The 57,353-nt window shown below is 70.9% G+C and carries 49 protein-coding genes and 1 pseudogene (1 of these 50 only partly in view); 27 read left to right on the top strand and 23 right to left on the bottom strand.

Features of this window, described 5'->3' with window-relative positions; translation table 11 throughout:
• Positions 1-334: 334 nt before the first annotated feature.
• Positions 335-1,354 (top strand): lysylphosphatidylglycerol synthase transmembrane domain-containing protein, encoded by a 1,020-nt coding sequence (locus ACWCPF_RS10885; protein WP_451044663.1) that lies wholly within the window; start codon positions 335-337, stop codon positions 1,352-1,354.
• A 59-nt stretch (positions 1,355-1,413) separates the two neighbouring features.
• Here the strand turns inward: ACWCPF_RS10885 and msrB are convergent, their stop codons facing one another.
• From msrB to ACWCPF_RS10865, 4 genes are all read right to left on the bottom strand, one after another.
• On the bottom strand, positions 1,414-1,824 hold the full coding sequence (gene msrB / locus ACWCPF_RS10880; protein ID WP_451044662.1) for a peptide-methionine (R)-S-oxide reductase MsrB: 411 nt from the start codon (positions 1,822-1,824) through the stop codon (positions 1,414-1,416).
• 13 nt (positions 1,825-1,837) lie between these two features.
• Positions 1,838-3,232: a UDP-N-acetylmuramate--L-alanine ligase gene (gene murC / locus ACWCPF_RS10875; RefSeq protein ID WP_451044661.1), complete on the bottom strand. Its 1,395-nt coding sequence runs from the start codon at positions 3,230-3,232 to the stop codon at positions 1,838-1,840.
• Positions 3,233-3,342: 110 nt separating this feature from the next.
• A complete protein-coding gene (locus tag ACWCPF_RS10870; protein ID WP_451044660.1) occupies positions 3,343-3,816 on the bottom strand; it encodes an indole-3-glycerol phosphate synthase in 474 nt (157 codons plus the stop codon).
• Positions 3,817-4,065: 249 nt separating this feature from the next.
• The gene (locus tag ACWCPF_RS10865) at positions 4,066-4,992 is read right to left on the bottom strand and encodes a pyrimidine reductase family protein (RefSeq protein WP_451044659.1); all 927 of its coding nucleotides are present in this window, start codon (positions 4,990-4,992) and stop codon (positions 4,066-4,068) included.
• Here ACWCPF_RS10865 and zapE point away from each other — a divergent pair.
• From zapE to ACWCPF_RS10790, 15 genes and pseudogenes are all read left to right on the top strand, one after another.
• Complete coding sequence (gene zapE, locus ACWCPF_RS10860; RefSeq protein ID WP_451044658.1) at positions 4,991-6,136, top strand: cell division protein ZapE; 1,146 nt, start codon at positions 4,991-4,993, stop codon at positions 6,134-6,136. The genes ACWCPF_RS10865 and zapE overlap by 2 nt on opposite strands.
• Before the next feature lie 204 nt (positions 6,137-6,340).
• Positions 6,341-6,748, top strand: a complete 408-nt coding sequence (locus ACWCPF_RS10855) for a hypothetical protein (RefSeq protein WP_451044657.1) — start codon at positions 6,341-6,343, stop codon at positions 6,746-6,748.
• 91 nt (positions 6,749-6,839) lie between these two features.
• Positions 6,840-7,421 carry a carbonic anhydrase gene (locus ACWCPF_RS10850; protein WP_451044656.1) on the top strand — a complete coding sequence of 194 codons (582 nt, stop codon included), beginning with the start codon at positions 6,840-6,842 and terminating at the stop codon, positions 7,419-7,421.
• A gap of 8 nt (positions 7,422-7,429) precedes the next feature.
• Entirely contained in the window at positions 7,430-8,950 is a 1,521-nt protein-coding gene (locus ACWCPF_RS10845) for a SulP family inorganic anion transporter (protein WP_451044655.1), read from the top strand.
• A 268-nt stretch (positions 8,951-9,218) separates the two neighbouring features.
• Positions 9,219-10,151 carry a slipin family protein gene (locus ACWCPF_RS10840; RefSeq protein ID WP_451044654.1) on the top strand — a complete coding sequence of 311 codons (933 nt, stop codon included), beginning with the start codon at positions 9,219-9,221 and terminating at the stop codon, positions 10,149-10,151.
• Between the two features lie 110 nt (positions 10,152-10,261).
• A complete protein-coding gene (locus ACWCPF_RS10835) occupies positions 10,262-11,653 on the top strand; it encodes an alkaline phosphatase PhoX (RefSeq protein WP_451044653.1) in 1,392 nt (463 codons plus the stop codon).
• A gap of 34 nt (positions 11,654-11,687) precedes the next feature.
• Positions 11,688-12,335 carry a phosphotransferase gene (locus ACWCPF_RS10830; RefSeq protein WP_451044652.1) on the top strand — a complete coding sequence of 216 codons (648 nt, stop codon included), beginning with the start codon at positions 11,688-11,690 and terminating at the stop codon, positions 12,333-12,335.
• A gap of 110 nt (positions 12,336-12,445) precedes the next feature.
• Positions 12,446-13,923, top strand: a pseudogene (locus ACWCPF_RS10825) (IS1182 family transposase).
• A gap of 269 nt (positions 13,924-14,192) precedes the next feature.
• Complete coding sequence (locus ACWCPF_RS10820) at positions 14,193-15,053, top strand: polysaccharide deacetylase family protein (protein WP_451044651.1); 861 nt, start codon at positions 14,193-14,195, stop codon at positions 15,051-15,053.
• A gap of 50 nt (positions 15,054-15,103) precedes the next feature.
• Entirely contained in the window at positions 15,104-15,307 is a 204-nt protein-coding gene (locus ACWCPF_RS10815; protein ID WP_451044650.1) for a hypothetical protein, read from the top strand.
• A gap of 229 nt (positions 15,308-15,536) precedes the next feature.
• On the top strand, positions 15,537-16,238 hold the full coding sequence (locus ACWCPF_RS10810) for an aminoacyl-tRNA hydrolase (protein WP_451044649.1): 702 nt from the start codon (positions 15,537-15,539) through the stop codon (positions 16,236-16,238).
• A gap of 241 nt (positions 16,239-16,479) precedes the next feature.
• Positions 16,480-17,934 carry a DUF692 domain-containing protein gene (locus ACWCPF_RS10805; RefSeq protein WP_451044648.1) on the top strand — a complete coding sequence of 485 codons (1,455 nt, stop codon included), beginning with the start codon at positions 16,480-16,482 and terminating at the stop codon, positions 17,932-17,934.
• A gap of 243 nt (positions 17,935-18,177) precedes the next feature.
• Positions 18,178-18,954 (top strand): DUF4142 domain-containing protein, encoded by a 777-nt coding sequence (locus ACWCPF_RS10800; RefSeq protein ID WP_451044647.1) that lies wholly within the window; start codon positions 18,178-18,180, stop codon positions 18,952-18,954.
• A gap of 104 nt (positions 18,955-19,058) precedes the next feature.
• Positions 19,059-19,898, top strand: coding sequence for a TIGR04222 domain-containing membrane protein (locus ACWCPF_RS10795; protein WP_451044646.1), 840 nt, complete (start codon positions 19,059-19,061; stop codon positions 19,896-19,898).
• A gap of 259 nt (positions 19,899-20,157) precedes the next feature.
• Positions 20,158-21,873 (top strand): alpha/beta hydrolase, encoded by a 1,716-nt coding sequence (locus ACWCPF_RS10790; RefSeq protein ID WP_451044645.1) that lies wholly within the window; start codon positions 20,158-20,160, stop codon positions 21,871-21,873.
• Here the strand turns inward: ACWCPF_RS10790 and hemQ are convergent, their stop codons facing one another.
• Positions 21,874-22,605, bottom strand: coding sequence for a hydrogen peroxide-dependent heme synthase (hemQ, locus tag ACWCPF_RS10785; RefSeq protein ID WP_358804322.1), 732 nt, complete (start codon positions 22,603-22,605; stop codon positions 21,874-21,876).
• Positions 22,606-22,609: 4 nt separating this feature from the next.
• Entirely contained in the window at positions 22,610-24,067 is a 1,458-nt protein-coding gene (hemG, locus tag ACWCPF_RS10780; RefSeq protein ID WP_451044644.1) for a protoporphyrinogen oxidase, read from the bottom strand.
• 158 nt (positions 24,068-24,225) lie between these two features.
• Between hemG and ACWCPF_RS10775 the strand changes: the two genes are divergently transcribed.
• Together ACWCPF_RS10775 and ACWCPF_RS10770 are read left to right on the top strand one after the other, a co-directional pair.
• Complete coding sequence (locus ACWCPF_RS10775) at positions 24,226-25,236, top strand: DUF4349 domain-containing protein (protein WP_451044643.1); 1,011 nt, start codon at positions 24,226-24,228, stop codon at positions 25,234-25,236.
• 27 nt (positions 25,237-25,263) lie between these two features.
• Positions 25,264-26,637 (top strand): FAD-dependent oxidoreductase, encoded by a 1,374-nt coding sequence (locus tag ACWCPF_RS10770; protein ID WP_451044642.1) that lies wholly within the window; start codon positions 25,264-25,266, stop codon positions 26,635-26,637.
• Between the two features lie 54 nt (positions 26,638-26,691).
• On the opposite strand, the gene ACWCPF_RS10765 is transcribed toward ACWCPF_RS10770, so the two are convergent.
• Positions 26,692-26,955, bottom strand: a complete 264-nt coding sequence (locus ACWCPF_RS10765; protein ID WP_451044641.1) for a hypothetical protein — start codon at positions 26,953-26,955, stop codon at positions 26,692-26,694.
• A gap of 125 nt (positions 26,956-27,080) precedes the next feature.
• Here ACWCPF_RS10765 and ACWCPF_RS10760 point away from each other — a divergent pair, with 125 nt between their 5' ends.
• Positions 27,081-27,893 (top strand): rhomboid family intramembrane serine protease, encoded by an 813-nt coding sequence (locus ACWCPF_RS10760; protein ID WP_451044640.1) that lies wholly within the window; start codon positions 27,081-27,083, stop codon positions 27,891-27,893.
• Between the two features lie 19 nt (positions 27,894-27,912).
• Here the strand turns inward: ACWCPF_RS10760 and hemE are convergent, their stop codons facing one another.
• Positions 27,913-28,980, bottom strand: coding sequence for a uroporphyrinogen decarboxylase (hemE, locus tag ACWCPF_RS10755; RefSeq protein WP_451044639.1), 1,068 nt, complete (start codon positions 28,978-28,980; stop codon positions 27,913-27,915).
• A 351-nt stretch (positions 28,981-29,331) separates the two neighbouring features.
• Between hemE and ACWCPF_RS10750 the strand changes: the two genes are divergently transcribed.
• The 3 genes from ACWCPF_RS10750 (at position 29,332) to ACWCPF_RS10740 (ending at position 32,462) form a co-directional block, all read left to right on the top strand.
• Complete coding sequence (locus ACWCPF_RS10750; RefSeq protein ID WP_451044638.1) at positions 29,332-29,958, top strand: DUF3000 domain-containing protein; 627 nt, start codon at positions 29,332-29,334, stop codon at positions 29,956-29,958.
• Between the two features lie 242 nt (positions 29,959-30,200).
• A complete protein-coding gene (locus ACWCPF_RS10745) occupies positions 30,201-30,860 on the top strand; it encodes a helix-turn-helix transcriptional regulator (RefSeq protein WP_351907096.1) in 660 nt (219 codons plus the stop codon).
• A gap of 303 nt (positions 30,861-31,163) precedes the next feature.
• Positions 31,164-32,462, top strand: a complete 1,299-nt coding sequence (locus tag ACWCPF_RS10740) for a ribonuclease D (protein ID WP_451044637.1) — start codon at positions 31,164-31,166, stop codon at positions 32,460-32,462.
• Between the two features lie 10 nt (positions 32,463-32,472).
• On the opposite strand, the gene ACWCPF_RS10735 is transcribed toward ACWCPF_RS10740, so the two are convergent.
• The 3 genes from ACWCPF_RS10735 to ACWCPF_RS10725 are packed head-to-tail and all read right to left on the bottom strand — an operon-like array spanning position 32,473 to position 35,602.
• Positions 32,473-33,303: a carbohydrate ABC transporter permease gene (locus tag ACWCPF_RS10735; protein ID WP_451044636.1), complete on the bottom strand. Its 831-nt coding sequence runs from the start codon at positions 33,301-33,303 to the stop codon at positions 32,473-32,475.
• Positions 33,300-34,289: a carbohydrate ABC transporter permease gene (locus tag ACWCPF_RS10730; protein WP_451044635.1), complete on the bottom strand. Its 990-nt coding sequence runs from the start codon at positions 34,287-34,289 to the stop codon at positions 33,300-33,302. Before ACWCPF_RS10730 ends, ACWCPF_RS10735 begins: the two co-directional genes overlap by 4 nt.
• Entirely contained in the window at positions 34,286-35,602 is a 1,317-nt protein-coding gene (locus ACWCPF_RS10725; protein WP_451044634.1) for an extracellular solute-binding protein, read from the bottom strand. The genes ACWCPF_RS10730 and ACWCPF_RS10725 overlap by 4 nt, the downstream gene beginning before the upstream one ends.
• Positions 35,603-35,754: 152 nt before the next feature.
• Here ACWCPF_RS10725 and ACWCPF_RS10720 point away from each other — a divergent pair, with 152 nt between their 5' ends.
• The 4 genes from ACWCPF_RS10720 to ACWCPF_RS10705 all read left to right on the top strand — a co-directional run bounded on the left by ACWCPF_RS10720 (position 35,755) and on the right by ACWCPF_RS10705 (position 42,739).
• Positions 35,755-38,166, top strand: coding sequence for a glycoside hydrolase family 2 protein (locus ACWCPF_RS10720; protein WP_451044633.1), 2,412 nt, complete (start codon positions 35,755-35,757; stop codon positions 38,164-38,166).
• Positions 38,163-39,200 (top strand): LacI family DNA-binding transcriptional regulator, encoded by a 1,038-nt coding sequence (locus tag ACWCPF_RS10715; RefSeq protein WP_451044632.1) that lies wholly within the window; start codon positions 38,163-38,165, stop codon positions 39,198-39,200. The genes ACWCPF_RS10720 and ACWCPF_RS10715 overlap by 4 nt, the downstream gene beginning before the upstream one ends.
• 189 nt (positions 39,201-39,389) lie before the next feature.
• Positions 39,390-40,610, top strand: coding sequence for a thiolase family protein (locus tag ACWCPF_RS10710; protein ID WP_451044631.1), 1,221 nt, complete (start codon positions 39,390-39,392; stop codon positions 40,608-40,610).
• A 2-nt stretch (positions 40,611-40,612) separates the two neighbouring features.
• On the top strand, positions 40,613-42,739 hold the full coding sequence (locus ACWCPF_RS10705; protein ID WP_451044876.1) for a 3-hydroxyacyl-CoA dehydrogenase NAD-binding domain-containing protein: 2,127 nt from the start codon (positions 40,613-40,615) through the stop codon (positions 42,737-42,739).
• 52 nt (positions 42,740-42,791) lie between these two features.
• On the opposite strand, the gene ACWCPF_RS10700 is transcribed toward ACWCPF_RS10705, so the two are convergent.
• From ACWCPF_RS10700 to ACWCPF_RS10690, 3 genes are all read right to left on the bottom strand, one after another.
• Entirely contained in the window at positions 42,792-42,938 is a 147-nt protein-coding gene (locus ACWCPF_RS10700; protein ID WP_451044630.1) for a hypothetical protein, read from the bottom strand.
• Positions 42,939-42,952: 14 nt separating this feature from the next.
• Positions 42,953-43,642: a hyaluronoglucosaminidase gene (locus ACWCPF_RS10695; RefSeq protein WP_451044629.1), complete on the bottom strand. Its 690-nt coding sequence runs from the start codon at positions 43,640-43,642 to the stop codon at positions 42,953-42,955.
• Between the two features lie 210 nt (positions 43,643-43,852).
• Positions 43,853-44,875, bottom strand: a complete 1,023-nt coding sequence (locus ACWCPF_RS10690) for a hypothetical protein (protein ID WP_451044628.1) — start codon at positions 44,873-44,875, stop codon at positions 43,853-43,855.
• Between the two features lie 80 nt (positions 44,876-44,955).
• Between ACWCPF_RS10690 and ACWCPF_RS10685 the strand changes: the two genes are divergently transcribed.
• Positions 44,956-45,327, top strand: coding sequence for an NTP pyrophosphohydrolase (locus ACWCPF_RS10685; protein ID WP_451044627.1), 372 nt, complete (start codon positions 44,956-44,958; stop codon positions 45,325-45,327).
• 28 nt (positions 45,328-45,355) lie between these two features.
• On the opposite strand, the gene ACWCPF_RS10680 is transcribed toward ACWCPF_RS10685, so the two are convergent.
• The 9 genes from ACWCPF_RS10680 to ngcE form a co-directional block, all read right to left on the bottom strand.
• Positions 45,356-46,876, bottom strand: coding sequence for an amino acid permease (locus tag ACWCPF_RS10680; protein WP_451044626.1), 1,521 nt, complete (start codon positions 46,874-46,876; stop codon positions 45,356-45,358).
• Between the two features lie 194 nt (positions 46,877-47,070).
• A complete protein-coding gene (gene dxs, locus ACWCPF_RS10675) occupies positions 47,071-48,993 on the bottom strand; it encodes a 1-deoxy-D-xylulose-5-phosphate synthase (RefSeq protein ID WP_451044875.1) in 1,923 nt (640 codons plus the stop codon).
• 194 nt (positions 48,994-49,187) lie between these two features.
• Positions 49,188-50,555: a sugar ABC transporter permease gene (locus ACWCPF_RS10670; protein ID WP_451044625.1), complete on the bottom strand. Its 1,368-nt coding sequence runs from the start codon at positions 50,553-50,555 to the stop codon at positions 49,188-49,190.
• Positions 50,552-51,343, bottom strand: coding sequence for an ATP-binding cassette domain-containing protein (locus ACWCPF_RS10665; protein WP_451044624.1), 792 nt, complete (start codon positions 51,341-51,343; stop codon positions 50,552-50,554). Before ACWCPF_RS10665 ends, ACWCPF_RS10670 begins: the two co-directional genes overlap by 4 nt.
• Positions 51,344-51,623: 280 nt before the next feature.
• Complete coding sequence (locus tag ACWCPF_RS10660; RefSeq protein ID WP_451044623.1) at positions 51,624-52,724, bottom strand: sugar ABC transporter substrate-binding protein; 1,101 nt, start codon at positions 52,722-52,724, stop codon at positions 51,624-51,626.
• Between the two features lie 120 nt (positions 52,725-52,844).
• Positions 52,845-54,044, bottom strand: a complete 1,200-nt coding sequence (locus tag ACWCPF_RS10655; RefSeq protein WP_451044622.1) for an ROK family transcriptional regulator — start codon at positions 54,042-54,044, stop codon at positions 52,845-52,847.
• Positions 54,045-55,310: 1,266 nt separating this feature from the next.
• The gene (locus ACWCPF_RS10650; protein ID WP_451044621.1) at positions 55,311-56,243 is read right to left on the bottom strand and encodes a carbohydrate ABC transporter permease; all 933 of its coding nucleotides are present in this window, start codon (positions 56,241-56,243) and stop codon (positions 55,311-55,313) included.
• A 2-nt stretch (positions 56,244-56,245) separates the two neighbouring features.
• Positions 56,246-57,172, bottom strand: coding sequence for a carbohydrate ABC transporter permease (locus ACWCPF_RS10645; RefSeq protein WP_451044620.1), 927 nt, complete (start codon positions 57,170-57,172; stop codon positions 56,246-56,248).
• Between the two features lie 64 nt (positions 57,173-57,236).
• A protein-coding gene (gene ngcE / locus ACWCPF_RS10640) for an N-acetylglucosamine/diacetylchitobiose ABC transporter substrate-binding protein (RefSeq protein WP_451044619.1) crosses the window boundary here: on the bottom strand, positions 57,237-57,353 show its 3' portion. 1,377 nt of this gene lie beyond the right edge of the window; the window shows 117 of its 1,494 coding nt (coding positions 1,378-1,494); its start codon lies off the right edge, out of view; its stop codon occupies positions 57,237-57,239.

Here is a 57,353-nt window from a genome sequence, read left to right as displayed (position 1 = left end):
GGGATGAACTTCGAGGGGTACGGGCAGAAATCCCACAGTCCCACCACGGCCTCCCACCACACCTCCCACCGCACCGCCCCGCCTCGCACCTCGCCCCGCACCGCACCTCGCCCCGCCTCGCCCCACCGCACCTCGCCTCGCCTCGCCCCACCGCACCTCGCACCGCACCGCCCCGCCCCACCGCATCGCGGTCGCCCTTCGGCCCGTACTCCGTCGGCTTCCGGACACCGCAACGTCACACCGGAGGGGAACCACTCCCCCGTCCCCTCCCCAGCTCGCCCCCGATCCGTCAAGCCGCCGCGCGCGGTCACGACGCGGAAGGACGACGTGCGCCGTGTCCCTGCTGCCCCTCGACGAATCCTCGGCCCAGCCCCCGGCCCAGCCCCCGGCCCCGCGCGCGGACGACCGCAGACGCCCCCTGACCTCCTCCGCCGGCCGCCGCGTCCTCGGCCTGCTCCCGATCCTGCTGCTCGGGGTGTGGGCGGCCATCGACTGGCATGCGGTCCGTGACGGCGTCGCCCGGCTGGCCACCGCCGACCCGTGGTGGCTGCTGATCGGCCTCCTGTTCACCTACCTGGGCGCGGTCGCCGCGGCCTGTGTCCGCCAGGGCGCGGTCCTGGACCGGCTGCCGCCGGGCCCGCTGCTGGCCTCCCAGATCGCCGCGGGCGCCGCGAACCATGTGCTGCCCGCGAGCATCGGCGCCCACGCGGTCACCGTCCGGTTCCTGCAGTGCCAGGGCATCCCGCTGCCCCGCGCGACGGCCTCGATCGCGCTGTACTCCCTGGTCAGAGCCGTGGCGAAGACGCCCGTGGTGCTGATCTTCCTGCTCGCCGCCCCCGGCTCCGTGCCGCCCTCCGAGCTCTTCCCGCAGGGGCGGACGCTGTTGCTGGCCGCCGCGGGCCTGCTGCTGGCCCCCACGGCGCTCGCGGCGCTGCTCACCGTCGTGCGGCCGCTGCGCCGGCCCGCCCTGGACTTCGTCCGCACGGCCCTCACCGACGTCCGGCAGCTGCACACCCGTCCGGCCCGCTTCCTGCCCCTGTGGGGCGGAGCGGTCGCGGCGCCGCTGATCCAGGCGAGCGTGGTGGCCTCCGTGGGGACGGCGCTGGGCCTGCCCCTGTCCTGGGCGCAGCTGCTCTTCGCGTTCCTGGCGGCGAGCACCGCGGCCGGCGCCGTGCCCGCGCCCGGCGGCATCGGCCCGGTCGACGCGGCCCTGGTGCTCACCCTGGCCGGCTACGGCACCCCGCTGCCCCTGGCCACGGCGACCGTCATCGGCTACCGGGTGCTGACGGTCTGGGTGCCGCTCGCGCCGGGGATGCTGGTGCTGTCCGCGATGGTGCAGCGCAAACAGCTCTGAGGCGCAGCGCAGACACCGCGCCGGCGGTGCCACCGAGGCTCTGCGGGCTGAGCGGGCCCTCAGCCCTCGTCGTCCGCCGCCAGGCGCAGCGAGATGCTGTTGATGCAGTACCGCTGGTCGGTCGGGGTCGGGTACCCCTCCCCGGCGAACACGTGCCCGAGGTGGGAGCCGCAGCGGGCGCACCGCACCTCGGTGCGCACCATCCCGTGCGTGCGGTCCTCGATCAGCTCGACGGCGTCGCTGTCCTTGGGGTCGAAGAACGACGGCCAGCCGCAGTGGGAGTCGAACTTGGTGTCGGAGGTGAACAGTTCGGCGCCACAGGCCCGGCAGGAGTAGACGCCCTTGGCCTTGGTGTCGGTGTACTCACCGGCGAACGCGGGCTCGGTCGCGGCCTCGCGCAGGACGGCGTACTCGGCCGGGGTCAGCTCCGCCCGCCACTTCTCGTCCGGCTTTTCGACGTCGTACGGCATGAGCCTCAGCCCCTCACTGGGAAAGACGGTCCAGAATGCGCGGGCCCAGGTCCGTCACGTCGCCCGCGCCCATGGTGAGAACGAGATCACCGGCCTTCGCCATTCCCGCGATCACGGACGGCACCTCGTCCTTGTCGTGGACGGCCGTCACGTCCGCGCCGGCCGCCCGGGCCGCGTCGATGATCAGCTCGCTGGTGACGCCCGGGATCGGGTCCTCGCGCGCGGGATAGACGTCGAGGACGACGGAGGCGTCGGCCAGGGCCAGGGACGCGCCCATCTCCTTGCCGAGTTCCTGCGTCCGGGAGAACAGGTGCGGCTGGAAGACGACGAGGATGCGGGCGTCGCCGACCGCCGCGCGCATCGCCTCCAGGTCGGCCGTCATCTCGGTCGGGTGGTGGGCGTAGGAGTCGACGACCTGGACCCCGGCCGCTTCGCCCTTGAGCTGCAGCCGGCGCTTGACGCCCGTGTACGCGGCCAGGGCGGGGGCGAGTTCGGCGGCCGGGACGCCCAGGGCGACGCCGGCCGCGAGCGCGGCGACGGCGTTGTGCGCGTAGTGGCGGCCGGGCACGGAGACGGTGAAGGTGAGCTCCTGCCCGTCCAGCAGGACGGTCACCTCGCTCTTCAGCCCCTGGGGGACGACGGACAGCACGCGCACGCGTGCGTCCTCGGCCTCTCCGTACGTCACGACCCGCACACCCTGGACGCCCTGGACGCGTCGCGTCAGTTCCCGGGCGCCCTCGTGATCGGCGGTGATCACCAGCGTGCCGCCGGGCACGATCTTGCCGACGAAGGTCTCGAACGACTCGTAGATCTCGTCGATCGACGCGTAGTTCGCATGGTGGTCGAGTTCCACGTTGAGGACGATGGCGACCTCGGGGGCGTACTTGTGGAAGCTGCGGTCCGATTCGTCCGCCTCGGCGACGAAGATCTCGCCCTCGCCGTGCAGCGCGTTGGAACCGGGCGCGTCCAGGTCGCCGCCGATCGCGTACGAGGGGTTCAGCCCGAGCTCGGACAGCGACACGGCCAGCATCGACGTGGTGGTCGTCTTGCCGTGGGTGCCGGCGACGGCGATCGGACGCAGGCCGTCCATCAGGCGGGCGAGCGCGTCCGAGCGGTGGACGACGGGGATGCCCAGCTCGGCCGCGCGGGCCAGCTCCGGGTTGTCCGCGCGGATCGCCGACGAGACGACGACACAGCTCGCGTCGTCGGCCAGGTGCTCCGCGGCGTGTCCGATGTGCACGGTCGCGCCGAGGGCCCGCAGCGCCGCCGCGGTCTCCGACTCCTTGGCGTCGCTGCCGGCCACCTTCGCGCCGCGCTGAGCCAGAATCTTCGCGATCCCCGACATCCCGGCCCCGCCGATGCCGATGAAGTGCGGTCGGTCCATGGCGGTGGGAAGGCCGGGTGCCATGCGTGTGTCTCCAGGGTGCGCTACGACGGTGGACGCGCCCCAGCCTAGGGGGTCGGGCCCGCCGCACCTCCCCAGGGGCGCGGGGAACCGCACGGCGGCCCGTGGGCCGCCTACGCCTTGCTGTGCGAGAACAGCTTCAGCACCGGCACCCCCACCTTGTGCCGGGCCCGCGAGGCCCAGTCCCGGTGGAAGAACTCCTCCACGTAGTGCGGATCGGTCAGGACGATCACCTCGTCCGCCCCGACCTCCGCCACCAGGGACTTCAACGCGTCCAGCGGATGGTCCTCGACGAGCCGCCCCACCGCGTCGTGGCCCGCCGCCTGCAGCGCCTGGAGGGACACCGCCAGGGCCCGCTCGCCGAACCCCTTGGCGTCGTCGCCCTCGGGCGTCTCCCGCTCGCGCGCCGCCTCGTCCAGCTCGCCCAGAGCGACGTCGTCGATGGCCCGCAGCAGGCGGTCCGCCTGGTCGCCCCGCGGCTGGAGCAGCACATGGAAGGCGACCGCCTCCTCCCCGTGCAAGGTGCTGACGAACTCCACGTCGGCGGACGTCAGGGCCTTCTCGATCATCAAAACGCTTGTGAACACCAGCGCCCCATTCTCCTTCGAGGACCCCCGTGGCCCTCTCTCCTCCGTGGGCCGTTCCGCGGCCCTGCGGAAACCATCCTTCCCCGTGCTCGCACGGGGACTGCGAGATTTAGTGTGCCCGCCGAAAGCGAAACGGAACGATCGATTCCGCTGATTCCACTGATTCCGCTGATTTCAGGACCATCGATTGATTTCAGGATCATCGATATCGACCAAACCTATTTCGACATCATCGAACGTATTTCGGCATCACGGCCGCCGGTACCTGCCGAACAGAAAACCCTCCTCCTCCAGCAGGGACGCCAGTGCGAACCGCTGCGGAACCGCGACCGACGGCCCGCCCGCGATGCGCTGTGCGTCGCCGGCGACGAGCATCGGGGAGAGGGTCAGACACAGCTCGTCGAGCACCCCGGCGGCGATGAACTGCCCCAGCAGCCGGGGCCCGCCCTCGGTCAGCAGCCGGGTGTGCCCGAGCTCGGCGAGGGCGCGCACGGCGCGGGCCGGGTCCACGCCCGTGCCGTCTCCGGCGATCACCACCCGCACGCCCGCCTTCTCCGCGGCCGCGATCCGCTCGGGAGCGGCCGCGGCGCCGGTGAGGAGCAGGGTGGGGACCAGCGGCGAGGTGAAGAGCGGCAGCGAGAAGTCCAGGTCGAGGCCGGCGGTGACCACCGCCACGGCGGGCGCGGGCCCCTGCCCGGCCGCCTCGCGCCGCTCGGCGAACTCCGCACGCGCGCGTGCGGGACGGTAGCCCTCCAGACGTACCGTTTCCGCGCCGACGACCACGACGTCCGCGAGCCCGCGCAGCGTGCCGAAGATCCGCATGTCGGCGGCGGTGGAGATGGGCTGCGAGCGCCCGTCGTGCTGGGCGGCGCCGTCGAGCGTGGACACCATGTTGGCGCGCAGCCAGGGCCGGCGCGGCTCCCCGGGCGGGGCTTCGGGGTAGGCGTAGGCGTCGGCGAGCTCGTCGAGGCTCCACTCACGGCTCAGCGCCGTGCCGTCCCGCGCGCCGCCTCCCGCGCCACCCCCTTCGCCGGTGGCCCCGGGCGGCCTGCCGCCGGAGTCGGCCGTCGCGGTCGTCGAAGGCGGCGCAGTCGTCGAAGGCGGCGCGGTCGTGGCGGTCGTCGCAGTCGTCGCGGTCTGGACTGTCTGGTCGGTCACAGGGAACAGCCGTCGCATGCCAGGCAGTCTGGCACGCCCCGTAGCATGGGGAACCGTGTCGTCCTCCTCCCCCGCCCCCGGTCTCGGCCCGATAGCCGACGCGGCCCCGGCCTCCCTCTGCGCCCGTCAGCCGCACGTCCCCGCGGACCGGCTGGTCGCCGAGATGGTGCCGCCGCCGCGCTTCGACTCGGTCCGTTTCAGCACCTACCTCCCGGACCCGAACCAGCCCAGCCAGACGGCGGCGGTCGGCGTCCTGGACGACTTCGCGGCCGGACTGGGCGGGGCGCACGCCACGGGCACCGCCAAACGGGGGTTCCTCGGCTTCGGCAGGGCGAAGGCGCCCAAGGCGCCCGCCGGGCCGCGCGGCGTCTACCTGGACGGCGGCTACGGCGTCGGCAAGACCCACCTGCTGGCGTCCCTGTGGCACGCCACCCCGGCCGAGCCCGCCCTCAAGGCGTTCGGCACCTTCGTCGAGCTGACCAACCTCGTCGGCGCCCTCGGCTTCCAGCAGACGGTGCGGACGCTCTCCGGACACCGTCTGCTGTGCATCGACGAGTTCGAGCTGGACGATCCCGGCGACACCGTTCTCGTCTCGACGCTGCTCGGCAAGCTGGTCGAGGCCGGCGTCGCGCTCGCCGCCACCTCCAACACCCTGCCCGGCAAGCTGGGCGAGGGCCGGTTCGCCTCGGCCGACTTCCTGCGCGAGATCCAGGGCCTGTCGGCGCACTTCCGCGCACTGCGCATCGACGGCGAGGACTACCGTCACCGCGGCCTGCCGGAGGCGCCGGCGCCGTACTCGGACGAACAGGTGGCGAAGGCGGCGTACGCCACCGAGGGCGCCTCGCTCGACGACTTCCCGCACCTGCTGGAGCACCTCGCCAAGGTCCATCCGAGCCGCTACGGCGCGCTGACGGACGGTCTGAAGGCGGTCTGCCTCACGGACGTGGCGCCGGTGCCCGACCAGTCCACGGCCCTCAGGCTGGTGGTCCTGGCCGACCGGCTCTACGACCGCGAGGTCCCGGTCCTGGCCTCCGGGCTCCCCTTCGACCGGTTGTTCAGCGAGGAGATGCTGAACGGCGGGTACCGCAAGAAGTACTTCCGGGCGATCTCCCGGCTCACCGCGCTGGCCCGCGACGCCAAGCGGCTCGTCGAGCCTCGCTGACGCACCGTCACAGCTCGGGTCAAGAGTCGGACAGCTCAGGTCATGAGTCGGTTCGCGCCAGATCACCCGCTCTTTTGAGGCGCACTTCTTTTCGAAACGCTCAGTTAACCCTGCAAAGAACCTTGCAGGGTTAACGTGTTTCTTGACCAGCCGTTGACCAACCGTTGGTCTGGACTAGAGGCGAGCATGTCGGGAGGGGGGCGCATGTTCCGAGGTAGGGCGGCCAAGACCGCCTTCGCGCTCCTCGCCGCCGTCCTCCTGACCCTCCCGCTCTTCGCAGCCACCTCTTCGTTCGCATCCGCGCATACCGTGCGTCAGGTCGAGGCCAAGGCTCAGCCCGGATTCAAACCCTCGGGCAAGCCCGTGCGCGACGAGTTCGTCACGATCCGTGGCTGCGACGGGTCCGGCGGCCCCGCGGATCCGCTGCGCTCGCGCGACCGCCACCGCGCCGCCCTGTGCACCGCCCCCGCTCCCCAGGAGCCCGAGCGCGCCCTGCTGGCGCTGGACCCGGCGGCGGCGCACCAGCCCACCCGGCCGGCCGAACCCTACGAGCACGGGTCGAGACCCTCGGCAACACACTCTCCGGCGGCACTTCAGGTCTTCCGCTGCTGAGCGGACAGAGCAGAACAGCAGTTCCCCCACCTGTCCTGTGTCCTGCACACCCGACGCGCCCCCACTGCGCGCCAGGAGGAGTCACCACGTCATGCAGCCCCTCATCGACAACGCCCGTACGTTCGGCCGGCGCCCTGAGGAGTTCGCCAAGCTCGCCGAAGGCCAGTCCCCCCAGGTCCTCTTCATCACCTGCTCCGACTCGCGGGTCGTGCCCGCCCTGATCACGGGCGCCCGCCCCGGCGAGCTCTTCGAGCTGCGCACCGCGGGCAACATCGTGCCCCCCTACAGCTCCGCCTGCCCCACCGGCGAGGCGGCCACCATCGAGTACGCCGTGGAGGTCCTCGGCGTCCAGGACGTCGTGGTCTGCGGCCACTCGCACTGCGGCGCCGTCGGCGCGCTGGTGCGCGGCGACGACCTCGACGGCGTCCCCGCCGTACGCGACTGGCTCGCCCACGCCGCCGACGAACCGGGGGCCGCCGATCCCGACGACCCGACGGTCATGCGGGCGGTGCAGAACCATGTGCTCGCCCAGCTGCTGCGACTGCGCTCCTACCCCTGCGTGGAGAAGCGGCTGGCCGACGGCCGGCTGCGGGTGCGCGGCTGGTACTACGAGGTGCACACCGGCGCCGTACGCGAACACCGCGTGGACACCGACTGCTTCGAAGCCCTGTGAGCGCCCCGATGAACCAGAACGCCGGCCCGCGAATATCCCGCCGTATATCCGCGCGAGGGTCCAGGTTCCCCCATCTCCGGCAGGACTTCGCCGCCTCGCTCGTCGTCTTCCTGGTCGCGCTTCCGCTGTGCGTCGGCGTGGCCGTGGCCTCCGGCGTGCCGGCCGAGCTCGGGCTCGTCACCGGCATCGTCGGAGGCATCGTCACCGGGCTGATGCGGGGCAGCAGCCTTCAGGTGTCCGGTCCGGCGGCCGGACTGACCGTGCTGGTCTTCGAGGCGGTGCGGGAGTTCGGGCTGCCGGCCCTCGGAGTGATCGTCCTGGCCACCGGCGCCCTGCAACTCGCCATGGGCGCGCTGAGGCTGGGCCGCTACTTCCGGGCCATCTCGGTCTCGGTCGTCGAGGGCATGCTGGCCGGAATCGGCCTGGTGCTGATCGCCGGTCAGCTGTACTCGGTGGTCGGCGCCAAGGCGCCGGAATCCGGCCCGGAGAAGATCGCCGGGCTGCCAGAGGCCCTCGTGGACGCGGTCGGCAGCGCCGCCGCGTCGGCCTCGCTCGCGCTCGGCGTCGGCACCGTCGCCGTGCTGGTGTTGTGGAAGCGGTTGCCGAAAAAGCTGCGCACGGTCCCCGGCCCGCTCGCCGCGGTGGGCCTGGCGACGCTCGCCGCCCTGCTGCTCGACCTGCCCGTGGCCACCGTCGAGGTGCAGGGGCTGCTGGGCGCCGTCCAGCCCCCGCCGCTCGGCTCCTTCGGCGAGCTGGCGAACGTCGGCCTGCTCGGCACGATCGTCGCGTTCACGCTGATCGCGTCCGCCGAGTCGCTGTTCAGCGCGGCGGCGGTGGACCGGCTGCACAACGGCCCGCGCACCGCGTACGACAAGGAGCTGATGGCGCAGGGCGCGGGCAACGCGCTCTGCGGGATGCTCGGCGCGCTGCCCATGACCGCGGTGATCGTGCGCAGCGCGGCCAATGTGCAGGCGGGCGCGCGCACGAAGGCGTCCCGTGTGCTGCACGGCGTGTGGCTGCTGCTGTTCGCGGCGCTGCTGCCGGACGTGCTGGCCTACATCCCCCTCCCGGCGCTGGCCGGGGTCCTCGTCCACGCGGGCGCCAAGCTCGTGCCCGTGCGGGCGATCGCCGGGCTCTGGCGCGAGCATCGCGGCGAGGCTCTGATCCTGGTCGCCACGGCCGTGTCGATCGTCGCGGTCAGCATGTTCGAGGGCGTGCTCATCGGTCTGGCGCTGGCCGTCGTCAAGACGGCCTTGGAGGCCTCGCACATCAGGACGGAGATCGTCGACAAGGGCGCAGGACCGGTCCAGGCGTATCTGTCGGGCAACGCGACCTTCCTGCGGCTGCCGAAGATCCTCGACAGCCTGGAGGCGCTCCCGCAGGACCGCCCGGTCGAGCTGGACCTCTCGGGCCTGCACCACCTCGACCACGCCTGCCGCTCGGCCCTGGAGACCTGGGCGGAACGGCACAGCGCGGCCGGCACGGAGCCGGTGAAGGTCACGGAACCGGTGACGACCGCGACCGGGTAGCCGCGCAGCCCGTCGTCCGGCCCGGGACCCGGGGCGTGGCCCCGGGCCGGACGGCAGGCATATCGTTACAGAGGTGGATAGATACAGCCAGATACAGCCAGATATGCGCTAGATACGGCTGGACATAGCTAGAGACAGATAGAAACAGGTAGAGACAGACAGAAACGGGCATAAGCAGTCAGGTGCCGACAGGACAAGGCACGAGCCGGCAGGAGAAGGCACGAGCCGGCAGAACGGCCCCTACGGACCTCTTGCTGAGGAGGTCGCCATGCTCGAGGAGCTGCTGGGCGCGGCCGCGGCGGTCGCCGCCGGAGGCCTCGTGTATATCGCGGCGGCCGCCCGGGTCGTCAAGCAGTACGAACGCGGGGTGGTCCTCCGGCTCGGCCGACTGCGCGGCGACGTCCGCCAGCCGGGCTTCACCCTGATCGTCCCGGCCGTGGACCGACTGCGCAAGGTCAACCTGCAGATCGTGACCATGCCCATTCCCGCCCAGGAGGGCATCACCCGCGACAACGTGACCGTGCGGGTCGACGCGGTCGTGTACTTCCGGGTCGTGGACGCCGCGGCCGCGATCATCAACGTCGAGGACTACCGTTTCGCCGTCTCTCAGATGGCGCAGACCTCGCTGCGCTCGATCATCGGAAAGAGCGAGCTGGACGACCTGCTGTCGAACCGGGAGAAGCTCAACGAGGGCCTGGAGCTGATGATCGACAGTCCGGCGATCGGCTGGGGCGTGCAGATCGACCGGGTCGAGATCAAGGACGTGTCCCTGCCGGACACCATGAAGCGCTCGATGGCCCGCCAGGCCGAGGCCGACCGCGAGCGCCGGGCGCGGATCATCAACGCGGACGCCGAACTCCAGGCGTCGAAGAAACTCGCCGAGGCGGCGAAGGAGATGTCCGAGCAGCCCGCCGCGCTCCAGTTGCGCCTGCTCCAGACGGTGGTGGCGGTGGCGGCCGAGAAGAACTCCACGCTCGTCCTGCCGTTCCCGGTGGAACTGCTGCGCTTCCTGGAAAAGGCGCAGCAACCGCTCCCACAACACCCTCAGCAGCAGCCGGCCCCACCGCAACCTCCGCCGCCCGCTCAGACGCCTCTTCCTCAGGCGCCCGCCGAGACGCCTCCTCAGGCCTCACCGCCGCCTCCACCGCCGCCTTCACAGCCATCTCCACCGCCGTCTCCGCCGAAGGCCGTCGACGAGTGACGCGTGTGTCGACGAGTGACACGTTTTCCATGCGTGGCGCCTCAGGCGCGCCCCGGGTGATAGACACGTTCGGGATCACAGTTCCTGTCCGCCAGCAGGAAGGTTTGCCCATGTCTGCGACACGACGTCAGCTCCTCGCCGGGACCGGTGTCATGGGAGTCGGAGTCGGAGCGGGGGTGGGCATCGCGTTCAGCGGTGCTCTCTCCGACCTCTTCACCGGCACCGCGACCGCCACCGCGCAGAAACTCGGCCACGACGGCTACGGCCCCCTCGTGGCCGACCCGGACGGACTGCTCGACCTCCCCGAGGGCTTCCGCTACCGGGTCCTGTCCCGCGAGGGCGATCCGCTGCGCTCCGGCGAGGGTCCGGTGCCCTCCAACCACGACGGCATGACGGCTCTCCCCGGCCGCGGCGGTCGGGTCCACCTGGTCCGCAACCACGAGAACCGCCCCACCGCGGCGCACCCCGTCCCCACGATCAAGGGCCTGACCTACGACCCCGCGGGCAAGGGCGGCTGCACCGTGCTGACACTGGACTCCCGCAACAAGGTGCTCTCGGAGCGGGTCGCCATCGCCGGTACGGCCGTCAACTGCGCCGGCGGGCCCACTCCGTGGCACACCTGGCTGACCTGCGAGGAGACCGAGGACAAAGCCGGCACAAACGGTTACAGCAAGGACCACGGCTTCATCTTCGAGGTCGATCCGACCGACCCGCGCCGCACCGGGGCCGTCCCGCTGACCGCGATGGGCCGTTTCCAGCACGAGGCGATCGCCGTCGATCCGCACAGTGGAACCGTTTACGAAACGGAGGACGCGTTCCTCAAGCCGTTCGGCCTTTTCTACCGGTTTCTGCCGGAGAAACCGCTGGGCGGGGTGGGCTCGCTGCGCGCGGGCGGCCGTCTTCAGGCGATGCGCGTCCCCGGCGTGCCGGACCTGTCGTCCATCCAGGAAACAGGGGCCGCTTTCGAGGGCATCGAGTGGGTGGACGTACCGGATCCGCTCGCTGCCGAAACCCCGATCCGTCTGCAGGACTTCGGCCCGAAGGGCATCACGCACGCCCAGAAGCTGGAGGGCTGTTACTGGGGCGGGCGGTCGGTGTACTTCGTCGCGTCGTTCGCGCGCGGCACGGACGGCTCGGCGGCCGACCACTTCGGTCAGATCTGGCGCTACGACCCGGAGCGCCGCCGGCTCACCCTGGTCATCGTCTTCGGCCCGGACACCGACATCCAGCTCCCCGGCGAATCCCCGGACAACATCTGCCTCGCGGCCGGCGGCGGCCTGATGGTCTGCGAGGACGGCCACGGCGCGCAGCACGTCTTCGGCGTGACCCGGGCCGGCGAGGTGTACGCGATGGCACGCGGCCGACAGAACATCGGGACATCCGAAGCGCCCGAGTGGGGCGAGTTCGCCGGCGTCACCTTCTCCCCCGACAGCGAGACCATGTACCTCAACTGCTACAACCCCGGGACGACCTTCGCGATCACCGGACCGTGGCGGCGCTAGGAGCGTGGGTCAGTAACGACAGTAGAGTCACGATGTGACCAAGCTCGTTTTGTTAGCGACTGGCCGAGACGCTGACGTCTTCGCTCTCGACACGGATCGCGTCCTGCGTCGTTATCGGGACGAAGGTGACGTGGCCGCTGAAGCCGCTGTGATGGCCTATGTCGGTGGGTTGGGATTCCCCGTGCCACGGGTCTACTCGGCGAGTGGTGGTGATCTGGTCCTCGAACGGCTCACCGGTCCGACCATGCTGCAGGCGCTGGGCGCCGGGGAGATTACTGCGGTGGCGGCGGCGGACCTGTTGGCAGGCCTGCATGCTCGCCTTCACGCGTTGCCGCCACAGGTGCCGCACAAGCCCGGGGATCGCCTGGTGCATCTGGATCTGCACCCGGCGAATGTCATGCTCGAAGCGCGAGGACCGGTCGTGATCGACTGGCGTAACTCCGGGCAGGGCCAGCCTGAGTTCGATGTCGCTGTGTCCGCACTGATCCTGGCGCAGGTCGCGGTCGACTCCATGCGGGAGGACGCCGCGCTCGCCGGTACGTTCCTCACCGCGTTCTTGGCCAGCGTCGGCGCTGTGCCTTCCGAGGCGTTGGATCAAGCAGTACGGTTCCGCCGGGCCGACCCCAACCTGACTACCCGCGAGATCGGCTTGCTGGACGAGGCGGTCTCGGTGATCGGTTAGCGTCGCGGCCGCAGCCGTGTTGCGTGCCGATAGGCCGATGGCCCACCTGCCGTGCGTGACTGTTCGTACGGGATGATCAGGGCATGCGTGATGGTGATGAGCTGTTCGCCATGGAGCCCGTCCAGCCGCCCGAGCGGGGGAAGCCGACGGCGCGGGTGGCAGGGGACAAGCGGTTCAGGGCGTTCGACCCGCACCAGGTCCTGCTGTTGCCCCGTCGCTGGACGACTGGCTGCCCCAGGACCACCTGGCCCGGTTCGCCGCCGACCTGGTCGACGAGGTGCTGGACCTGGGGCCGGTCCTGGCTGACTACACCGACAAACGCGGCTACCCGCCCTACGATCCCAGGCTGATGCTGCGGCTGCTGATCTACGGCTACACCACCGGCATCCGCTCTTCGCGGGCGATCGAGCGCAAGTGCGCCGACGACATCGCGTTCCGGTTCCTGGCCGCCGACCAGGCTCCGGACTTCCGCTCGATCTCGCGGTTCCGCCGCCGCCACCTGGACGCCCTCGCGGACCTGTTCACCCAGTCACTGCACCTCGCCCAGAAGCTCGGCATGGTCAAGATGGGCCGCGTCGCCCTGGACGGCACCAAGCTCGAAGCGAACGCCTCCAAGCACAAGGCGATGAGCTACCGCCGCCTGGTCGACAAGGAAGAGCGGATCGAAGCCGAGGTCGCCGCCCTGGAGGCCCAGGCCGCCGCCCTGCTCGCAGACGCCGAGGCCACCGACACCGCCGAGGACCAGAGCTTCGGCATCGACGGCAAGGACACCGATCTGCCCGCCGAACTCGACCGGCGCGAAAAGCGCCTGGCCAAGCTGCAGGCCGCCCGCGCGCAGATCGAGGCCGAAGCTGCCGACAAGGCCCGCCGCCACGCCGAGGACAAGGAACGCCGCCGCCAGGAGCGTGCCGGCGCCAGCGACGAGCAGGCCGTCACCGACGCCGGGCACAAGGCTGCCGCGAAGGCCCGTCCCAAGCCCAAGGCGCAGGCCAACTTCACCGACCCCGACTCGCGGATCATGAAGAACAGCGACGGCGCCTTCATCCAGGCCTACAACGCCCAGGCCGTCGTGGACGCCGACCACCAGGTCATCACCGCCGCCGAAGTGACGACCAACCCCTCGGACGCGCTGAACTACACCACGATGCTCGACCAGTCCGCGGTGAACACCGGCGTCCACCCCAAGCAGGCGCTGGTCGACGCCGGCTACTGCTCCGAGACCAACCTTCAGGCCGCGAAGGACCGCCAACGGGCCTGCGGCACCGACACCTTCATGGCCACCGGCCGACTCGCCCACGACGAACAGGTCCCACCCGCACCACGCGGACGCATCCCGGCGAGCGCCACGCTGAAGGAGCGCATGGCCCGCAAGCTGCGGACCAAGCCCGGCAAGGCCGCCTACCGCCGCCGCAAGGCCATCGTCGAACCCGTCTTCGGCCAGATCATGACCTGCCAGAACGGTCGCCAGATCCTCCTGCGCGGCGAGGACGGTGCCCGCGGCGAGTGGAGACTGCTGGCCGCCTGCCACAACCTCCGCAAGATCTTCCGACACGCCGGAACCACCGGGCTCGCCGCCCTGGCCAGCTGACCAGCCAGCCCCCGGCCCCGCCGCAGGCCCAAAGTAGGCCGCACACCACACGGACAGGACCCCACAGGTGCCAGCGGCGTGACCGGGATCGAGCCCCATCGATCAGAGAGCTGGCCACGTACCCATTACTGACCCACGCTCCTAGCCCCGGAAACCGGGTCGGATTGCGTTTCGGTGCGCCGAGCGCACGGGAGCCGGGCGGGTGACACCGACGGAAACGCGGTCGCATATCCACACAGGCCGCGAGATACACCTCATAACTTCATACGATGATCCCTCCCGTGCGCCGCCTCGCGGCCCTCTGCGCCCTCGGTACCGCCCTCTGCGCCCTCACCCTCACCGCCTGCGGCGCTCCTCCGCAGCCGCAGGCCCCTCGCCCCGCCGCCCCCGCCCACACCTCCGCCGTCCCCTCGCGGCCCCCGACGCTGGCTCCCGGTCCGGCCGGTCTCACTCCGGTCTTCCACCACGCGCCCCGCACCGCCGACCGCACCGTCGCCCTCACCTTCGACGCCGACATGACCTCCGATCAGGGGGACCGGGCGGCGGCCGGCGAGCACTTCGACAACCCGGGGCTGATCGCGGCCCTGCGTGCGCTGAAGGTGCCGGCCACTGTGTTCATGACCGGCCGCTGGGCCGAGGAATACCCGGACCAGGCCCGCGCCCTCGGCCGCGACCCCGGTTTCGAGGTCGCCAACCACTCCTACAGCCACCACGCCTTCACCGGGGACTGCTACGGCCTGCCGACCGTCCCCGAGAGCCGGATGCGGGCGGACGTGGAGCAGGCCTACACGGCGTTCCGCAAGGCCGGAGTGACCGACGCGATGCCCTACTTCCGTTTCCCCGGCGGCTGCTACGACAAGCGAGCGCTGCGCGCGGTGAGCGGCACCGGCGTGACCGCCGTCCAGTGGGACGTGGTCAGCGGGGACGCGTTCGCGACGGACGCCGACGCGGTGGTCCGGCAGGTCCTGGAGGGCGTGCAGCCCGGGTCGGTCGTCGTCATGCACTGCACTCGCAGCGCGGCCCCGACGACCGAGCGGGCGGTGCGGACGATCGTGCCGGAGCTGCGCCGACAGGGGTACCGCTTCGTGAAGGTGTCCGAGCTGATCGGAACGGCGAGCGGGCGGCGGTGAGTCCTGTACGCCGGCCTCGTGCTCCGGAAACGCTTTCGTACGCTGGAGGCATGAGTGACAACGACAGCGACCAGGGGCTCGACCGCGAGTACTGCCTGATCGACGCGACCCGGCCGCCCAAGGCCGATGGACCGCCGTATGCGGAGTGCGTGCTGTGCCGGAAGCCGACGGAGTATCCGGAGTCGTACAAGGGGATCACTCTGTGCCCGGTGTGCGAGTGGCAGGAGGCGCAGCGGACAGCTTGCTCCGGGTAACCGGTTACACCGAGCAAGCCGTCCGGTAACCGGTTACACCGAGCAACCTATCCGGTAACCGGTTACTCTGCGTGCTCGCCCGGGTAAGGGTGATCGCCGGGACGTGCGTGCGCACCCATGGGCCACGTAAGCCGTAACGGCGGCCCACGTTCTCCAGACGTAGATCGCGCTCCATGCCGGGCATCCTCTCGTAACCGGTTCCGTCGTACCGGTCCAGTAGCCTGCGCCTGTGAGTGAGAGTCCCTTTCAGACCGAGCCGAACCCGCGTGATCAGGCTCCGCAGTTCGTGTTGCCCCTCGTCGTGCGGATAGAGAAGTCCGCGCCGCCGGCCCGCACCGACGCGCTCGAGACGGCTGCCCGTGCCGTGCTCGTCCTGCTCGCTGACGAGCGCTCCGTCGGGGACGGAGAGTGGGCGCAGGTCATGCGGGACTGGCAGGACGCCCGCATTCGCAAGGTGGTGCGGCGGGCCCGGGGAGCCGAGTGGCGGCGGGCCGGGGAACTGCCGGGGATCACCGTCACGGGGAAGTCGGCGGAGGTGCGGGTGTTTCCGCCGGTGCCGTTGGACGGATGGCCGAAGGAACTCGCGAAGCTTCAGGTTTCCGGAACCGATCTCGACGATCCCGAGCCGCCCGCGGGCGTCGAGCCGGAAACCGTCGTGCTGTGGATGAGTCCGGAGGTGGAGATGTCGGCGGGGAAGGCGATGGCGCAGGCCGGGCACGGCGCGCAGCTCGCCTGGTGGGAGCTGTCGGACGAGGAGCGGGCGGCTTGGCGCGAAACCGGTTTCCCGCTGGCTGTCCGGACCGCGGACCCGGAGCGGTGGCGTGAGCTGACGACGAGCGGCCTGCCGTTGGTGCGGGACGCGGGATTCACCGAGATCGCGCCGGGCAGCTGCACGGTGGTCGCCGACCATCCGGCCCTGAGGGCCCGCTGACCCACTGTCCCGCTGCCCCGTCCGCCCGCCGGCCCGGCACTGTCCGTCGGCCCACCAGCCCGCCGGCCCGGCACTGTCCGTCGGCACCCGCCGTCCCTGCACCCCTCCGCCCCGGCATCCCTCCGCCCGAACCTCAAATGTTGCTCTGAAGGAGGGCGGCGGGCGGTTCGGAGTGCGGTGGCGGGGCGATACCACCGTCACCACGCAGGGGGTACGCGGGGGCACGAAGGAGGCGGGGACCATGATGCGACTGGGGACGGGGATCGGCTGGCGACCCGAGATCGCGGACGCCGTGGAGCGGATGCCGGGCATCGACTGGGTCGAGGCCGTCGCCGAGAACGTGTGTCCCGGGCACCTGCCCGACTCCCTGCTGCGGCTGCGCGAGCGCGGGATCACCGTGATACCGCACGGCGTCTCGCTCGGGCTCGGCGATGCGGAGCGACCCGACCGCAGACGGCTGACCGCACTCGCCGAGCGGGCCGAGGCGCTGGGCGCGCCGCTGGTCACCGAGCACATCGCGTTCGTCCGCGCGGGCGGCCCGCTGACGGCGTCCCCGCGGCTGGAGGCCGGGCATCTGCTGCCCGTGCCGCGCACCCGGGACGCCCTCGACGTGCTGTGCGAGAACGTGCGCATCGCGCAGGACGCGCTGCCCGTGCCGCTCGCCGTCGAGAACATCGCCGCGCTCGTCGCCTGGCCGGGCGAGGAGATGACGGAGGGACAGTTCCTCTACGACCTGGCCGACCGCACCGGCGTTCGGCTGCTCATCGACGTGGCCAACCTGCACACCAACTACGTCAACCGCGGCGAGGACCCCGCCAAGGCGCTGGCCGAACTGCCCCTGGAAGCCATCGCCTACGTGCACGTCGCGGGCGGCTTCGAGCGGGACGGCGTCTGGCACGACAGTCACGCGCACCCGGTGCCCCGCCCGGTCCTCGACATCCTGACCGACCTCGCGTCCCGGGTGGCGCCGCCGGGCGTGCTGTTGGAGCGGGACGAGAACTTCCCCGAACCGGCAGAGCTGGAGCGCGAGTTGGGCGCGATCCGGAAAGCCGTCGAAAGCGGTATGGCGCTGCGCGGCACCCCGGGCGCCGACGAAGCCACCCCGCCCACCCGGCCCCAGCCCAAGCCCAAGCCTCTGCCTCGACCGCAGCCCCAGCCCCAGCCCCAGCCCCAGCCCAAGCCCGAGGTGGCCGAACCGATCGTCGCCCTCGGCGTCGCCCCCGGCATCGGCCCCGACGAAGCGACCCGTCAGCGCCTCGGCCTCGCCCAGGCCGCCCTGCTGTCCGCGCTGGTCGCGGGGACTCCCGTCCCCGAGGGCTTCGACCGGGTGCGCCTCGGCGTGCAGGCGCGGGCCCTGGCGGCGAAGCGGGCCGACGTGGTGGCCAAGGTGGCGCCGGAGCTGCCGCAGATCCTCGGAAACGGTTACCGGGCCGCTTTCATCGCGTACGCGCAACGGCACCCGATGCGCGGCGGATACCGCCAGGACGCCCTCGACTTCGCCGAGCGGATACTCCTGGACGGACAGCTGCCGGAAGGCCGGGCCCGCCGCGAACTGCGCCGCTGGTGGCTGGACCGCTCGGGCCCCGCCCCGAGGCCGAAGTCGCGGCTGTCCCGACTGCCCCCGCTGCCCCCGCTGCCCCGGCTGTCCCTGCTGGAACACGTGAGTCGGATGGGACGGTCGTCGATCCGGCGGTGACGGACGCTCCCGAATGTGCCGGGGTTAACACCCGGCCGCGTTCGTTGCACGCAACAACGTTTCCACAGACGTTTACTACCACTTTCCCCGGCTTTGGGGCCTCTTCCCGCCCTCCCGTTTTGGTCCGAGATGCCCGTGATGCAAGTCTTCGACCCTGTACGGCAGTTGGCGGAGCAGGCGCAGTAATATGCCAGTCCCGCAACCGATGTGCACTTGCGTGCAGTGCCGTGAGCAGGAGGCGCCATGCGCCCGCGACCCCCGATCAAGGGCAGAGGCATCTTCAGTGGTACCGGGCTGATCATCACGTGCCTGGCGGCGACCCTCGCGGCGCTGGTGTTCCCGGTCTGGTCGTACTCCGACCGTTCGGGCACCGGAGTCGACGTACTGAACGCGCAGACCGTCTCGACGCAGTACGGGCCGCTGTCCGCGCTGGACCGGGACTTCATCACCAAGGTCCGGCTGGCCGGACTGTGGGAGCTGCCGGCCGGCCTGCAGGCGCAGACGAAGGGCACGACCGAGGCCGTGCGGACGGCCGGCCGGCATCTGGTCGAAGGGCACGCCTTCCTGGACGAGCGGGTGCGCTCCGTCGCCTCCCAACTGGGCCTCGCGCTGCCGAACGAGCCCAACGACCAGCAGAAAGGCTGGCTGACGGAGCTGACCGCGGCCCAGGGCCGGCAGTACGACTGGAAGTTCGCCAACATCCTGCGCGTCGCGCACGGCCGGGTGTTCTCCGTCGTCGCCCAGGTACGGGCCAGTACGCGGAACTCGCTCGTGCGTCAGCTCGCCGACGACGCCAACACCACCGTCCTGGACCACATCAAGATCCTCGAGACCACCGGGTACGTCGACTACGACGCCCTCGCCCGGGACCTGGCGGCCGACAGCCCGCCGTCGATCACCCGCACCCCCGGGCCGCCGGGGCCCACGACCGACCCCGGGCCGGTCGTGCCGCTCACGGCGTCGCCGTATCCCACGTACACGCTGCCGCCCGCCGCGGCCAGTCCGCCGCCCGGCTCCTGAGGCGCCCGGGACGAAGGCAAGCGGAACGTCACATATCCACAACGCCCGGTCCGGATCGTGAACGGGGCATGGCGTCTCCCTGTGCGATGGCATAGAAACGCGACATGGTCTGGGTGCTTCTCCTGCTGCTGGCATGGGCCGTCGCGGGCGCGGCGTGTACACGGCTGTGCCTGGCCGCCGCTCGCACGGCGAGTGCGGCGAACTCCGCGAGTGCGGCGAGCGCCGACGCGCACGCGGGCCACGGACATGATCTGACCCTGTACGAGGCGGCTTTCCTGTCCGGCGGTCCGGGCCGGGTCGCCGACCTGACCATGGTCTCCATGGCGCGCCAGCGCCGGCTGCTGCTCGCCCACACCGGCTGGGCCACCGTCGTCGACCCGCGCGGGCGCGACGAGATGGAACGGTCGGTCATAGGGGCCATCGGACCCGAGGGGCAGTCCCCCATCGCCCCGGTACGGGCCGCGGCGGCGGCCGCTGACGCGGTGGGCGGCCTCGCCGACCGACTGGTCGACGCCGGCCTCGCGGTGCCGGACGGCGCCCGTACGACGGTCGCGGCCGGGGTACGGCAGGTGCGGGCGGCCGCCGTGGCCGTCGTCGCGCTGGGCGTCGTCGCACTGCTGCTGCCCGCCTCACCGGAGATGCCCCGCAACCTCGTCGCTCTCTGGTTCGCGCTGCCCCTCGCTCTCACCCTGAGCTGCCTGGCCATAGCGCGGGTGGAGGCGCATCCGTACTCGCGCTGGGCCTCCCCGGCCGGCCAGCGGCTGCTGGGCGCGCTGGCCCGGCACGCCGGGAGCGCGGGGGACGACCGCAGGTATCTGACCTCCGTGGCCGTACGCGGGATCCGCGCGGTCGGCGAACCGGACCTGCGGGCGGCCTTCGCGCATCGCGGGCAGTACGGGTACCACGGGCTCGACGGTCTGCGCGGGCTGCACGGGCGCGACTGAGCCAGGGCTCCGCTCGGACAGGGCTCCGCTCGGACACGACGACGCTCGAACGCGCCTGCCCTCGACCACGACGCCGCTCGACCACGACTCCGCCCGGACAGGACGCCCCTCGGGCAGAACGCCTCTCGGACGGGGCGCGCTCGACCACTGGGGGGCGCACACGGGGCATTGACGCCGACACCAGCCGTCGGTGCTTGCCTTCCCCCAAGGTCGAACCAAACTTCCCTTTTGTCGCCGCCGTGCACCGAAGGGACCCCCGATGAGAGCCGCCGCCCTCCACTCGGCCGCAGGAGCCCTGCTGCTGACCGCCCTCTCCGCCGCCCCGGCGGGCGGCGTCCCGAGCACGCCCGACCTGTCCGCCCCCGGTCTGTCGGCTCCCGGTCTCCCTGCCCGTGGCCTGTCCGCCTCCGTCCGGGCCGCCGCCCCCGGCGTCGCGCTGGCCGCCGCGCAGGCCGCGGCGAAGGGCGTCGACTTCGGGAAGTGCTCCGACGCGCAGGACCTGCCCGGCACCATGCAGTGCGGCACGGTCGCCGTCCCGCTGGACTACGCCCAGCCGAACGGGAAGCAGATCGAGCTGACCGTCAGCCGCGTGCCGGCCACCCACCGCGACCCGCACAACAGCAAGCACCGCGTGCCGCGACAGGGCGCGCTGGTCTTCAACCCGGGCGGGCCGGGCGGCTCCGGTCTGTACTTCCCGCTGATCGGGCTGCTGCCGGAGTGGAAGCGCATCGGGGCCGCGTACGACCTCGTCGGCTACGACCCGCGCGGGGTCGGCCGCTCGGCGCCGCTGTCCTGCCAGGACCCCAAGCAGTTCTTCAAGGGGCCCTCGCCCGCTCCGACGCACCCCTCGGAGTCGTACAAGCGGGAGCGCATCGCGCAGGCGAAGGCGTACGCGCAAGGGTGCGCGAAGCGGTCGGGCAGCGCCCTGCGGCACATCAACTCACTCAACAACGCGCGTGACCTGGACGTGCTGCGCGCCGCGCTGGGCGAGGAGCGGCTGACGTTCATGGGAGCGTCGTACGGCACCTACTTCGGGGCGGTGTACGCGACCCTGTTCCCCTCGCATGTGCGGCGGATGGTGTTCGACGCGGCGGTGAACCCGGACCCGGCGCAGATCTGGTACCGCAACAACCTCGACCAGTCGGCGGCGTTCGAGAGCCGCTGGACGGACTTCCGGGAGTGGATCGCCCGGCACGACGACGTGTACGGCCTGGGCGGGACGGCGCAGGCGGTGCTGGACAGCTATGAGCGGGCGCGGGCGCGGCTGGCCGCCGAGCCGGCCGGCGGGAAGGTCGGGCCGGGACAGCTCCAGGGCGCGTTTCTGCAAGCCGGTTACTACGACGACTACTGGCCGGCTCGGGCGCAGGCGCTGTCGGAGTACCTGAAGGGCGACCCGAAGCAGCTGATCGCGCAGGCCGGGCCGGTCCAGGAGGCGGCCGAGGAGGCGGAGAACTCGAACGCCGTGTACACGGCCGTGGAGTGCAACGACGCACCGTGGCCGACGGACTGGAGGGTGTGGAACCGCGACAACACGCGGCTCGCGCGGGTCGCGCCGTTCGAGACCTGGGACAACGTGTGGGCGAACCTGCCGTGCGCGTACTGGCCGGCGCCCCGGCAGGAACCGCTCGATGTGCGGACCGGGCCGGGCGAGCTGCCGCCGACGCTGATCCTGGCCGCCGAGCGGGACGCCGCCGCGCCGTACGACGGGGCGCTGGAGATGCACCGGCGGCTGACCGGCTCGGTGCTGGTGACGGAGCGGGACTCCGGCACGCACGGCATCGGGGGCGGACCGAACCGGTGCGTCAACGGCCACCTCGACGCGTATCTGCTGGAGGGCAGGCTCCCGACGCGGCGCGCGGCCTGCGCACCGCACGCGGAGCCGAAGCCGGCCGCGGCGCAGCCGGCCGTGCAGGAGCCTGCCGCGGCCGGGCCCGCGGCCCCCTCCGAGGAGCGGGCCGCGCGGCCGAAGCGCTGATCAGGCCAGACCCGCGACCAGCTCCGCGACGTCCTTGCGACGGCCCGTGTAGAACGGGACCTCCTCGCGGACGTGCATCCGGGCCTCCGAGGCACGCAGATGGCGCATGAGGTCGACGATGCGGTACAGCTCGTCGGCCTCGAACGCCAGGATCCACTCGTAGTCGCCGAGCGAGAACGAGGCGACCGTGTTGGCGCGGACGTCCGGGTAGCCGCGGGCCATCTTGCCGTGGTCGGCGAGCATGCGACGGCGGTCCTCGTCGGGCAGCAGGTACCAGTCGTAGGAGCGCACGAAGGGGTAGACGCTGATGTAGTCGCGGGGCGTCTCGTCGGCGAGGAACGCCGGGATGTGCGAGCGGTTGAACTCGGCGGGGCGGTGCAGCGCCATGTTCGACCAGACCGGCTCCAGGGCGCGGCCCAGCCGGGTGCGGCGGAACAGGTTGTACGCCTCCTGGAGCTGGTCGGCGGTCTCGGCGTGCCACCAGATCATGACGTCGGCGTCGGCGCGCAGACCGGACACGTCGTAGGTGCCGCGGATCGTCACGTCCTTGGCGGCGAGCTGGTCGAACAGCTCCTGGACCTCGTCGGCGTAGCCCGCGCGGTCCTCGGGCAGCACGTCCTTCAGCTTGAAGACGGACCACAGCGTGTAGCGGATGACCTCGTTGAGGTCCTTGGCCAGCTTGCCCTTGTTGGGGATCCTGCCGGCCTCGGTGGTGGGGGCGTCGTCGCTCATGGCCTCATTCTCCCGCTCCGCCGTGCAGACTCTGCACCGGGTTCGCGGTGAGTTCGCGGACGGCGCTCAGGTCGCCGCCGATCTGGTCCACCGCGGCGTACGCGCTCGCGATGCAGGCCGGGATGCCGACGCCGTCGTAGGGCGCACCGCACACCGCGAGGCCCGGGAGTTTCGCGACGTGCTGGCGGATGCGGGCCACGCGCGCGTGGTGGCCGACGGGGTACTGGGGCAGGCCGTCCGTCCAGCGGGTGACGCGGGTTTCCACGGGTGTGGCGTCCAGGCCGGTGGCCGCGCGCAGGTCGTGCCGGGAGACCTCGACGAGGTCGGCGTCCTCGCGGCCCAGGACCTCCGTCTCGCCGTAGCGCCCCACGGAGGTGCGCACCACGACCGTGTCCGGGTCCTGGTCGGCGATCCAGCCCCACTTCTGGGAGGCGAAGGTGGCCGCTTTGACGGTGCGTCCGTCGACGGGCGGGACGAGGAAGCCGCTGCCCTCGGGCAGGGCGGTGTCGGCGCGCCGGTAGGCGAGGGTGATCAGGGCCATGGAGGCGTACTCCACCGTGCGCAGCTCGGCGGCGGCCTCGGGGGACTCGGCGGCGAGCAGCGCGGCGGCGGCCGGTGCGGGGACGGCGACGACGACGGCGTCGGCCCGCAGCACCCGCTCCCCCGCGGTGACGCGCCAGCCGCCGGCCGGGTCGCGGCGCAGTGCCGTGACGGCCACGCGCGTGTGGATCTCGCCGCCGCGCGCCCGGACGCACTCGGCGACCGCGAGCGGCAGTGAGCCCACGCCACCCTGGATGCCCATGAACACAGGCCCGGTCTGCTGGTTCGCGGCCGCCGTGGCCTGGATCTCGCGGACGGCCTGCGTCAACGAGGTGTGCGTCTGGGCCGCCTGGAAGAGCTGCGGGACGGCCGAGCGCATCGAGATCCGGTAGGCGTCGCCGGCGTAGACGCCGCCCAGCAGGGGCTCGATGAGGCGGTCGACGACCTCGCGGCCCAGGCGTGCCGCCACGTACTCCCCGACCGCCACGTCGTCCCCGGTCTCCGTTCGGGGCAGGTCGGCGTCGCGCTCGATCCGGGCGAGGCCCTCGTCGGACAGCACGCCGGAGAGGGCGGCCGCGGTGCCCGGGACGCCCATGACGTGGCCCTTGGGCATGGGGCGCAGTGCGCCGCGGGTCCAGATCGAGGCGGTGGCGGTGGCCGGCGGCTGCAGGCGGTCGGCGAGGCCCGCCTCGCGCGCGAGGGCGATCGCCTCGGGCCGGCGGGCGAGCATCGACTCGGCACCGAAGTCCACGCGCACGCCCGCGATCTCGCCGGGCAGCAGCTTGCCGCCGACCCGGTCGGACGCCTCCAGCACGGTCACGGTCGCCCCGCGCCCCAGCAGCCGGTGGGCGGCGGCCAGACCGGCGATCCCGGCTCCGATGACGACGACGTGATGCCCCGTGCCCGTACCCGTTGCGCTCATGCGTCCACTCTCTCAGACCCCACTGACAGTCCCGCCGGGCCCCGGTGTCCTGTCCGCGTCCTGACCGTGACCTCTTCGGAACCGACCGACGCCAACGTCCCGGCCCGCCCGGGCGTCGAAGGATCGTCAACTGCCACCACCCTCGGGGGGACACCCAGATGCCCACACGCCATCGCGTACGACGTCCGTCGCGACGTCCCGCACGACCCGTCCAGGCCCTGGCCGCGGTGCTGCTCGCCGCAGGCCTGGCCGTCACCGGATGCAGCGCCGCGGACGACGCGAGCACGAGCAGTTCGGACGGCAAGGCCGCCGTCGGAGAGGCCGCCCCCGAAAACCTCGGCGCCGGGGACGCGGGCGCGGCCCCGGACGCGAAGGAGGGCGCGGGCGCGGGCGGTTCGAAGGCCACCACGGCGCCTCAGCTCACCGTCAACCGCATCATCCGCACCGCCACCCTGACCGTGCAGGTCAAGGACGTGCCCAAGGCCCTCGACGAGGCCCGGGCGACCACCGAGAACGCGGGCGGCTACATCGGCGACGAGACGACCACCCGGGACGAGGACGGCGGCGAGCGGACCCGGGTCGTGCTGCGGGTCCCCGTCGAGAGCTACGACGACGTCCTCGCCGATCTCCAGGGCGCGGGCAAGCTCCTGGCGCGCACCGCGAAGGCCCAGGACGTCACCGATCAGGTCGTCGACGTCGAGAGCCGGATCGCCTCGCAGCGCGCCAGCGTCGCCCGGGTCCGGGCGCTGATGGACCGGGCGACGAAGCTCAGCGACGTCGTCTCCCTGGAGGGCGAGTTGAGCAGTCGGGAGGCCGATCTGGAAGCGCTGCTCGCACAGCAGGCGTCTCTGAAGGACCGCACGAGCCTGGCGACGATCACCGTGACGCTCTCGGAGAAGCCGGTCGACCCGGCCGCCGAGAAGGACGACGACCCGGGGTTCGTGGACGCGCTGGCGGGCGGCTGGGACGCGTTCGTGACGGTGCTGCGCTGGATCGCCGTGGCGTTCGGCGCGATCCTGCCGTTCCTCGCGGCGGCCGTCCTGATCGTGCTGGTGTGGCTGCGGCTGATGCGGCCGCGGCGGCGGCTGCCGGAGGCGAGCCCGGCAGAGGCGGAGACGGACACGAGCGCGGTGAACGCGGCCGGGGTGCGCGAGCCAGGGCAGGACTGAACTGAGGCGGCCCCGTAGCGTGTTCGCATGAGCATCGAGCGACTGGTCGTGATCGGCGGTGACGCCGCGGGCATGTCCGCGGCGTCCCAGGCCCGGCGTCTGAAGGGGCCGGGGGAACTGGAGATCGTGGCCTTCGAGCGCGGCCACTTCACCTCCTTCTCGGCGTGCGGCATCCCCTACTGGGTGGGCGGCGACGTCGCCGAGCGGGATCAGCTGATCGCCCGCACGCCCGAGGAGCACCGCGCGCGCGGGATCGACCTGCGGCTGCGCACGGAGGTCACGGAGATCGACGTGGCGGGGCGGCGGGTACGCGCGCGTGACGTCGATTCGGGCGCGCGGTCCTGGACGTCGTACGACAAGCTCGTGATCGCGACCGGGGCCCGTCCGATCCGGCCGGACCTGCCGGGTGTGGACGCGGCGGGCGTGCACGGGGTGCAGACCCTGGACGACGGGCAGGCGCTGCTCGACACGCTGGCACGCACGCGTGGGAGGCGGGCCGTCGTCGTGGGGGCGGGCTACATCGGCGTGGAGATGGCCGAGGCGCTCATCAACCGCGGCTACGAGGTGACGGTCGTCAACCGGGGCAGCGAGCCGATGTCGACCCTCGACCCGGACATGGGCCGGCTGGTGCACGCGGCCATGGAGGACATGGGCATCACGATGGTGAACGACGCCGAGGTCACCGGGGTCCGCACGGACGGGGACGGCGTTGTCCGGGCGGTGGTGACCGAGCAGGCCGAGTACCCGGCGGACGTGGTGGTGCTGGGCATCGGCGTCCGCCCGGAGACCGCGCTCGCGAAGGCCGCCGGGCTGCCCCTGGGCCGGCACGGCGGGCTGCTCACCGACCTGGCGATGCGGGTGCGCGGCCACGAGGACATCTGGGCGGGCGGCGACTGCGTCGAGGTCCTCGACCTGGTGTCCGGCCAGGAACGCCATATCGCTCTCGGCACCCACGCCAACAAGCACGGGCAGGTCATCGGCGCCAACGTGGGCGGCGGCTATGCCACCTTCCCCGGCGTGGTCGGCACGGCCGTCAGCAAGGTCTGCGATCTGGAGATCGCGCGCACGGGGCTGCGGGAGAAGGACGCGCGCAGGGCCGGCCTGCGCTTCGTCACGGTCACCGTCGAGTCCACCAGCCGCGCGGGCTACTACCCCGGCGCTTCCGCCATGACGGTCAAGATGCTCGCCGAGCGCAGGACGGGCCGTCTGCTGGGCGTGCAGATCGTGGGGCGGGAGGGCGCGGCCAAACGCGTCGACATCGCGGCGGTGGCGTTGACGGCCCAGATGACGGTGGAGCAGATGACGGCCCTGGATCTGGGCTACGCCCCGCCGTTCAGCCCGGTGTGGGATCCGGTGCTGGTGGCGGCGAGGAAGGCGACGGCGGCGGTGCGGAGCACGTGAGGATCTGTCCGGGGCGCGGGCCGGCCGTGGTCGGCCCGCGCCCGGAAACGTTGCTCAACCGGCTCCGCTCAACCTCGGCAGAGCGGAAACAGCGGCAGGCTGTTCCACCGGCTTCGCATGCGCCGCGGCCGCCGGCCGTGACCGCAACCGGTTACTGACAGCCTCGTCCAAGGTCACCGGCCGCTGCATCTGCGCAGCGAGCCGCCCGGCCTCCTGGCCGAGTCGCGCCACGTCCTCCCAGGGCAGCCGGACCACCAGCGAGATCTCGGCCTCGCCGTCGGGTGTGGCGTGCATGGGGGGAGTAACTCGGTCGTTCATCGCCTGTTCCTCACGTCGTCCCCGCGACCCGCCTTCCTCGTGCCGCGAGCAGTTGCCGGTTCATACGCACTCGTGGTGAGTCGCGTTCACCGGTTCGTCGAACGGATCGGGGGCAGTAATTCCTTGTGGTCATCCCCGTCCATGACGTGAACCCGGTGCGCCGCACGCCGGTGGTGACGTACGCGCTGATCGCCGCGAACGTCTTCGTCTTCTTGTTCATGCCGGGCCTGTCCGGCTCCGTGGCGGGCGACAGCAGCCTGGCCCAGACGTGCCATCTGCACGCTTTCCTGGAGCACTACGCGGCCGTCCCGCGCGAGTTGATCCACCATCAGCTGCCGGGGCTCGTCCCCACCGGCGAGGTGAGCGGCGCGAGGTGCGTGCTGAGCCCGCCGGGCTACGAGAAGTCGCCGGCGCTGAGCGTCCTGACCGCGATGTTCCTGCACGGCGGCTGGCTGCATCTGCTGGGCAACATGCTGTTTCTGCTCATTTTCGGAAACAACATCGAGGACCGCATGGGGCACGTCCGCTTCGCGCTCTTCTACGTGGTCTGCGGCTACGCCGCGTCGTACGGTTTCGCGCTGCTCAACGCCGACTCGACCGATCCGCTGATCGGCGCGTCGGGGGCGATCGCGGGGGTGCTCGGCGCCTATCTGGTGCTGTTTCCGAAGGCCAGGGTGTGGGTGCTGGTCCCGTTCCTGGTGTTTCTGCCGCTGCGCCTGCCGGCCTGGATGGTGCTGGGTTTCTGGTTCGTGCTGCAGGCGGTGTACTCGTCGGGCGAGGGCGTCTCGGGGGCGGGCACCGTGGCGTACGCGGCGCACATCGTCGGCTTCCTCGCGGGGATGCTGCTCGCCTGGCCGCTCAAGCCGGGCACGCCCCCGCCGCCGGAGCCGCGCGGCCTGCTGTTCGGCAGACGGGCGCGCCCCCGGCACACGTGGTGAGCGCCGCCTACGCGGCCGTCTATCCGGCCGTCTGCGTGTGGACGTAGTCGACCAGCCGGGTCAGCGCGTCCGGGTCGGTGGTCGGCATGACGCCGTGGCCGAGGTTGAAGATGTGGCCCTCCAGGCCGGCGGCCGCGTCGAGGACCTCGCGGGCCTTGGCCTCGACGGCCTCGGGGCCGGCGAACAGCACGGTCGCGTCGAGGTTGCCCTGGAGCGCCTTGCCGGGACCGACCCGGCGCGCGGCCTCGTCGAGCGGGACGCGCCAGTCGACGCCGACGACGTCCGCGCCCGCGTCGCCCATGAGCTTCAGCAGCTCGCCGGTGCCGACGCCGAAGTGGATGCGCGGGACGCCGTAGCCCTCGACCGCGCGGAAGACCTTCGCGGAGGCGGGCAGCACCGAGCGGGCGTAGTCGGCGGGGGCGAGCGCGCCCGCCCAGGAGTCGAACAGCTGGACGGCGCTCGCGCCCGCCTCGATCTGCACCTTCAGGAAGGCGGTCGTGATCTCCGCGAGGCGGTCGAGCAGGTCGGCCCAGAGCTCGGGGTCGCCGTACATCATCGCCTTGGCGTTCTCGTACGTGCGCGACGGACCGCCCTCGACGAGGTAGCTCGCGAGGGTGAACGGCGCGCCCGCGAAGCCGATGAGGGGGGTGGCGCCGAGCTCGGCGGTCAGCAGGCCGACGGCCTCGGTGACGTAGGAGACGTCCTCGGGGGTGAGGTCGCGCAGCTGGGCGAGGTCGGCACGGGTGCGGATCGGGCGCGCGACGACCGGGCCGACGCCCGGCTTGATGTCGAGGTCGACGCCGATGGCCTTGAGCGGGACGACGATGTCGCTGTAGTAGATCGCCGCGTCCACGTCGTGCCGGCGCACCGGCTGGAGGGTGATCTCGGCGACCAGTTCGGGCCGCGTGCAGGAGTCGAGCATCGCGATGCCCTCGCGGACCTTGCGGTACTCCGGCAGCGAGCGCCCCGCCTGCCGCATGAACCACACGGGCGTGTGCGGCACGGGCTCCCGCCTGCACGCCTTCAGGAAGGCACTGTCGTACGTCGCTGTCGGCTGCCGGCCCGCCGGGCTCTCGTTCGCGCTCACGACGGCAAGTCTCCCACGGCGCCGAAGCCCGCGAGGCCGCCCCCTGCCGCCGCCCTCGTCGTCCGCCGCTCCGCCGTCCCCGGCGTTCCCGCCGCCGTCCCGCGGCCGTCCCGCCCCTGTCCCTTCTGTCGTTCCTCTGCCTTCTGTCCCTCGTCCTTCCGTCGTCCTTCTGTCGTCCTTCTGTCGTCCTTCCGTGGTCTTTCGGGCCGCGTGGTCCGTGCGCCTGTTCGCCCAGCGCGCACCTGTCCGCGAGCCCCGCACGGGTGTCTTGCCCTGCGCGAAGCCCCCGTTCCCCTTAATCTTCCCCGCATGGCTGCGGCTCAGGGACGACTGTCGGACGGCGCTGGCGGGATGGATGACGCGAACGAGGGGGACCGGGATGGGAGCACGTCGGCACCATTGCCCTTCCGGGCCGCGGTCGACGCGCTGAGGGCGGCCCGGCTGCGGCCGCAGATCGAGGTCGAGCCGACACCGGCCCCGAAGCGGCTCGCCCCGTTCGCGTACGCGCTGGAGGCGACGGTCGTGGACGGCGACCAGGACCTGGCCGACGGCCGGCTGGTGCTGCTGCACGACCCCGACGGGCACGACGCCTGGCGCGGAACGTTCCGCCTGGTGACCCTCGTGCGGGCCGAGCTGGAGCCCGAGATGGCCGCGGACCCGCTGCTGCCGGACGTGTGCTGGTCGTGGCTGACCGGCGCGCTCCAGGCGCGCGGACTGACCTACGGCGAGCCGAGCGGCACCGTCACGCGGGCGAGCTCGCACTACTTCGGCGGGCTCGCGGAGCGCCCGGCGGCCTCGCAGATCGAGATCCGGGCCTCCTGGACGCCGCGCGAGGGCCTGGGCGGGGTGCCGGACGCGGGCGCGCATCTGGCGTCCTGGTGCGATCTGCTCGCACAGGTGGCAGGGCTGCCGCCGGCCGGGCCGGGGGACGCGTCGGTGGTGACGCTGCCGCAGCGCAGGGGACCGCAGTCCCGTTGACCGTCTCTTTGTCGATACGGCCATTTTCGATCCCGTAAAGCACCCACTTAAACCGACTCGATCTTCGGATGATCGATCAAGTGTCCGAATTGAACGGATTGTTACTCACTAGATCGTGATCATTCTCTAAAGGACGCCGGGTTCGCTGCCGAAGACGACTGTGACCTTGAAAGCACGGTTCGTCCCGGCTTCCTCCCCACAAGCCCCACGAGCCGGCTCCCGTCCCCCACCCAGGAGGCCTGGTGTCCGTTCTCCTCGAGCAGCCCGCAAGCCTGGTCGCCTACCGCCCGAACAAGCCCACCGCGATGGTGGTCGTGGCCGACCCGCGCGTCCGCTCCACCGTCACCCGCCACCTGTGGGCGCTCGGTGTGCGCGACGTCATCGAGGCCTCGTCCATCGCGGAGGCTCGTCCCCGCATCGGCAACCCCCGCGACATCTGCGTCGCCGACGTCCACCTGCCCGACGGCTCCGGCCTCACCCTGCTGTCGGAGACCCGCGCCGCGGGCTGGCCCAACGGGCTCGCCCTCTCCGCGGCCGACGACATCGGCGCCGTGCGCAACGCCCTCGCGGGCGGCGTCAAGGGCTATGTCGTCACCGGCACCCGCACCAACGTCGGGCTCCCCACCCGGCCCGGTGCCGCCCCCATCGGCTCCGCCGCCCGTATGCACCGCCGCCCCCCGGGTGCCCCGAGTCACCCGGGCGGCTACCGCGAGCTCTCCGGCCGTGAGGTCGAGGTGCTGCGACTGGTCGCGGAGGGCCAGTCGAACAAGGCGATCGGCGTCTCGATGGGCCTGTCCGCGCTGACCGTCAAGAGCCACCTCGCCCGCATCGCCCGCAAGCTCGGCACGGGCGACCGGGCCGGCATGGTCGCGGTGGCGCTGCGGACCGGCATCATCCACTGACACCGACAGCCCACTCCCGGGATCTCCCTGAGATTCACCTGAGATTCCCCTGGGATCCGCCCGGGGGACTCCCAGCGCCTCCGTCCCGGCCTCCTCCCATCCCCCTCCGGCCCCCTCCCGTCCCCACCTGCTCCTATCTGCCTCTGCCCGGCCTGTTTCTGCACGACCTTGCTCGTCCTGCTTCCGGTTTCTTCCCGGCACCTTCCCTGTCGTTCACCGACCTGACTGGTTTACGACCCTCTGACGCCCGCCGACGGAACGTTCCGTCGGCGGGTGCCGTCGATACACAGATACCCTTGACAGGTGACCGACGCCCAAGAAACCGCAGCAGCCAGTTCACTGCGAACCACCGGAGGCGCCCCTCCGGACGACGGCGGATCTACTGCTTCCGGGGCGCCGACACCTCTGCTCGAACCGCGCGAGGGCATTCCTCCCGTGATCGCCGACGAGGCCTCCCTCGCCGAGGTCATCGCCGCGTTCGCCGCGGGCTCCGGCCCGGTGGCCGTCGACGCCGAGCGTGCCTCCGGCTACCGCTACGGGCAGCGCGCCTATCTCGTGCAGCTGCGCCGCGAGGGCGCCGGCAGCGCGCTGATCGACCCGGTGGCCTGTCCCGACCTCTCCGCGCTCGGCGAGGCGCTGTCCGGCGTCGAGTGGGTGCTGCACGCGGCCACCCAGGACCTGCCGTGTCTGCGCGAGATAGGCATGACGCCGACGCGGCTGTTCGACACCGAGCTGGCCGGACGGCTCGCCGGGTTCCCGCGGGTCGGCCTCGGCGCGATGGTCGAGGGCGTGCTGGGCTTCGTCCTCGAGAAGGGCCACTCCGCCGTCGACTGGTCGACCCGGCCGCTGCCCGAACCGTGGCTGCGGTACGCGGCCCTCGACGTCGAGCTCCTGATCGACCTGCGCGACGCGCTGGAGAAGGAGCTGGACCGGCAGGGCAAGCTGGAGTGGGCCCACCAGGAGTTCGACGCGATCGCCTCCGCCCCGCCGCCGGAGCCCCGCAAGGACCCCTGGCGTCGCACGTCGGGCATGCACAAGGTCCGCCGGCGGCGGCAGCTGGGCGTCGTGCGCGAGCTGTGGCAGACCCGGGACCGGATCGCGCAGCGACGGGACGTCTCCCCGGGCAAGGTGCTGTCGGACGCGGCCATCGTGGAGGCCGCGCTCGCACTGCCGACGACCGTGAGCGCGCTCGCCGCGCTGAACGGCTTCGGGCACCGGATGGGACGGCGGCAGCTGGAGCAGTGGCAGGCCGCGGTCGACCGGGCGAAGGCGCTGAGCGAGTCGCAGCTGCCGCAGCCGGGGCAGCCGGTGGCGGGCCCGCCGCCGCCGCGGGCCTGGGCCGACAAGGATCCGGTGGCGGCGGCGCGGCTCAGCGCGGCGAGGTCGGCCGTCTCGGCCCTGGCCGAGGAGCTGAACATGCCCCAGGAGAACCTCATCGCGCCGGACGCGGTGCGCAGGGTCTGCTGGGAGCCGCCGAAGCCGCTGGACGAGACGGCCGTCGCGAGTGCGCTCGCGGGGAACGGGGCTCGGCCCTGGCAGGTGGAGCAGGTGACGCCCGTGCTCGTCGCGGCACTGTCTTCCGAGTCTTCCGATGAGGGGTGAGTGAAAGCGGTTACCTCGTCGCGCCTCTCATGAAACCGTTGTAGATGTATTTCTGGAGGGCCAGGAAGACGATCAGTGTCGGCAGGATGACCAGGACGGCTCCTGCCGAGATCGTTTCCCAGTGGGCTGCGTAGGGGCCCTTGAAGCGGAACAGCGACGTCGAGATCACGCCAAGATCTTGTGAGGGCATGTACAGGAACGGGATGTAGAAATCGTTGTAGACGGCGATCCCCTTCACAATCACGACCGTCGCGATCGCCGGTTTCAGCAACGGAAAGATGATCTTTCGGTAGATCGTGAAGGCATTCGCCCCGTCGAGCCGGGCCGCCTCGTCCAGGGAGATCGGGATCGAGCGCACGAACTGCAGGAAAATGTAGATCGAGACGATGTCCGTGCCCATGTAGAGGGCGATCGGGGCCCAGCGGGTGTCGAACATGCCGAGGCTGTGGACGATCTGGAAGGTGGCCACCTGGGTGGTGACACCCGGGACCAGAGCGGCCAGCAGAAACAGTGCGATCACCAGTTTCCGGAACCGGAAGGTGAACCGGTCGATCGCGTAGGCGGTCATCGAGCCGATGAGGACCGTGCCGCCGACGGAGGCGACGAGGATGAAAGCGGTGTTGCCGAACGCCGTGAGCATGCCGCCGTCCTGGAACGCCGTCACGTAGTTGTGGAAGTTGAGCGGATCGCGCGGGAGTGTGAGCGCCCCGCTGCCGTTCGCCGTCTCGCTCTCGGTCTTCAGGGACGTCAGGACCACGACGCCCAGCGGGAGCAGGACGATCAGCGTCGCGGCGATCAGGGACAGGTACACCAGGGCGCGGGAGACGGTGTGGCGTGTCATACGAGGTCCACGTGGTCGTCGGGGACGAGACGGCGCTGCACCCAGGTGACCAGCAGGATGATCAGCAGCAGCACGACGGCCGCCGCCGAGGCGAGCCCCGTCTTGTTGAACTGGAAGGCCAGCTTCACGGTCTGGATCACGAACGTCTCGGTGCCGGTCGCCCCGCCGGTCATGATGTACGGGATCTCGAAGGCCGAGAGGGAACCCGAGACGGACAGGATCACCGTGAGGGTCAGCACCGGCTTGATGCCGGGCAGGATGATGTAGCGGAACTGGTGCCGGCGGCCCGCGCCGTCCAGTTCGGCCGCCTCGTACAGCTCGCCCGGGACGGACTGGATCGCCCCGAGGAACAGCACGAAGTTCAGGCCGAGGTAGCGCCAGATCGAGACGCCCGCGAGGGAGACGTTCGCCGAGGTCGGGGTGCCCAGCCAGGCGTGGTCGGTGTGGTGGCCGAAGAATCCGAGCACCGTGTCGAGGGTGCCGCCGTCCTGGAAGAAGTAGAGGAAGACGAAACCGATGGCGACGCCGTTGACCAGGGACGGGAAGAAAAGCACGCCCTTGAAGAAATTCCGGAAACGGATGCTGAAGCTGAGAATCGTGGCGAAGTAGAGCGCGGCGACGATCTGGATCACCGAAGCGGCCAGGTAGTAACCGCTCACCCAGAACACCTGGAAGAGGTCCTCCCTGGTGAAGATCTCCCGGTAGTTCTCCGTGCCCGTGTAGTGCAGTTCGGGGCTCACGCCGTCCCAGTCGGTGAAGCTGTAGGCGACCATGTTGGCGATCGGCGCGTAGGTGAAGGTGATCAGCAGGGCGAGCGGGGCGAGCAGGAACAGCCAGGGGGTCAGCAGCCGCCAGGTGCGCGTCCGACGCGGGGCCGCTGCCCGGGCCACGCGCTTCGAGCGCGGGGTTACCGCGTCGGAGGCTGTTTCCTGAGCTGTCGCCCCTTCGGTGCGGCGGCCCGGGGTGTGCGTGTCCGCGTGCGTCATCCGTCGCTCACGTTCGCCTGTGTCTCGGTCCACTTCTTGCCGAGTCCGCCGAGGAAGTCGTCCAGGCTGCCCTTCTTGGCGCCGCGCGCGAGGTCGACCAGGTCCTGGCGGTACTCGGGCTTGTAGATGCCGACCTCGGACTCGTCGTCGATCAGCTTGACCTTCGCGCCCGCCGAGTCGTCCAGCTCGATGAGCTCGACGCCCGCCTCCTCGTACGGCTTCAGCACGTCGGGCATGGCCGCGTCCTTGAGCGGCGAGATCGCCAGATTGTCCTTGTCGTAACCGGACTTGTCGGTGAACCAGTCGATCCAGGCGCGGGCCGCCTCCTTGTGCGGGGAGTGGACGTTGACGGCCTGGTTGTAGTCGGGGCCCACCGTCGCGCAGAACGTGCCGTCCGGCTGGGCGGGAAACGGCATGAAACCGATGTCGTCGGGATTCACGCCGGCCTTCTTCGCGGCGTCCTGGAACTGGATGATCGCCCAGGTGCCGAGCCACTGCGTGGCGATCTCGCCCTTGGCCGTGCGGGGCTTGGACTCCTCCCAGTTGCTGGTCGTCGGGTCCTTCTCGGCGAGGCCCTGCCGGACGATGTCGTGCAGCAGCGTGTCGCCGACCCGCAGGTCGGAGCCCGCGGCCCAGGGATCGCCCTCGGCGAGTTTCGTGGTCGCCTGCGGATCGCAGTGGACGGTGCCGTTGACGTACGTCCACGAGGTCAGCGGCCACTGGGCGGCGAAGTTGGTGTAGTAGGGGACGGCGTCGGTCTTCGCCTTGATCGCCTTCAGGTCGGCGAGGAACTCGGCCGGTGAGGTGGGCCATCGGGTGACTCCGGCCTCCTGCCAGATCCGTTTGTTGTAGACGAAGCCGGGCATCACGCCGACCGGGCTCTGGCCGTAGACCTTGCCGTCCACGGTCGTGAAGTCGGTGAAGCGGTACTTCTTGCTGCGTTCGGCCGCGGTGCCGAGCGAGGCGAAGAACTTCGGGTAGTCGTCCTTCTTGATCACTGCGGGGATGAGCAGGACATCGCCGTAGTCGTCCGTGTTCATCCGGATCTTGATCTCGGCCTCGTAGTTGGTGAGGGCCTGGAACTCGACCTTGACCTTGGGGTACGTCTTGTTGAACTCGGCGGCGTACCTGTCCAGGGTGCCGTCCTGCGCGAGATCGGTCCGCACGGTGAGGACCGTGATCGTGCCGCTCACCTTCGACGGGTCGTCGGGCGCCTCGGCGTCCGCGCCCTTCGCGCTTCCCCCCGTCCCGGTGCATCCCGGCAGCAACAGGGCCGCTCCCGCGACCATGGCGACGGCTGTACGGCGGTTCATGTGCATCACTTCCGTTCCTGGGACGGACGAGCACGTGCGGGTTGGCTGATTCGGCACTCTGACAGCGCTTTCTCAACCGGTAAAGTCCCAATTCCGCCAAGGATGACGCGACACCAACCGAAACTTTCGCTGAACCGGTTTAGGGAGTGCGCATGCTGGAGGAAACACCGCTCACCGAGGGATGGATCCTGCGGCACGGAGCGGAGTCGCTCCCGGCGTCGGTGCCGGGCTGTGTGCACACCGATCTGCTCGCCGCGGGCGTGATCCCCGACCCGTTCCTCGGGCGGAACGAGACCGACGTCGCATGGGTGGGGCGGCGCGAGTGGACGTACGAGACGCAACTGCGGGCCTCGCCGACCGGGCACGAGCAGTGCGATCTGGTGTTCGACGGCCTCGACACGGTCGCGGAGATCAGGCTGGACGGCCAACTCCTGGGCCGCGTACGGAACATGCACCGCTCGCACCGGTTCGACGTGACGGGGCTCGGCGGGCCGCTGACCGTCCGGTTCGTCTCCGCGTACGCCGAGGCGGAGGCCCTGCGGGGGAAGGTCGGCGATCGCCCGTCCGCCTACGCCGAGCCGTACCAGTACGTGCGCAAGATGGCCTGCTCGTTCGGCTGGGACTGGGGGCCCACCCTGGTGACGGCCGGGATCTGGCGGCCGGTGCGGGTGGAGCGCTGGTCGACGGCGCGGCTGGCCCGGGTACGCCCGCTGGTGAGCGTCGAACAGGGCGTCGGGGTGGTGGAGTTGCGGGTGGACGTGGAGCGGACCCGGGTGGAGGCCGGGCTCACCCTGGAGGCCCGGGTGGGGGAACGCCGGGCCCGGGCGGAGGTCGTCGGCACGGCGGGCGTCGTCAGGGTGGAGGTGCCGGACGCGCAGCGCTGGTGGCCTCGAGGCTACGGCGGCCAACCCCTGTATGACGTCGAGTTGACCCTGCATCACGGGAGTGCGCCGCTCGACGTGTGGCGGCGGCGCATCGGCTTCCGCACGGTCGAGCTGGATTCCTCGGCGGACGCCCATGGAACCGGTTTCACGCTCGTCGTCAACGGGGAGCGGCTCTTCGCGCGGGGCGTGAACTGGATCCCGGACGATGTGTTTCCGTCCCGGGTGACCCGGGAGCGTTACCGGAAGCGGTTACGACAGGCGGCCGACGCCGGGGTCGACCTCGTCCGGGTGTGGGGCGGCGGCATCTACGAGAGCGAGGACTTCTACGACGCCTGTGACGAGCTGGGGCTGCTCGTGTGGCAGGACTTCCCGTTCGCGTGCGCGGCGTACCCCGAGGAGCAGCCACTGCGGGGCGAGGTGGAGGCGGAGGCCCGCGAGAACGTCGTCCGGCTGATGCCGCATCCGTCGCTGGTGCTGTGGAACGGGAACAACGAGAATCTGTGGGGGTTCCGGGACTGGGGGTGGGAGGAACGGCTCGGCGGGGACTCCTGGGGCGAGGGCTACTACCTGGGCGTGCTGCCGCGGGTCGTCGGCGAGTTGGATCCGACGCGGCCGTACACGGCGGGGAGTCCGTGGTCGGGGTCGTGGGAGCGCCACCCGAACGACCCGGCGCACGGCACGCACCACGCGTGGGAGGTGTGGAACCGGGCGGACTACGCCGAGTACCGCGGCGCAGTGCCGCGGTTCGTCGCCGAGTTCGGCTGGCAGGCGCCGCCGGCCCATGCGACGCTGCGGCGGGCGCTGCCCGGCGAGGAGCTCGCGGCGGACTCCCCCGGCATGCTGCACCACCAGAAGGCGGAGGACGGCAACGGCAAGCTGGCGCGCGGGCTGGCCCGCCACTTCGCCCTGCCGGACGGCGACTTCGACCGATGGCACTACCTCACGCAGGTCAACCAGGCGCGGGCGGTGGCGACCGGGATCGAGCACTGGCGGTCGCACTGGCCGGTGTGCGCGGGCACGATCGTCTGGCAGCTCAACGACTGCTGGCCGGTGACCTCCTGGTCGGCGATCGACGGGGACGGACGGGAGAAACCTCTGTACCACGAGTTGCGGCGGCTCTATGCGGATCGGTTGCTGTCGCTTCAAGTGCGCGACGAAGGGCTGGTGTTGGCGGCCGTCAACCAGTCCGCCGGGCGGTGGACCGGCACGGTGACGCTGCGGCGGGTGTCCGTGGCGGGGGACGTGGTCGGCACCGGGAGCGTGCAACTGACGGTCGACGCACGGACGGTGGGCGAGGTGCGGGTGCCGGCGGAGCTGGAGCCGACCGGGGCTAAGGAGTTCCTGGTGGCCGACGCAGGGGCGTCCCGGCACTCAGCAGGGTCCCCGCACTCCGGGGAAGGGCTGCGGGCCGTGCACTTTCCGGTGCCGGACCGTGAAATCCCCTACCCGCGGCCCGAGTTCGACGTGGCGGTGGCGCCGGGGGCGGTCACGGTCACGGCCCGCACGCTCGTCCGGGATCTGCTGCTCCAGGCCGATCGGCTGGACCCCGGGGCACGGGCCGACCGGGGGCTCGTGACGCTGCTTCCCGGGGAACGGGTGACCATCGGGGTCGAGGGCTGGGAGACTCCGGATGCCGCCGCCGCTCGGGCCGCGCTGTACTGCCAGGAGCCCGCTCGATGACAGCGTCCCCGTCGCCTCGCGTCACGATCAAGGACGTCGCCGCGCGCGCCGGGGTGTCCAAGGGGGCCGTGTCGCTCGCCTTCAACCACAAGCCGGGGCTGTCGGAGGCGACCCGGGACCGGATCTTCGTCGCGGCGCGGGAGTTGGGCTGGGAACCGAATCTCACGGCCCGGTCGCTGTCGAGCTCGCGGGTGGACGTGGTGGGGCTGGCGATCTGCCGGCCGGCCCGGATGCTGGGTCTGGAACCGTTCTACATGGAGTTCGTCTCCGGGGTGGAGAGCGTGCTGACCGAGCACTCCTGCTCGCTGCTGTTGCGTCTGGTGCGCAATGTCGAGGAGGAGGCGGGGCTGCAGGAGTCGTGGTGGCGGGGCCGGCAGATCGGCGGGGCGATCCTGGTGGACTTCCGGGCCGACGATCCCCGGGTGGCGGCGGCCGAGCGGCTCGGGATGCCGGTGGTCGCGGTCGGGCATCCCTCGCTGACCGGCAGCCTGACGTCCGTCTGGACGGACGACGCGACGGCGGTGACGGAGGCGGTGCGTTACCTCGCGGCGCTCGGGCATCGGCGCATCGCGCGGGTGGGCGGCGCCGCGGCGCTCGGACACACGGTGATGCGGACGGCCGCCTTCGACGCGGCGGCCCGGGGTCTGGGGCTGGCCGGGGCGTGGCAGGTCGCCACCGACTACTCGGGGGAGGCGGGGGCGCGGGCCACCCGGTCGATGCTGACCGCCGCCCCGCCGGACCGGCCGACGGCAATCGTTTACGACAACGACATCATGGCGGTGGCCGGGCTGGCGGTCGCGGCCGAGATGGGGCTCGGGGTGCCGGGCGACGTCTCCCTCCTCGCCTGGGACGACTCCCAGCTGTGCCGGCTCACCCATCCGACGCTCTCCGCGATGAGTCACGATGTACACGGTTTCGGCGCGGAAGCGGCGCGGACGCTGTTCGGGGTGATCACAGGCGACGGTCCGGGATCGCATCCGGTGCCGACGCCGGTGCTCACGCCGAGGGGGTCGACGGCGCCGCCACGGGCTTGACGCCCCCCGGGACAGGTGCGCGACCGGCGGCGCCGCGACCTTTCGGGGCCCGCCCGGGTGTGTGACGTTCGCCGCTCCGCCCGGCAGGGGTGTGCAGCCACGTTACCCACAAGTAGCATGAGCCCTGAGCGCGCGCTCAGCGCTTGCGTGTCGCAGCAGTGCCATCCCGCACCCTGGAGGAGAGCCATCGTGCCTCGTACCGTCAGGGACGTCGTCTTCGTAGACGGCGTCCGTACCCCGTTCGGCAAGGCGGGCCCGAAGGGCATCTACCACGAGACCCGCGCCGACGACCTCGTCGTGAAGGCGATCCGGGAGCTGCTGCGCCGCAACCCCGGTCTCGACCCGAAGAAGATCGACGAGGTCGCCATCGCCGCGACCACGCAGATCGGCGACCAGGGCCTGACCATCGGCCGCACCGCCGGCATCCTGGCCGGTCTGCCGACCTCCGTGCCCGGCTACTCGATCGACCGCATGTGCGCGGGCGCCCTGACCGCCGTCACCACGGTCGCCGGCTCCGTCGCGTTCGGCGCGTACGACATCGCCATCGCCGGCGGCGTCGAGCACATGGGCCGGCACCCGATGGGCGAGGGCGTGGACCCGAACCCGCGGTTCGTCAGCGAGAAGCTGGTCGACGAGTCCGCCCTGTTCATGGGCATGACCGCCGAGAACCTGCACGACCGCTACCCGCAGATCACCAAGCAGCGCGCCGACGAATACGCCGTGCGCTCGCAGGAGAAGGCCGCCAAGGCGTACGCCGACGGCAAGATCCAGGCCGACCTGGTACCGATTTCCGTCCGCCGCACCAACCCGGAGGCCGGTGAGACGGGCTGGGGCCTGGTCACCGCCGACGAGCCGATGCGCCCGGGAACGACGCTGGAAAACCTTTCCGGTCTCAAGACCCCGTTCCGCGTCCACGGCCGGGTCACCGCCGGTAACGCGGCCGGTCTGAACGACGGCGCAACCGCTTCCCTCATCGCGTCCGAGGACTTCGCGCGCGAGCACGGCCTGCCGGTCAAGATGCGCCTCGTCGCGTACTCGTTCGCGGGCGTCGAGCCGGAGGTCATGGGTTACGGCCCGATCCCGGCCACCGAGAAGGCGCTGGCCCAGGCGGGTCTGTCCATCTCCGACATCGGCCTCTTCGAGATCAACGAGGCCTTCGCCGTCCAGGTCCTGGCCTTCCTCGACCACTACGGCATCGCGGACGACGACGAGCGCGTCAACCAGTACGGCGGCGCGATCGCCTTCGGTCACCCGCTGGCCTCCTCCGGCGTCCGGCTGATGACGCAGCTGGCCCGCCAGTTCGAGGAGCAGCCGCACGTCCGCTACGGCCTGACCACCATGTGCGTCGGCTTCGGCATGGGCGCGACGGTCATCTGGGAGAACCCGCACTTCGACGGAGGCGACAAGTGAGCATCACCACCGCTGAGCTTCTGAAGGGCGCGGCCGAGCTGTTCCCGGGCGAGGTCGTCACGCAGGCGCACGTGCGTCACCTGGATCTGCCGTTCGGTGCGGGGCGTTTCGCCCTGATCACGCTCGACAACGGTTTCGACCACACCAAGCCGACCACCTTCGGACCGCAGTCCCTCGCGCATCTCGACGCCGCGATCGACCAGGTCGAGAAGGAGGCCGCGGCCGGTGAGATCGTCGGCGTCGGCGTCACCGGCAAGCCGTTCATCTTCGCGGTCGGCGCGGACCTCAAGGGCGTCGAGCTGCTCAAGGAGCACACGGACGCGCTCGCCATCGGCAAGGGCGGCCACGAGGTCTTCAAGCGCCTGGCGGGCCTCGCGGTCCCGACCTTCGCCTACTACAACGGCGCGGCGATGGGCGGTGGCGTCGAGGTCGGTCTGCACTGCGCGTACCGGACCGTCTCCAAGGCCCTGCCGGCCTTCTCGCTCCCCGAGGTCTTCCTCGGTCTGGTCCCCGGCTGGGGCGGCTGCACGCTGCTGCCGAACCTGATCGGCGCGGACAAGGCCGTCTCGGTGATCATCGAGAACAGCTTGAACCAGAACAAGCAGCTGAAGGGCCAGCAGGTCTTCGACCTCGGGATCGCCGACGCGCTCTTCGAGGGCGCGGACTTCCTGGAGCAGTCGCTGATCTGGACCGCGAACGTCCTCAAGGGCGAGATCACGGTCGAGCGTGCGGTGATCGACCGCGGTGAGGCCTGGGACCAGGCCGTCGCCCGCGGCCGGTTCGTCGCCGACGGCAAGGTGCACGGGGCGGCCCCGGCCGCGTACCGTGCGCTGGACATCATCGCCGCCGCGAAGAACGGCGACCTCCAGCAGGGCTACGACGCCGAGGACGTCGCGCTCGCCGACCTGATCATGGGTGGCGAACTGCGCGCCGGCATCTACGCGTTCAACCTGGTGCAGAAGCGCGGCAAGCGCCCGGCCGGCGCGCCGGACAAGAACCTGGCCCGTCCGGTCACCAAGGTCGGCGTCGTGGGCGCGGGCCTGATGGCCTCGCAGCTCGCCCTGCTGTTCCTGCGCCGCCTCGAGGTGCCGGTCGTGCTGACCGACATCGACCAGGAGCGCGTCGACAAGGGCGTCGGCTATGTGCACGCCGAGATCGAGAAGCTGCTCGGCAAGGGCCGTATCAACCAGGACAAGGCCAACCGGCTGAAGGCCCTGGTGAGCGGTGTCCTGGACAAGGCCGAGGGCTTCGCCGACGCCGACTTCATCATCGAAGCCGTGTTCGAGGAGATCGGCGTCAAGCAGCAGGTGTTCGCGGAGGTCGAGGCGGTCGCCCCGGCGCACGCGATCCTCGCGACGAACACCTCCTCGCTGTCGGTCTCCGAGATGGCGTCGAAGCTGAAGAACCCCGAGCGGGTCGTGGGCTTCCACTTCTTCAACCCGGTCGCGATCCTGCCGCTGCTCGAGATCGTGCGCGGCGAGCAGACCGACGACGCCTCCCTGGCTACGGCTTTCGCCGTCGCCAAGAAGCTGAAGAAGACCGCGGTTCTGGTCAAGGACGCGCCGGCGTTCGTCGTGAACCGTATTCTGACGCGTTTCATGGGCGAGGTGCAGAACGTCATCGACGAGGGCACCCCGGTCGAGGTGGCGGAAAAGGCGGTGGAACCGCTCGGCCTGCCGATGTCCCCGCTGGTGCTTCTGGAGCTGGTCGGCCCCGCGATCGGTCTGCATGTTTCGGAAACGCTCAACCGGGCGTTCCCGGACCGTTTCACGGTCTCCCCGAACCTGGCGGCCGTCGTCAAGGCGGGCAAGCGCGGCTTCTACGTCTACGACAGCGGCAAGCCCGAGCTCGACCCCGAGGTCTCCGCGCTGCTGGAGCAGGGCGACTCGGTCCTGACCGAGGAGCAGGTGCGGGCGCGCGTCCTGGACGCGGTGGCGCAGGAGATCGGGCTCATGCTCGACGAGGGTGTCGTCGCCGAGGCGCAGGACGTCGACCTCTGCCTGATCACGGGCGCGGGCTGGCCCTTCCACCTGGGCGGCATCACGCCGTACCTGGACCGCGAGGGCGTCTCCGAGCGCGTGAACGGCAAGAAGTTCCTGGAGCCGGGCCTGGCGTCGGTTCCGGCGTGACCGCCGTATAGGGACGTGAAGAGGGCCTCCGCCGAGTGGCGGAGGCCCTCTGTCATGCGTCGGTCTTCCCGGTCGCTTCGAGCCGGGCCCTGAGTTCGGCGTTCTCCGCCTCCAGGACGACGATGCGCTTGCGGGCGAAGTACAGCTCCATGACGGCGTCGTGGAACTCGGAGATCAGTTCTTCGGGCGTGAGTTGCACGGTCGTCGCCTGCCTTACGCCGGGGCGAGCTGCGTGACGGTGCCGGCCGAGCCCTTCCAGAACAGCTTGCCGTCCTGGGCGAAGAGGGAGCCGCCGCCGGCCGCGGCAGGGGCGTTGGTCGGCTTCGCGGCGACGTCCGCGAGCCGCACCGCGCCCTCGGCGAGGATGGCCGAAGCGGCGTCGGACCGCTGGACGACGTGGAGTTGGGACTGCGGTGTGGCCCCGCGGCCGATGCCGACGCCGACCCGTCCGCTGCCCTTGACGACGAAGTCGTCCAGGCCGTCGTTGTTGCGCAGGACGATCAGGGCGCCCTTGGTGGCGCCGTTGGTGGCGGTCAGGAAGATCCCCTGCGCGGCGGTGCCGCCGCCGCTGTCCACGCCGGCCGTCTGCAGGTCGATCGACAGGGCGGAGGAACCGGCGTCCCGGCCGTCGGCGTATCCCTTGTGGGCGATCTTCAGCGTTCCGCGCCCGGTCTCCACACCCGTCAGGTACATGGCCGAGGTGTCGGGGTTGTCGGAGGTCACGTTGAGTGCGACCGCCTCCCCGGAGAGGCCCTTGTGGTTGATGGTGACCGTGTGCGCCGTCGTCGACGTCCCGTAGAACTGGGCGGGCGCCGTGTACGGCGTGTACTCGCCGTCGGCTGCCGACGCTTCGGTGCCCGCGGCCACGGTGACCGCGCCCGCGGTGAAGGCTCCGAGGAACACTCTTCGTCCCACTGTCATAGGTGAACTCGCTTTCCCTGAGGTGGCGTTGAGGATGCGGAAGATCATGGGACCACCTCCACGAGACGAGCACAATGCCGAGCCGAGCGCGGTCGGCAGCGGCGTGAAGCCCGGCCGGTCCGCCCCTCGGCCGCTGCGCCCCGCCGCCCACCCCGAGCCGCGACCCGCCCCGCTCCCCGCCCCCGCTCCCCGTCAGGCCGTCTGCCAGGCTGTCAGGGCCAGGCCCGGTTCGTTCTTGCGGTGGGTCAGGTGCAGGGCGCCGGTCGAGGGCGACAGGGCCGCCGCGACCACCCGGTCCTGGTGGTCCTTCGCGAGCGCCACCACGGCGTCGGCGGGCAGTTGGGGCCCGGACTCGGCCCACCAGGCGCCCGCCGACTCCTCCTCGGTCGGATACGCGGCGAAGGCGACGCGGCCGCTCGCGGAGCGCTGGGCGAGCAACGTGCAGTCGTGGCCGTCGAGTTCGGTGCGGATCGCGGCGACCGGTCCGGGTCCGGCGCCAGCGAGCACGGGGACCGGTTCGGCACCGGGGCGCCAGGCGCACACGTCGCCGGAGTCGTCCGTGTAGAAGAGCGTGGTGTGCTCCGGGGAGGTGGCCAGGGCTCTCAGGGTCCCGGCGCGGACCGGCGCCTTGAGGGGCTCCTGCAGCACCGGCTGAGCGCCCGCCGTCTCCTGCCGCCAGTGCAGGATCCCGTCGGGGACGGCCGCGTACGCCTCGACGCGCCCGGACTCCCCCGTGACCGCGACGGGCGGCCCCTCGACGCCCTGGCCCTTCAGGTCGCGCCACGGTTCCCAGCCGCCCTTCTCCTTCTGGGCGACCATGCGCAGTCCGGTGCCGAGGCCGCGGGCGAAGACGTGGGCGCGTCCCTGGGCGTCCACGGCGAGGGCGGGCGGGCCGGTGCGGGCGCCCTTCTTGTCGGGGTGGCCGATGGGCGTCCAGTCCAGCGCGGCGAGCAGCGGCCGGTAGTGGGTGGAGTGCACCAGGCCCGCCTCCCCCTTCGCGGTGGGCCGCCAGGCGGCCAGGTGGGCATACCCGTCGGGGCCGTGGCCGACCGCGAAGGCCTGTTGCACCTTCTGGTCGCCGCCGACCCTGCGCGGGGCCTCCCAGGGCCCGCCCGGTACGCGCTGCGCCCTGCACAGGACGGCGTCGCCGGAGTCCGACATCAGATAGACGCTCAGCCGCCCGTCGCGGCCGCGTATGAGCCAGTCGCCGTTCACCCGATCACTGTATGTCGCGGGGTCCGCGGGGCCCGCGCGCGGGTCACGCTCGAGCGGCCGTCCGTGCAACGCTGGCCCGCATGGATGACTCCGTCGCACTGCTCGTGATCGTCGATGCCGCGAACGTCGTCGGATCGGTGCCGGACGGGTGGTGGCGGGACCGGCGGGGGGCCGCCGAGCGGCTGCGCGACCGGCTGGCCGCGGACGGGCTGCCGGGGCACTCCGGGCCCGCCGAGATCGTCCTCGTCGTCGAGGGCGCGGCCCGCGGGGTGGAGCCGGTGCCCGGCGTGCGGGTGGAGGCGGCGTCCGGCAGCGGGGACGACCGCATCGTCGAGCTGGTCGCCGGGGCCGTCGGCCGCCCCCGTCTGGTCGTCACGGCCGACCGCGAGCTGCGCCGCCGGGTGAGCGGACTCGGCGCGGACGTCACCGGCCCGCGCGCGGTACGCGGCTGAGGCCCGCCGCGAGCGGTGCCACGGCGGGTCACGCGGTGTCGTCGCCGGGCTTGCGGGCCTCGGCGCCGGTGATCTCCTCGTGGCGTCCGAGACGGCTGTGGGAGCGGCCGTAGAGGAAGTACACGAGGAACCCGAGGACCATCCACACGGCGAAGCGGAGCCAGGTCTCGGTGGGCAGGTTGAGCATCAGCCAGAGCGAGGCGCACACCGACAGGATCGGGATGAACGGCACCCACGGCGTGCGGAACGCCCGGGGCAGGTCGGGGCGGGACCGGCGCAGGATGATCACGCCGATCGCGACGACCACGAAGGCGAACAGCGTGCCGATGTTCACCAGCTCGGCGAGTTCGCTCAGCGGTGTGAAGCCGGCGAGGATCGCGATGATCACGCCGAGCAGGATGGTCGGCCGGTGCGGGGTCCTGTACCGCGGGTGGACGTGGGAGAAGAAGCGGGGCAGCAGTCCGTCGCGGCTCATCGCGAAGAAGACGCGGGTCTGGCCGAGGAGCAGGATCATGCAGACCGTCGTCAGGCCGACCGCGGCGCCGAAGCTGATGAAGCCCGCGAACCAGGGGTGCCCGGTGGCCTTGAAGGCGTCGGCGAGCGGGGCGGTGATGGACAGTTCGGTGTAGTGCTGCATGCCGGTCACCACGATGGACACCAGGACGTAGAGCGTGGTGCAGATGATCAGGGAGCCGATGATGCCGCGGGGCATGTCGCGCTGCGGGTTCTTGGTCTCCTCGGCGGCGGTGGCGACGACGTCGAAGCCGATGAAGGCGAAGAAGACGACGGAGGCCGCGGTGAAGATGCCCATCACACCGAAGTTGGAGGGCGCCCAGCCGAACATCAGCTGGATGAGCGGCGACTGGAGGCTGTCGCCCGCCGGCACTTCCTGCGCCTTCGGGATGAACGGGTCGTAGTTGTCGCCCTTGATGAAGAACGCGCCCGCGATGATCACGGTGAGGACGACGGTCACCTTGATGGCGACGACGATCGAGGTGACGCGCGCGGAGAGCTTGGTGCCGAGCACCAGGATGGCGGTGAGCACGAGGACGAGCGCGGCGGCGAGGATGTCGAAGCCGAAGCCCTCGGCCCCGTCCCGCACGCCGATCGCTTCCGGCAGTTGCCAGCCCGCGTTGTCCAGCAGCGAGGCGATGTACCCGGACCAGCCGACGGCGACCACCGCGGTGCCGAGCGCGAACTCCAGGACCAGGTCCCAGCCGATGATCCAGGCGGGCAGTTCCCCCAGGGAGGCGTACGCGAAGGTGTACGCGGAGCCGGCCACCGGGACCGTGGAGGCGAACTCGGCGTAGCAGAGCGCGGCGAGCGCGCAGACGACCCCGGCCACCACGAAGGCCAGGGCGACGGCGGGACCGGCGTTGTTCTTGGCGACCGTGCCCGTGAGCACGAAGATGCCGGTGCCGATGATGACGCCGACGCCGAAGACGGTCAGATCGAGTGCGGACAGGGATTTCTTGAGCGCGTGCTCTGGCTCCTCGGTATCGAGGATGGACTGCTCGACCTTCTTCGTCCGGAAGAGGGTGCTGCTCACGGTCGTACCTCCCACACTGTGTCGTCCTCGACATGATCGAGAGGGGGCGTATTGCGTATGCCCCGGCGCGGGCGGATTAACGCGAATGGGCCGGTTTCACCACCCTTCGCAGTGGTGGAACCGGCCCATCCGGGCGTGTCGGGTTGACCGTGGCAGCCGTCCCGCGCGCGGGACGCGGCGAGCCGCGGGCGGGGTCAGTCGCGGGCGGGCTCCACGGAGTCGACCTCGGCCGCGCTGCCGTACTTGCCGTCCAGCTTCGAGACCAGGCCGGTGACCTGGCGGGCGATGTCGGGGGCGGTCAGGCCGATCTCCGCCATGACCTCCGCGCGGGAGGCGTGGTCGAGGAAGCGGGGCGGGATGCCGAAGTCGCGCAGCGGGACGTCGACGCCCGCGTCGCGCAGGGCCTGGGCGATCGCCGAGCCGACGCCTCCGACGCGGGAGTTGTCCTCGACGGTGACGACGACGCGGTGGCGCTCCGCGAGGGGGGCCATGGCCTCGTCGACGGGTTTGACCCAGCGCGGGTCGACGACGGTGGTGGTGATGCCCTGCCGGTCGAGGAGGGTCGCGATCTCCAGGCACATCGGGGCGAGGGCGCCCACGGAGACCAGGAGCACGTCGGGGGTGTCGGTGCCGCTCTCGCGCAGCACGTCCATGCCGCCGACGCGGCCGACGGCCGGGACGGCGGGGCCGACGGCGCCCTTGGAGAAGCGGACGACGGTCGGCGCGTCGTCGACCTCGACGGCCTCGCGCAGCTGGGCGCGGACCTGGTCGGCGTCGCGTGGCGCGGCGAGCCGCAGGCCCGGGACGACCTGGAGGATCGACATGTCCCACATGCCGTTGTGGGAGGCGCCGTCGGTGCCGGTGACACCCGCCCGGTCCAGTACGAAAGTCACACCGCACTTGTGGAGGGCGACATCCATCAGGACCTGGTCGAAGGCACGATTGAGGAATGTGGCGTACACCGCGAACACCGGATGCACTCCGCCCGTGGCCAGGCCCGCGGCGGAGACGGCGGCGTGCTGCTCGGCGATGCCGACGTCGTAGACCCGGTCCGGGAAGGCCTTGGCGAACTTGTCGAGGCCGACCGGCTGGAGCATGGCCGCCGTGATGGCGACGATGTCCTCGCGCTCCTTGCCGAGCTCGACCATCTCCTGGCCGAACACGGAGGTCCAGTCGGCGCCGGAGGTGGCGATCGGCAGCCCGGTGTCGGGGTGGATCCTGCCGACGGCGTGGAAGCGGTCGGCCTCGTCCTGCAGCGCGGGCTGGTAGCCGCGGCCCTTCTCGGTGAGGCAGTGCACGATCACCGGGCCGCCGAACCGCTTGGCGCGGGCCAGCGCGGACTCCAGCGCCTCGATGTCGTGGCCGTCGATCGGGCCGACGTACTTCAGGCCGAGGTCCTCGAACATGCCCTGCGGGGCGATGAAGTCCTTGAGGCCCTTCTTGGCGCCGTGCAGTGTCTCGTAGAGCGGCCTGCCGACGACGGGCGTGCGCTCCAGGATGTCCTTCCCGCGGGCGAGGAACCGCTCGTAGCCGTCCGTCGTGCGCAGGGTGGCGAGGTGGTTGGCGAGGCCGCCGATGGTCGGCGCGTAGGAGCGCTCGTTGTCGTTGACGACGATGACCAGCGGGCGGTCGCCGTCGGCGATGTTGTTCAGCGCCTCCCAGGCCATGCCGCCGGTGAGCGCCCCGTCGCCGATGACGGCGACGACGTGGTCGTCGCGGTCGAGGATCTGGTTGGCCTTGGCGAGGCCGTCGGCCCAGCCGAGGACCGTGGAGGCGTGGCTGTTCTCGATGACGTCGTGCTCGGACTCTCCTTGCGAGGGGTAGCCGGACAGGCCGCCCTTCATCTTCAGCCGGGAGAAGTCCTGGCGGCCCGTGAGCAGCTTGTGCACATAGGACTGGTGGCCCGTGTCCCACAGCACCTTGTCCTTCGGGGACTCGAAGACCCGGTGCAGGGCGATGGTGAGCTCGACCACGCCGAGGTTGGGGCCGAGATGGCCGCCGGTCTTGGAGACGGCGTCGACCAGGAAGGTCCGGATCTCCTGCGCCAGCTGGTCCAGCTCCTCCGGGCTGAGCCGGTCCAGATCACGCGGTCCCCTGATGCGGGTCAGCAGCGGCACCCGTGCCTCCTTGCAGTAAAAGCTGATCGAGCTGTTGCCGGGCTCGTCGAGTCTAATGTTCCGCCCGGGCGGACGGCGTCCGGCCCATGCGTCATACGTCACCCGAACGGCCGTACCCGCCATGAGGCCTTCCTATGACATGACTGTGCCCGGCATCTGAACAGATGCCGGGCACCTTCACACCGTGCGGGATGTCAGCCGCGGCCGGCGGCCTTCTGGCTCTTGCGGGACACGGAGTCGATGACGACCGCGCCGAGCAGAACACCACCGGTGATCATGTACTGGATCGAGGTGTTCATGTTCAGCAGGTCGAGACCGGTCTGGATGGACTGGATGACCAGCATGCCCAGCAGGGCCGACCAGACGGTGCCACGGCCGCCGAAGAGGCTGGTGCCGCCGATGACGGCCGCCGCGATGGCGAGCATCAGGGTGTTGCCGCCACCGGCGCTCAGCGACGCGCCCGCGGTCTGGCCCGCGAAGAACATGCCGCCGACCGCCGCGAAGCCGCCGGAGATGGCGAACACGGTGATCCGGATCATCGGCACGTTGATGCCGGCCCGGCGGGCGGCCTCGATGCCGCCGCCGACCGCGAACACCTTGCGGCCGTACGTCGTGCGACGCAGCACGAAGTCCACGATCACCAGCGCGGCCAGGAAGATCACCAGCGCGTTGGAGACACCGGACGCGTTGTTCAGCACGGCGGCGGAGGCGAAGGCCGCGACGGCGAGCGCGCCCACGCGCAGCAGGATCTCGCCGGTCGGCCGGAACGGCACGCCCGCGGACTTGCGACGGCGCTGCTCACCGAGGTTGCCGATCAGGGACAGCACGACGGCGAGGCCGGCCAGGACGTAGGCGCCGATGATCGCCTGGTCCATGAAGAAGGAGTTCTGGCCGAGCAGGTGGATCGGGCCGGAGTCGGACGGCAGGTTGATCGTGCCGCTGGAGCCCAGCAGCCAGAGCATCAGACCGTTCCAGCCCAGGAAGCCGGCCAGCGTCACCACGAACGCCGGTACTCCGATTTTCGCGAAGAACCACCCGTGCAGGGCGCCGATGGCGATGCCCGTGATGATCGTCAGGATGAGCGCCACCCATGGATCCACGGAATGGTCGACGACGAACACGGCGAACAGCGCGGACGCCAGACCGCTGACGGAACCGACCGACAGATCGATCTCACCGAGCAGCAGCACGAACACCAGGCCGATGGCGAGCATGCCGGTGGCCGAGAGGAAGTAGCTGATGTTGGAGAGGTTGTCGGCGCTCAGGAAGCGGTCGTTCTTCAGCTGGAAGATCGTCCAGATGATGATCAGGCCGAGGACGACCGGGATCTGGCCGAGCTCACCGCCCTTGACCTTGCGCTTGAACTCGGTGACATAGCCCTTGAGGCCCTCTTCGCGGACCAGCAGCCGCGGGTCGACGACGGATACCGGCGCGGCCGTCGGGTCGTCGGCGGGCGCGACGGTGTCCTGGCCCTCGACGACGCCCTGGGACTTGATGACCGTCGTGGCCTTCGCGGGCTCCGGGGAGTCGTCGCCCTTCACGGTCTTCGACGTGTCGCTCACTGTGCCGCCTCCGTGGTGCGACGCCCCGCACGACGGGTCACGGCGTTGTCCGTGGCACCCGTGATCGCGGCGATGATTTCTTCGTGGCTGGTGTCCTTCACGGGGAAGGAGCCGTTGTTCTTGCCCAGGCGCAGGACGGCGACGGTGTCCGCGACCGCCTTGACGTCGGCCATGTTGTGGCTGATGAGGATGACCCCGAGGTTGCGTTCACGCAGCCGCTCGACCAGGTCGAGGACCTGCGCGGTCTGCTCGACGCCGAGGGCGGCCGTCGGCTCGTCGAGGATGACGACCTTCGGGTCGCCGATCAGCGCACGGGCGATGGCGACGACCTGCCGCTGACCGCCGGAGAGGCTGGCGATCGGGATGCGCACGCTCGGGATGCGGATGGAGAGCGTGGCGAGCAGTTCGCGGGAGTTCTTCTCCATCGTGACCTCGTCGATGATGCCGCGGTGCAGCAGCTCACGTCCGAGGTAGAGGTTGCCGACGACGTCGAGGTTGTCGCACAGGGCGAGGTCCTGGTAGACGGTCGCGACGCCGAGTCCCTGGGCGTCGTGGGGCTTGTTGATGCTGACCGGCTTGCCCTCCCACTCGATGACTCCCTCATCGATGGGGTGCACTCCGGCGATCGTCTTGACCAGGGTGGACTTTCCTGCGCCGTTGTCGCCCACCAGGGCGACCACTTCTCCGGCGTGGACCTCCAGTTCGACGTCGGTGAGTGCCTGCACCGCACCGAATCGCTTGGAGACTCCGCGCAACGCCAACACGGGCGTAGCGGACACGTGAACCATCTCCTTCGCCGCCTGACCGGCGGGGATGCCGCCGCGCGCAAGGATCGGCGCGGAGGGATGCGCGCGTCACGGGGTACGCGACGTCGACGCACGAGGTTTACAGGATGAACATGAGTGAGTCCGCCGCACTCGGCGGCGGTTCCGTCCGACGCCCGCCCCGGCAGCGGGGTGTGAGGTGGGGCGGGCGTCGGACAGGTCTCACAGGACCGCGGGGCGGTCGGGGGCCCCGGGGGCCGGCTCGAGTCTCGGCTCGAGCGGGCCGGCCCCCGGGGCCGAGCGCTTACTGGATGCCGGCGGCCTTGCAGGCGGCGGCGTACTCGGCGGTGCAGATGTCCGCGGCCGTGTACAGACCGTCCTTGATGACCGTGTCCTTGATGTTGGCCTTGACGACCGACACCGGGGTCAGCAGCGTCGAGGGCACCTTGTCGCCGGAGCCGCTGGTCAGCGTGGTGGTGGTCAGGGACTTGATGTCCTTGCCCTCCAGCAGGCTGACGGCGAGCTCGGCGGCCGTCTCGGCCTCGGGCTTGTAGGCCTTGTAGACCGTGGCGGCCTGGGTGCCGGCGACGATCCGCTGGATGGCGGCGAGTTCGGCGTCCTGACCGGTCAGCGGGATGTTGCTGATCTTCGCACCCTTGAGGGTGTTGGCGATGCCACCGGCCATGCCGTCGTTGGCGGCGTAGACGCCGGCGATGTTCTTGGCGCCCAGCTGGGTGATCGCCGCGGACATCTTCTGGGCGGCGACGGTGTCCTTCCACAGGCCGGACTGCTCGTAGGCGATGGTGACCTTGCCGTCGAGGATCTTGTGCGCGCCCGCCTTGAACTGGGCGGCGTTCGGGTCGGCGTCGTCACCGTTGATCATGACGACCTTCGACGCGGTGGTCGCCTTGGCGCCGAGGGCGTCGAGCAGGGCCTGGCCCTGGAGCTCGCCGACCTTCTCGTTGTCGAAGGAGACGTAGGCGCTGACCGGGCCCTGGGCGAGACGGTCGTACGCGACGACCTTGACGCCCTTGTCCACCGCGGACTGGATCGAGGACTTGATCGCGGCCGAGTCCTGGGCGGAGATCACGATGACCTTGACGCCCTTGGTGACCATGTTGCTGACCTGCTGGGCCTGCTTGGCCGGGTCGGCGGCGGCGTTCGCGTACTCGAGCTTGCAGTCCGCGCAGAGCGCCTTGACCTTGGCGTCGAAGTACGGCTTGTCGAACTTCTCGTAGCGCGCCGTGACGCTGTCGGGGAGCAGGAGGCCGATGGACTTGTCGCCCGAGCTGCTGCTGCCGGAGTCGCTGTCCTTGTCGTCGCCTGCCTTGCCGCACGCGGCAATCGACAGCGCCATGGACACGGCGGTTGCGCCGATCACGACTCTACGCATCTTTGCGTTCATTGGGGTGCCTCCCTGACAGGGCCGCAGCGCTGCGGCCGAGGTGGCTGGAAGTCAACTCGGCCACACGTGCGACGTCAAGAAGTAAATACTTAACGAGATGGCAACGGCGTCATTCGTTCTCTAAGTGAAGGCAGGTGTGGCTGCGGTCAGCGTGCCGTCCAAGAGGGCCGAGTCGCCCATCTCGCCGAGGGCGAGGGCGAGCGCCCCGAGCACCTCCGCGCGACCGCCAAGTGCCCCTGGGAGAACGGAGAGTTGACGCGCCGCACTCGGTATCGCGTAGCGGCCGACGGACTCCCTGATCGGACCGAGCACCAGCTCACCGGCCTCGGCGAGATCACCGCCGAGCACCACCCGGCTCGGGTTCAGCAGGTTGCAGAGATTGGCGACTCCACTGCCGACGTGTCGACCGACGTCGGCGATCACCCGACGGCAGCCCGGGTCTCCGTCCCTGGCCAGCCGCACGACGCCTTCCATCGTCAGGTCCGTGCCGTGACTGGACTGAAGCAGCGGGAGCACGTACCGCGCGGCCGCGAAGGTCTCCAGGCAGCCCCGGTTGCCGCAGCGGCAGACCGGGCCGGATTCATCGAGTGTAATATGTCCGATTTCCCCCGCGGTTCCGCCCGGCCCTCGATAGATCTTCCCCTCTATCACCAAACCGGCGCCGACACCGCTGGCGACCTTGATATATGCAAGATCACGAACGCCTTTTCCGCTGCCCCAGACCATCTCGCCGAGGGCTCCGAGGTTGGCGTCGTTGTCCACGTGCACGGGCACGCCGAGCCGGCCTCTCATCTCCTCGGCGGGTCTGGTGCCGATCCACCCGGGCAGGATGGCGGAGGAGCCGAGCGTGCCGGACTCCAGTTCGATCGGTCCGGGCACTCCGAGACCGACCCCGGCGACCTTCGCACGGTCCACCCCGGTGGCCTCGATCAGCCGGTTGACCAGCTGTTCCGCCCGGTCGAACCCCTGCGTGGAGGAGGCGTCCACATCGAGCGGCTCGGCCTCCTCGGCAAGGACCTGGTGGGCCAGGTTGCCCACGGCGACCCGTAGGTGCGTATGGCCGAAATCGACTCCGATGACGATGCCGGCGTCGCCGCTCAGGCTGACGCTGCGGGCCCTTCGGCCACCGGCCGAGGTGGGCGTCACCTCGACGGTGCCGCCGTCCTTGAGCTCGCGCACGATATTGGAGACCGTCGCAGCGGACAGCCCCGTCGTCCGGGCGATCTCCGCCTGCGTGAGGGACCCGGCCAGACGCACGGCGCGTACGACTCGCTCCAGGTTGGCTCGGTGCAGCGACGACTGCGACCCCGGAGTCTCCACGACGACCTCCCGCGCACGGGACCGCTTCAGTGGGGCCCCGTCTATGTCCAACTAGTGAACTCTAAGCTGAGCCGTTCGGGTCGCCTCCCGTCAAGAGGTTGAACGGTATCCGCATGCTTGCGCAGAAACACGGAGGGTGGCCGAGCCGACGATTGCGGGGCGTATGGGACTGGGTGCGGCGCGTTGTGGGTGGGTGGGGGTGAGGTGGGAGTGAGGTGGGGGCGGAGTGACGGTGGGGTGGCGGTGGGGTGGGGATGGGTGTCCGGGCGGGGGGTTCGGACGGGGTCCGGACGGGTGCGACGGTGCCGGGAAGGGACCGCGCTGGGACAGCGATGCGGCGTGATCGCAGGGGCGCGGGCGGCGCACGGGCGCGGGTGCGGGCGAGGTCCGGGCGATGTGCGAGCGATGCGCGAGCGATGTGCGATGGGTTCGATCGGGGGTTGGGGGCGGAGGGGGCGGGACTGTGAGGCGGCTGAACGGGTGCGGGGATGTGGGCATTTGACGGGGGCGGCGGGGAGAGAGAAGGGGGCGAGGGCGCGAGAAGAGGGGTGCGCGGGGGGGCCGGGAAACGGGCGGGGTGAGGACCCGAGGGGGGACGAGAACTATGCGGCTCGGCGGCTCGCGCGCCCCGGATTGTGCGCGGAGGACGACGCACGTGTGCGCCGGACAGGGCACAGAAGGTGAAGGCCGACGGTGGCTGGAGGGTGCGGCGAGGGTGAGCGTGAGGGTGGAGGTGGGGGTGTCGGTCGACTTGGGTGGGACAAGGGCGGCGTGGCTGCGGGCGACGTGGTGTTGCGTCGGTCGGGCGCGGAGGGGCGCGGGTTGACGGAGGGGCGCGGGGGAGCGCTGAGGAGCGCGGGAGCGGAAATGGCATGCGGTGCGGTGCGGCGATCCGGCACTGTGAGTGGCCGAGGCGCACGCGGCCTTCGGCCGGGCCGTGCACGTCCGAGCCGCCCAACGCCCCTCGTGGCACGTCCGTCGTGGCATGTCCGTCGGCGGGGACGAAGCGGGGCGGGCGAAGTCGGCTACGGTTCGGCAGCGCCCTGAAGGGGCGCGGGGAACTGCGCGACCAGCCACAACGGCGCCGCAGCAGAACGACGGCACATCGCGGCAGTTCCAGCCGAGCGCTCAGGTCTCGCCTGTCGGGCCGCGGCTCGGCCTCACCGTCACGCCACGGCGGCACGCCGGATGCGCCGCGGCGGCACGCCCGTCGCGCCACGGGCGGCAAGCCCGACGTGCCGCCCGGACCCCGGACGCGACGCGTCTCTACTTCATCGCCCCCGCGGTCAAACCCTGCACGACCTGCCGCTGGAAGACGATGTACGCGGCCAGCACCGGCAGCATCGCCATCACCAGGCCCGCGAACAAGCCCGACCAGTCGCCCTTGTACCCCTGACTGACCGCCAGCTGGACCAGGCCCTGGGTGAGGACGCGCTTGTCGGGGTCGGTGTTGAGGACCGTGGGGAGCATGTACTGGTTCCACTGGCCCAGGAAGTTGAAGATGCCGACGCTGATCAGGCCGGGCTTGGCCATCGGCAGCATGATCTGGAAGAACGTACGGCTGTGCGAGGCGCCGTCCACGAAGGCGGCCTCCGCCACCGAGGTCGGCAGCGTGCGGAAGAAGGCCGTCAGGAAGAACACCGTGAACGGCAGCGAGTAGGCGATGTAGACGAGGATCAGGCCGTGGATGGTGTTCAGCAGCCCCATGTTGTTCACGACGTAGAACAGCGGGACCAGCGCCAACATGATCGGAAAGCTCATGCCGCCGATGAAGAGGAAGTAGATGAACCGGTTACCGGGGAAGTCGAAGCGGGCCAGGACGTAGGCCGCCATGGAGCCCAGGACCAGTGTGCCGATGAGTGAACCGCCCACCACCAGAACGGTGTTGAGGAAGTAGTCGCTCATGTTGGCCTCGGTCCAGGCCCGCGACCAGTTGTCGAAGTGCAGCTTGTCCGGCAGCGACCAGGGCGAGCCGAAGATAGAGCTGTCGTCCTTGAAAGAGGTCATCACCGCCCAGAGCAACGGCAGCACGACCATGATCGCCCAGACGATCAGGATGCCGTGGGAAAAGACGTTGAGGGCTTTTCCGTCCGTTTTCTTCTTCGGCTGCGGTTTTCCCGCGGACGGGTCGACCTTCGTGATGCGTAGGCCGGCGCCTGACTCGGCCGGCAGGGGCGCGGGGGTTTCGGTCGTCTTCATCGTCAGTACTCCAGCCGCTCGCGCGGTCCCAGTCGCAGCACGACCGCGGCAAAGGCCAGCGTCACGACGAGCAGGGCGACGCCGATGGTGGTGGCGTAGGCGGCCTGCCCGTCCCGGAACGCCTTCTGGTACACGTACAGGGTCAAGACGGTGGTCGAGTAGTCGGGGCCGCCCGGCCCGGTCGTCATGATCTGCACGACCGCGAACGACTCCGCGCCGAGCGCGAGAATGCCCATGTAGACCCAGCCCGACTGCACGGTGTCCCAGAGCAGCGGCAGGGTGATGCGGAAGAACGTCGTGGCCCGGTTCGCGCCGTCCAGCAGTGCGGCCTCGTAGAGGTCGGTCGGGATGGAGGCCATGCCCGCCGAGAACAGGACGACGAAGAAACCGACCGTCGACCAGACGAGCACCGCCATCACGCACCACAGTGCGAGGTCCGGATCGCCGAGCCAGAGGGGCTGCAGGTCGTCCAGCCCGATCCCGCGCAGAAACGAGTTGATCGCGCCGCTGTCCGGGTTGTACGCGAAGGCGAACAACAGCGCGACGATGGCGATCGAGAGCACTTGCGGAAAGAAGTAGACGATCTTGTAGAAGGAAGAGCCCCGGACGCCGGAGACGGCCGGGCCGCCCTTCCTTCTCCCTCCACCGACATTGATCATGAAGGCGAAGAACAGCGCCAGGCTGATCGTCACCAGCGGCAGCACGATCGCGAACATCAAGCTGTGCTGCAGGGACTTCCAGAAGATGTCGTCGTCCAGCATCCTCCGGTAATTGTCCAGGCCGACCATCTTGAATTCGGGGCTGAGGCCGGTCCAGTCCGTGAACGAGTAGTAGATGGACTGGATGAACGGCCACACCACAAAGAGCGCGTACAGTCCCAGGGGCAGTGCCAGGAACCCCACGATGAACCGGTACTTGCCGTGCTGCATCGCCACTCCGGTGCTTATGTCGCTGCTTCGCCTGCTTAAGGCCGCTTCGCCGTGCTTCTCGCCGTCACTGGTGTTTGTAGTGCTTGATCGTCGAGTCCTTGGCCGCCTCGTCGGCGTAACCCTGGATCTTCTTGATCGCTTCGGCCGGGGTGAGCCGGCCCGCCATCATCTCGCCGAGACC

Source organism: Streptomyces sp. NPDC001858 (assembly GCF_053594615.1).
The sequence above is the reverse complement of the archived record's forward strand: the minus strand, read 5'-3'. Positions and strand labels throughout refer to the sequence as shown.

Coding starts and splice junctions, on each gene's coding strand:
- msrB (WP_451044662.1), bottom strand. CDS start 1,824: ATGCCGTACGACGTCGAAAAGCCGGACGAGAAGTGGCGGGCGGAGCTG.
- murC (WP_451044661.1), bottom strand. CDS start 3,232: ATGGCACCCGGCCTTCCCACCGCCATGGACCGACCGCACTTCATCGGC.
- zapE (WP_451044658.1), top strand. CDS start 4,991: ATGCCAGGCAGTCTGGCACGCCCCGTAGCATGGGGAACCGTGTCGTCC.
- ACWCPF_RS10865 (WP_451044659.1), bottom strand. CDS start 4,992: ATGCGACGGCTGTTCCCTGTGACCGACCAGACAGTCCAGACCGCGACG.
- ACWCPF_RS10855 (WP_451044657.1), top strand. CDS start 6,341: ATGTTCCGAGGTAGGGCGGCCAAGACCGCCTTCGCGCTCCTCGCCGCC.
- ACWCPF_RS10850 (WP_451044656.1), top strand. CDS start 6,840: ATGCAGCCCCTCATCGACAACGCCCGTACGTTCGGCCGGCGCCCTGAG.
- ACWCPF_RS10845 (WP_451044655.1), top strand. CDS start 7,430: ATGAACCAGAACGCCGGCCCGCGAATATCCCGCCGTATATCCGCGCGA.
- ACWCPF_RS10840 (WP_451044654.1), top strand. CDS start 9,219: ATGCTCGAGGAGCTGCTGGGCGCGGCCGCGGCGGTCGCCGCCGGAGGC.
- ACWCPF_RS10835 (WP_451044653.1), top strand. CDS start 10,262: ATGTCTGCGACACGACGTCAGCTCCTCGCCGGGACCGGTGTCATGGGA.
- ACWCPF_RS10820 (WP_451044651.1), top strand. CDS start 14,193: ATGATCCCTCCCGTGCGCCGCCTCGCGGCCCTCTGCGCCCTCGGTACC.
- ACWCPF_RS10815 (WP_451044650.1), top strand. CDS start 15,104: ATGAGTGACAACGACAGCGACCAGGGGCTCGACCGCGAGTACTGCCTG.
- ACWCPF_RS10805 (WP_451044648.1), top strand. CDS start 16,480: ATGATGCGACTGGGGACGGGGATCGGCTGGCGACCCGAGATCGCGGAC.
- ACWCPF_RS10800 (WP_451044647.1), top strand. CDS start 18,178: ATGCGCCCGCGACCCCCGATCAAGGGCAGAGGCATCTTCAGTGGTACC.
- ACWCPF_RS10795 (WP_451044646.1), top strand. CDS start 19,059: ATGGTCTGGGTGCTTCTCCTGCTGCTGGCATGGGCCGTCGCGGGCGCG.
- ACWCPF_RS10790 (WP_451044645.1), top strand. CDS start 20,158: ATGAGAGCCGCCGCCCTCCACTCGGCCGCAGGAGCCCTGCTGCTGACC.
- hemQ (WP_358804322.1), bottom strand. CDS start 22,605: ATGAGCGACGACGCCCCCACCACCGAGGCCGGCAGGATCCCCAACAAG.
- hemG (WP_451044644.1), bottom strand. CDS start 24,067: ATGAGCGCAACGGGTACGGGCACGGGGCATCACGTCGTCGTCATCGGA.
- ACWCPF_RS10775 (WP_451044643.1), top strand. CDS start 24,226: ATGCCCACACGCCATCGCGTACGACGTCCGTCGCGACGTCCCGCACGA.
- ACWCPF_RS10770 (WP_451044642.1), top strand. CDS start 25,264: ATGAGCATCGAGCGACTGGTCGTGATCGGCGGTGACGCCGCGGGCATG.
- ACWCPF_RS10765 (WP_451044641.1), bottom strand. CDS start 26,955: ATGAACGACCGAGTTACTCCCCCCATGCACGCCACACCCGACGGCGAG.
- ACWCPF_RS10750 (WP_451044638.1), top strand. CDS start 29,332: ATGGATGACGCGAACGAGGGGGACCGGGATGGGAGCACGTCGGCACCA.
- ACWCPF_RS10735 (WP_451044636.1), bottom strand. CDS start 33,303: ATGACACGCCACACCGTCTCCCGCGCCCTGGTGTACCTGTCCCTGATC.
- ACWCPF_RS10730 (WP_451044635.1), bottom strand. CDS start 34,289: ATGACGCACGCGGACACGCACACCCCGGGCCGCCGCACCGAAGGGGCG.
- ACWCPF_RS10725 (WP_451044634.1), bottom strand. CDS start 35,602: ATGAACCGCCGTACAGCCGTCGCCATGGTCGCGGGAGCGGCCCTGTTG.
- ACWCPF_RS10720 (WP_451044633.1), top strand. CDS start 35,755: ATGCTGGAGGAAACACCGCTCACCGAGGGATGGATCCTGCGGCACGGA.
- ACWCPF_RS10715 (WP_451044632.1), top strand. CDS start 38,163: ATGACAGCGTCCCCGTCGCCTCGCGTCACGATCAAGGACGTCGCCGCG.
- ACWCPF_RS10685 (WP_451044627.1), top strand. CDS start 44,956: ATGGATGACTCCGTCGCACTGCTCGTGATCGTCGATGCCGCGAACGTC.
- ACWCPF_RS10665 (WP_451044624.1), bottom strand. CDS start 51,343: ATGGTTCACGTGTCCGCTACGCCCGTGTTGGCGTTGCGCGGAGTCTCC.
- ACWCPF_RS10660 (WP_451044623.1), bottom strand. CDS start 52,724: ATGAACGCAAAGATGCGTAGAGTCGTGATCGGCGCAACCGCCGTGTCC.
- ACWCPF_RS10650 (WP_451044621.1), bottom strand. CDS start 56,243: ATGAAGACGACCGAAACCCCCGCGCCCCTGCCGGCCGAGTCAGGCGCC.
- ACWCPF_RS10645 (WP_451044620.1), bottom strand. CDS start 57,172: ATGCAGCACGGCAAGTACCGGTTCATCGTGGGGTTCCTGGCACTGCCC.